49 protein-coding genes and 1 pseudogene (1 of these 50 running past the window's edge) are annotated in these 57,671 nt (G+C 65.0%); 28 read left to right on the top strand and 22 right to left on the bottom strand.

The window, feature by feature from the left end; all coding sequences use genetic code 11:
• Positions 1 to 3,579, bottom strand: partial view of a (Fe-S)-binding protein gene (locus GOSPT_RS00990; protein ID WP_005201958.1) — the 5' portion only. The gene continues 87 nt to the left of window position 1, outside the view; only the first 3,579 of its 3,666 coding nucleotides appear in the window; its start codon is at positions 3,577 to 3,579; the stop codon falls past the left edge of the window.
• Between the two features lie 763 nt (positions 3,580 to 4,342).
• On the opposite strand from GOSPT_RS00990, the gene GOSPT_RS00985 reads away from it, so the two are divergent.
• Together GOSPT_RS00985 and GOSPT_RS24730 are read left to right on the top strand one after the other, a co-directional pair.
• Positions 4,343 to 6,004, top strand: a complete 1,662-nt coding sequence (locus tag GOSPT_RS00985) for a glycosyltransferase family 2 protein (protein ID WP_005201957.1) — start codon at positions 4,343 to 4,345, stop codon at positions 6,002 to 6,004.
• 37 nt (positions 6,005 to 6,041) lie between these two features.
• Positions 6,042 to 6,278, top strand: a pseudogene (locus GOSPT_RS24730) (STAS domain-containing protein); the annotation flags it as partial.
• Positions 6,279 to 6,542: 264 nt separating this feature from the next.
• Here the strand turns inward: GOSPT_RS24730 and GOSPT_RS24475 are convergent.
• Together GOSPT_RS24475 and GOSPT_RS00970 are read right to left on the bottom strand one after the other, a co-directional pair.
• Complete coding sequence (locus tag GOSPT_RS24475; RefSeq protein ID WP_280985311.1) at positions 6,543 to 6,668, bottom strand: hypothetical protein; 126 nt, start codon at positions 6,666 to 6,668, stop codon at positions 6,543 to 6,545.
• A gap of 259 nt (positions 6,669 to 6,927) precedes the next feature.
• Positions 6,928 to 7,917 carry a glycoside hydrolase family 26 protein gene (locus GOSPT_RS00970; protein ID WP_231894713.1) on the bottom strand — a complete coding sequence of 330 codons (990 nt, stop codon included), beginning with the start codon at positions 7,915 to 7,917 and terminating at the stop codon, positions 6,928 to 6,930.
• 49 nt (positions 7,918 to 7,966) lie between these two features.
• Here GOSPT_RS00970 and GOSPT_RS00965 point away from each other — a divergent pair, with 49 nt between their 5' ends.
• Positions 7,967 to 9,226, top strand: coding sequence for a glycoside hydrolase family 26 protein (locus tag GOSPT_RS00965; RefSeq protein WP_245548672.1), 1,260 nt, complete (start codon positions 7,967 to 7,969; stop codon positions 9,224 to 9,226).
• Positions 9,227 to 9,277: 51 nt separating this feature from the next.
• Here the strand turns inward: GOSPT_RS00965 and GOSPT_RS00960 are convergent, their stop codons facing one another.
• Positions 9,278 to 10,672 (bottom strand): WS/DGAT/MGAT family O-acyltransferase, encoded by a 1,395-nt coding sequence (locus tag GOSPT_RS00960; protein ID WP_039854211.1) that lies wholly within the window; start codon positions 10,670 to 10,672, stop codon positions 9,278 to 9,280.
• Positions 10,673 to 10,870: 198 nt separating this feature from the next.
• Between GOSPT_RS00960 and GOSPT_RS00955 the strand changes: the two genes are divergently transcribed.
• Positions 10,871 to 11,443, top strand: coding sequence for a SanA/YdcF family protein (locus GOSPT_RS00955; RefSeq protein WP_005201952.1), 573 nt, complete (start codon positions 10,871 to 10,873; stop codon positions 11,441 to 11,443).
• Positions 11,444 to 11,549: 106 nt separating this feature from the next.
• On the opposite strand, the gene GOSPT_RS00950 is transcribed toward GOSPT_RS00955, so the two are convergent.
• The gene (locus GOSPT_RS00950; RefSeq protein ID WP_005201951.1) at positions 11,550 to 12,791 is read right to left on the bottom strand and encodes an acyltransferase; all 1,242 of its coding nucleotides are present in this window, start codon (positions 12,789 to 12,791) and stop codon (positions 11,550 to 11,552) included.
• Positions 12,792 to 13,011: 220 nt separating this feature from the next.
• Positions 13,012 to 15,180 carry an acyltransferase family protein gene (locus tag GOSPT_RS00945; RefSeq protein WP_005201950.1) on the bottom strand — a complete coding sequence of 723 codons (2,169 nt, stop codon included), beginning with the start codon at positions 15,178 to 15,180 and terminating at the stop codon, positions 13,012 to 13,014.
• 150 nt (positions 15,181 to 15,330) lie between these two features.
• Between GOSPT_RS00945 and GOSPT_RS00940 the strand changes: the two genes are divergently transcribed.
• Entirely contained in the window at positions 15,331 to 16,701 is a 1,371-nt protein-coding gene (locus GOSPT_RS00940; RefSeq protein ID WP_005201949.1) for a styrene monooxygenase/indole monooxygenase family protein, read from the top strand.
• Positions 16,702 to 16,799: 98 nt separating this feature from the next.
• Here the strand turns inward: GOSPT_RS00940 and GOSPT_RS00935 are convergent, their stop codons facing one another.
• Complete coding sequence (locus tag GOSPT_RS00935) at positions 16,800 to 17,828, bottom strand: alpha/beta hydrolase family protein (protein ID WP_005201948.1); 1,029 nt, start codon at positions 17,826 to 17,828, stop codon at positions 16,800 to 16,802.
• 176 nt (positions 17,829 to 18,004) lie between these two features.
• Between GOSPT_RS00935 and GOSPT_RS00930 the strand changes: the two genes are divergently transcribed.
• Positions 18,005 to 18,997, top strand: a complete 993-nt coding sequence (locus GOSPT_RS00930; protein WP_005201947.1) for an oxidoreductase — start codon at positions 18,005 to 18,007, stop codon at positions 18,995 to 18,997.
• Here GOSPT_RS00930 and GOSPT_RS00925 read toward each other — a convergent pair.
• The 3 genes from GOSPT_RS00925 to GOSPT_RS24455 form a co-directional block, all read right to left on the bottom strand.
• Positions 18,973 to 19,494 carry a hypothetical protein gene (locus GOSPT_RS00925; protein ID WP_005201946.1) on the bottom strand — a complete coding sequence of 174 codons (522 nt, stop codon included), beginning with the start codon at positions 19,492 to 19,494 and terminating at the stop codon, positions 18,973 to 18,975. The two genes, GOSPT_RS00930 and GOSPT_RS00925, sit on opposite strands and share 25 nt — an antisense overlap.
• Positions 19,495 to 19,606: 112 nt before the next feature.
• The gene (locus GOSPT_RS24470; RefSeq protein ID WP_269449457.1) at positions 19,607 to 20,404 is read right to left on the bottom strand and encodes an amidase family protein; all 798 of its coding nucleotides are present in this window, start codon (positions 20,402 to 20,404) and stop codon (positions 19,607 to 19,609) included.
• Complete coding sequence (locus GOSPT_RS24455) at positions 20,386 to 21,072, bottom strand: amidase family protein (RefSeq protein ID WP_267626580.1); 687 nt, start codon at positions 21,070 to 21,072, stop codon at positions 20,386 to 20,388. The genes GOSPT_RS24470 and GOSPT_RS24455 overlap by 19 nt, the downstream gene beginning before the upstream one ends.
• 530 nt (positions 21,073 to 21,602) lie before the next feature.
• Between GOSPT_RS24455 and GOSPT_RS00915 the strand changes: the two genes are divergently transcribed.
• The 4 genes from GOSPT_RS00915 (at position 21,603) to GOSPT_RS00905 (ending at position 25,472) form a co-directional block, all read left to right on the top strand.
• Positions 21,603 to 22,580: an APC family permease gene (locus GOSPT_RS00915; RefSeq protein WP_245548670.1), complete on the top strand. Its 978-nt coding sequence runs from the start codon at positions 21,603 to 21,605 to the stop codon at positions 22,578 to 22,580.
• Between the two features lie 81 nt (positions 22,581 to 22,661).
• Positions 22,662 to 23,057, top strand: coding sequence for a hypothetical protein (locus GOSPT_RS24180; RefSeq protein WP_231894920.1), 396 nt, complete (start codon positions 22,662 to 22,664; stop codon positions 23,055 to 23,057).
• A gap of 5 nt (positions 23,058 to 23,062) precedes the next feature.
• Complete coding sequence (locus GOSPT_RS00910; RefSeq protein ID WP_231894717.1) at positions 23,063 to 23,794, top strand: IclR family transcriptional regulator; 732 nt, start codon at positions 23,063 to 23,065, stop codon at positions 23,792 to 23,794.
• Between the two features lie 157 nt (positions 23,795 to 23,951).
• The gene (locus tag GOSPT_RS00905) at positions 23,952 to 25,472 is read left to right on the top strand and encodes a catalase (RefSeq protein ID WP_005201940.1); all 1,521 of its coding nucleotides are present in this window, start codon (positions 23,952 to 23,954) and stop codon (positions 25,470 to 25,472) included.
• Between the two features lie 167 nt (positions 25,473 to 25,639).
• Here the strand turns inward: GOSPT_RS00905 and GOSPT_RS00900 are convergent, their stop codons facing one another.
• The gene (locus tag GOSPT_RS00900) at positions 25,640 to 26,686 is read right to left on the bottom strand and encodes an alpha/beta fold hydrolase (RefSeq protein WP_005201939.1); all 1,047 of its coding nucleotides are present in this window, start codon (positions 26,684 to 26,686) and stop codon (positions 25,640 to 25,642) included.
• A 185-nt stretch (positions 26,687 to 26,871) separates the two neighbouring features.
• Here GOSPT_RS00900 and GOSPT_RS00895 point away from each other — a divergent pair, with 185 nt between their 5' ends.
• The 3 genes from GOSPT_RS00895 to GOSPT_RS00885 are packed head-to-tail and all read left to right on the top strand — an operon-like array spanning position 26,872 to position 28,407.
• Positions 26,872 to 27,528: a nitroreductase family protein gene (locus GOSPT_RS00895; protein WP_039854205.1), complete on the top strand. Its 657-nt coding sequence runs from the start codon at positions 26,872 to 26,874 to the stop codon at positions 27,526 to 27,528.
• A 46-nt stretch (positions 27,529 to 27,574) separates the two neighbouring features.
• Positions 27,575 to 27,955, top strand: coding sequence for a DUF427 domain-containing protein (locus GOSPT_RS00890; RefSeq protein ID WP_005201937.1), 381 nt, complete (start codon positions 27,575 to 27,577; stop codon positions 27,953 to 27,955).
• A gap of 17 nt (positions 27,956 to 27,972) precedes the next feature.
• A complete protein-coding gene (locus GOSPT_RS00885; protein ID WP_005201936.1) occupies positions 27,973 to 28,407 on the top strand; it encodes a nuclear transport factor 2 family protein in 435 nt (144 codons plus the stop codon).
• A gap of 68 nt (positions 28,408 to 28,475) precedes the next feature.
• On the opposite strand, the gene GOSPT_RS00880 is transcribed toward GOSPT_RS00885, so the two are convergent.
• Complete coding sequence (locus tag GOSPT_RS00880; protein ID WP_005201935.1) at positions 28,476 to 30,254, bottom strand: glycoside hydrolase family 15 protein; 1,779 nt, start codon at positions 30,252 to 30,254, stop codon at positions 28,476 to 28,478.
• A 103-nt stretch (positions 30,255 to 30,357) separates the two neighbouring features.
• Between GOSPT_RS00880 and GOSPT_RS00875 the strand changes: the two genes are divergently transcribed.
• Positions 30,358 to 31,776, top strand: coding sequence for a glucose-6-phosphate dehydrogenase (locus GOSPT_RS00875; RefSeq protein ID WP_005201934.1), 1,419 nt, complete (start codon positions 30,358 to 30,360; stop codon positions 31,774 to 31,776).
• Between the two features lie 12 nt (positions 31,777 to 31,788).
• Positions 31,789 to 32,277 carry an SRPBCC family protein gene (locus GOSPT_RS00870; protein WP_005201933.1) on the top strand — a complete coding sequence of 163 codons (489 nt, stop codon included), beginning with the start codon at positions 31,789 to 31,791 and terminating at the stop codon, positions 32,275 to 32,277.
• Here GOSPT_RS00870 and GOSPT_RS00865 read toward each other — a convergent pair.
• Positions 32,265 to 32,642, bottom strand: a complete 378-nt coding sequence (locus GOSPT_RS00865; RefSeq protein ID WP_005201932.1) for a hypothetical protein — start codon at positions 32,640 to 32,642, stop codon at positions 32,265 to 32,267. The two genes, GOSPT_RS00870 and GOSPT_RS00865, sit on opposite strands and share 13 nt — an antisense overlap.
• Before the next feature lie 304 nt (positions 32,643 to 32,946).
• Here GOSPT_RS00865 and GOSPT_RS00860 point away from each other — a divergent pair, with 304 nt between their 5' ends.
• Together GOSPT_RS00860 and GOSPT_RS00855 are read left to right on the top strand one after the other, a co-directional pair.
• Positions 32,947 to 34,431 carry an MFS transporter gene (locus tag GOSPT_RS00860; protein WP_005201931.1) on the top strand — a complete coding sequence of 495 codons (1,485 nt, stop codon included), beginning with the start codon at positions 32,947 to 32,949 and terminating at the stop codon, positions 34,429 to 34,431.
• A gap of 173 nt (positions 34,432 to 34,604) precedes the next feature.
• Positions 34,605 to 35,348, top strand: a complete 744-nt coding sequence (locus tag GOSPT_RS00855) for a hypothetical protein (protein WP_039854180.1) — start codon at positions 34,605 to 34,607, stop codon at positions 35,346 to 35,348.
• Between the two features lie 137 nt (positions 35,349 to 35,485).
• Here the strand turns inward: GOSPT_RS00855 and GOSPT_RS00850 are convergent, their stop codons facing one another.
• The gene (locus GOSPT_RS00850) at positions 35,486 to 35,833 is read right to left on the bottom strand and encodes a DoxX family protein (RefSeq protein WP_005201929.1); all 348 of its coding nucleotides are present in this window, start codon (positions 35,831 to 35,833) and stop codon (positions 35,486 to 35,488) included.
• 104 nt (positions 35,834 to 35,937) lie between these two features.
• On the opposite strand from GOSPT_RS00850, the gene GOSPT_RS00845 reads away from it, so the two are divergent.
• Positions 35,938 to 36,423: a MarR family winged helix-turn-helix transcriptional regulator gene (locus GOSPT_RS00845; protein ID WP_039854201.1), complete on the top strand. Its 486-nt coding sequence runs from the start codon at positions 35,938 to 35,940 to the stop codon at positions 36,421 to 36,423.
• A gap of 70 nt (positions 36,424 to 36,493) precedes the next feature.
• The gene (locus GOSPT_RS00840) at positions 36,494 to 37,324 is read left to right on the top strand and encodes an SDR family NAD(P)-dependent oxidoreductase (RefSeq protein ID WP_005201927.1); all 831 of its coding nucleotides are present in this window, start codon (positions 36,494 to 36,496) and stop codon (positions 37,322 to 37,324) included.
• 128 nt (positions 37,325 to 37,452) lie between these two features.
• Here GOSPT_RS00840 and GOSPT_RS00835 read toward each other — a convergent pair whose 3' ends face one another.
• Together GOSPT_RS00835 and GOSPT_RS24080 are read right to left on the bottom strand one after the other, a co-directional pair.
• Positions 37,453 to 38,322, bottom strand: a complete 870-nt coding sequence (locus GOSPT_RS00835) for an immunity 49 family protein (protein ID WP_005201926.1) — start codon at positions 38,320 to 38,322, stop codon at positions 37,453 to 37,455.
• A gap of 9 nt (positions 38,323 to 38,331) precedes the next feature.
• Positions 38,332 to 39,762 (bottom strand): hypothetical protein, encoded by a 1,431-nt coding sequence (locus tag GOSPT_RS24080; RefSeq protein WP_141630766.1) that lies wholly within the window; start codon positions 39,760 to 39,762, stop codon positions 38,332 to 38,334.
• A gap of 424 nt (positions 39,763 to 40,186) precedes the next feature.
• Between GOSPT_RS24080 and lon the strand changes: the two genes are divergently transcribed.
• Positions 40,187 to 42,523, top strand: a complete 2,337-nt coding sequence (lon, locus tag GOSPT_RS00825; RefSeq protein WP_005201924.1) for an endopeptidase La — start codon at positions 40,187 to 40,189, stop codon at positions 42,521 to 42,523.
• 95 nt (positions 42,524 to 42,618) lie between these two features.
• Here lon and GOSPT_RS00820 read toward each other — a convergent pair whose 3' ends face one another.
• Complete coding sequence (locus tag GOSPT_RS00820) at positions 42,619 to 43,287, bottom strand: fasciclin domain-containing protein (protein WP_039854197.1); 669 nt, start codon at positions 43,285 to 43,287, stop codon at positions 42,619 to 42,621.
• A 200-nt stretch (positions 43,288 to 43,487) separates the two neighbouring features.
• Here GOSPT_RS00820 and GOSPT_RS00815 point away from each other — a divergent pair, with 200 nt between their 5' ends.
• The gene (locus tag GOSPT_RS00815; RefSeq protein WP_039854195.1) at positions 43,488 to 45,050 is read left to right on the top strand and encodes a molybdopterin-dependent oxidoreductase; all 1,563 of its coding nucleotides are present in this window, start codon (positions 43,488 to 43,490) and stop codon (positions 45,048 to 45,050) included.
• A gap of 39 nt (positions 45,051 to 45,089) precedes the next feature.
• Here the strand turns inward: GOSPT_RS00815 and GOSPT_RS00810 are convergent, their stop codons facing one another.
• The gene (locus tag GOSPT_RS00810) at positions 45,090 to 45,617 is read right to left on the bottom strand and encodes a DoxX family protein (protein ID WP_005201921.1); all 528 of its coding nucleotides are present in this window, start codon (positions 45,615 to 45,617) and stop codon (positions 45,090 to 45,092) included.
• A gap of 196 nt (positions 45,618 to 45,813) precedes the next feature.
• Between GOSPT_RS00810 and GOSPT_RS00805 the strand changes: the two genes are divergently transcribed.
• The 6 genes from GOSPT_RS00805 to GOSPT_RS00780 all read left to right on the top strand — a co-directional run bounded on the left by GOSPT_RS00805 (position 45,814) and on the right by GOSPT_RS00780 (position 51,911).
• On the top strand, positions 45,814 to 46,167 hold the full coding sequence (locus tag GOSPT_RS00805) for a hypothetical protein (protein ID WP_005201920.1): 354 nt from the start codon (positions 45,814 to 45,816) through the stop codon (positions 46,165 to 46,167).
• 295 nt (positions 46,168 to 46,462) lie between these two features.
• The gene (gene dnaK, locus GOSPT_RS00800) at positions 46,463 to 48,316 is read left to right on the top strand and encodes a molecular chaperone DnaK (protein ID WP_005201919.1); all 1,854 of its coding nucleotides are present in this window, start codon (positions 46,463 to 46,465) and stop codon (positions 48,314 to 48,316) included.
• The gene (grpE, locus tag GOSPT_RS00795; RefSeq protein ID WP_005201918.1) at positions 48,313 to 48,891 is read left to right on the top strand and encodes a nucleotide exchange factor GrpE; all 579 of its coding nucleotides are present in this window, start codon (positions 48,313 to 48,315) and stop codon (positions 48,889 to 48,891) included. The genes dnaK and grpE overlap by 4 nt, the downstream gene beginning before the upstream one ends.
• Before the next feature lie 126 nt (positions 48,892 to 49,017).
• Positions 49,018 to 50,223, top strand: coding sequence for a molecular chaperone DnaJ (dnaJ, locus tag GOSPT_RS00790; protein WP_005201917.1), 1,206 nt, complete (start codon positions 49,018 to 49,020; stop codon positions 50,221 to 50,223).
• A 3-nt stretch (positions 50,224 to 50,226) separates the two neighbouring features.
• Entirely contained in the window at positions 50,227 to 50,619 is a 393-nt protein-coding gene (locus tag GOSPT_RS00785) for a heat shock protein transcriptional repressor HspR (RefSeq protein ID WP_005201916.1), read from the top strand.
• 95 nt (positions 50,620 to 50,714) lie between these two features.
• Positions 50,715 to 51,911, top strand: a complete 1,197-nt coding sequence (locus GOSPT_RS00780; protein ID WP_039854177.1) for a DUF7159 family protein — start codon at positions 50,715 to 50,717, stop codon at positions 51,909 to 51,911.
• A 22-nt stretch (positions 51,912 to 51,933) separates the two neighbouring features.
• Here GOSPT_RS00780 and GOSPT_RS00775 read toward each other — a convergent pair whose 3' ends face one another.
• Entirely contained in the window at positions 51,934 to 53,085 is a 1,152-nt protein-coding gene (locus GOSPT_RS00775; protein WP_005201914.1) for an FAD-binding oxidoreductase, read from the bottom strand.
• Positions 53,086 to 53,246: 161 nt separating this feature from the next.
• On the opposite strand from GOSPT_RS00775, the gene GOSPT_RS00770 reads away from it, so the two are divergent.
• Positions 53,247 to 54,392 carry an amidohydrolase family protein gene (locus GOSPT_RS00770; RefSeq protein ID WP_039854175.1) on the top strand — a complete coding sequence of 382 codons (1,146 nt, stop codon included), beginning with the start codon at positions 53,247 to 53,249 and terminating at the stop codon, positions 54,390 to 54,392.
• A gap of 21 nt (positions 54,393 to 54,413) precedes the next feature.
• Here the strand turns inward: GOSPT_RS00770 and GOSPT_RS00765 are convergent, their stop codons facing one another.
• The 3 genes from GOSPT_RS00765 to GOSPT_RS00755 form a co-directional block, all read right to left on the bottom strand.
• Positions 54,414 to 55,895, bottom strand: a complete 1,482-nt coding sequence (locus GOSPT_RS00765; protein WP_005201912.1) for an amino acid permease — start codon at positions 55,893 to 55,895, stop codon at positions 54,414 to 54,416.
• Between the two features lie 256 nt (positions 55,896 to 56,151).
• Entirely contained in the window at positions 56,152 to 57,093 is a 942-nt protein-coding gene (locus GOSPT_RS00760) for a serine/threonine-protein kinase (protein ID WP_005201911.1), read from the bottom strand.
• Between the two features lie 44 nt (positions 57,094 to 57,137).
• Entirely contained in the window at positions 57,138 to 57,566 is a 429-nt protein-coding gene (locus GOSPT_RS00755; protein ID WP_005201910.1) for a nitroreductase family deazaflavin-dependent oxidoreductase, read from the bottom strand.
• Positions 57,567 to 57,671 lie beyond the last annotated feature (105 nt).

Raw genomic sequence — 57,671 nt, 5'->3', positions numbered from 1 at the left:
ATCGGCTGCACCGGCTTCTGCTGTACCGGTTTCTGCTGCGCCGGTTTCTGCTGCACTGCCGTTCGACGACACTGCCTCGCCCTCGCCCGCGGCGTTCGTGGACGCCTCGGCCGACTCTGCCGGTGCTTCCGCCGGAGTCTCCGACGCTGCGTCGGCCGATCCAGCTTCCGGCACCTCGGCTTCCGCTGCAGCAGCGGCTTCCGGCTCGGGAGTCGACGCTGCGGGAGCTGCGGCCTTGGGTGCCGACGCCCCGCCCGGCCGCTTCTTGCCTGCGGCCATGCCGAAGCCCTTGGCCTTGGCGGGCTTCTCCTCCGTCACCGCTGCGGCCGAGGCCGTAGCAGTCGACGTCGTCGAGGCAGTTGTCTCTTCCGGAGCGCTGGCCTCGCCACCGGTCTCGGGCTGTGTCGGAGCGGATTCCGCCGCCGTGCTCTCAGCCGGAGCGGACTCAGCTGCCGCAGGTGCCGACGCCTCTGCAGCCGGGGCGGCAGGCTTCGCAGCCCCCGACCCGGTGCCTCCCGGGCGCTTCTTGCCCGCGGCCATGCCGAAGCCCTTCGCCTTGGCGGGCTTGTCCTCGGTCACTGCGGCTGCGGAAGTGCTTGCAGCCGTGGCCGATTCGGTGTCGGCGGTCGGAGCGGCGTCGGGTGCGGATTCGGTCTCTGCCACCTTGTTCTCCGCGGCGGCTGTGACTCCGGCGTCGGCTGCGGCCGCATTCGCGGTGCTCGCTGCGCCGGGCTTCTTCGCCCCGGGCCGCTTGCCCGCAGCCATGCCGAATCCCTTGGCCTTGGCCGGTTTCGGCGCATCGGCCGTGGCGCTTGCCGCGCCTGCATCACTTGCCGCTGCGGTATCACTCGCCGCGTCCTCGACTGCCGCCGACGACTCGGCCTGCGCAGGAGCGGGCTGCGCGGACGCAGGCTTGGCCGCCGCGCCCGGCTTCTTCATGCCGCCCTTCATGCCGAAGCCCTTGGAGGCAGGCTTCTTTTCGGTCGTCTCCGCCGATGCAGCAGGTGCCGACGCTGTCTCCGTCGACGCTGCGGGAGCCGACGCTGCCGGGGCCTTGGTCGCTGCGCTGCCTGCGCCGGGCTTCTTGCCGCCCTTCATCCCCAACCCGACCTTGGGCTTGGGCTTGGCGTCGGTAGCAGCGCCCGCGGCAGCTGCGGCGGGCGCGGCGGCAGCCACCTTTTCCTTCTCGGGCTCGGGTTCCGGCTCGGGCGCGGGCTTGGAGCCCGGTCCGAGGAAACGTCCGCCCCGCTTGACCTCTGGCAGACCACGCTTGACCGAATCGAGCAGCATCTGCGAGACGTCGACGACCTCGATCTTGCCCTCGTTCTCGGTGCCCGACGTCCGTGCGGTCACGCCGTCGGTCAGCATCACGCGGCAGAACGGGCAGCCCGTCGCGATCTTCTGCGGTGCCTCGTCGTTGCTGCCCGAAGCGCCATTGGCGGGACCACCCTTCGCGGAAGCCAGGGTGTCGAGAGCCTCGTCGACGCGGTCGATATTGATCCGCTTGCCGATCTGCTCTTCCATCCACATGCGCGCACCACCGGCGCCACAGCACATGGACCGTTCGCCGTGGCGAGGCATCTCGCGCAGCGTCGAACCGGATGCTTCCATCAGCTCACGCGGAGCGTCGTAGACCTTGTTGTGGCGTCCCAGGTAGCAGGGGTCGTGGTAAGTGACGCCCTCGCCCATCGGTGCCACCGGCACCAGGCGCTTCTCCCGCACCAGGCGGTTGAGAAGCTGCGTGTGGTGCACCACCTCGTACTTCGCGCCGAGCTGCGGATACTCGTTGGACAGCGTGTTGAAGCAGTGCGCACAGGTCACGACGACCTTCTTGCGCTGCGTCGGCGCCGTCTCGAAGACCCCGTTGATGGTCTCGATGTTCTGCTGCGCCAGCATCTGGAACAGGAACTCGTTGCCGGCACGTCGTGCCGAATCGCCGGTACAGGTCTCGCCCTCGCCGAGAACCATGAAGTTCACCGCGGCGATGTCGAGGAGTTCCGCGACAGCCTTCGTGGTCTTCTTCGCGCGATCCTCGTACGCGCCTGCGCAACCGACCCAGAAGAGGTACTCGAAACCCTCGAACGATTCGACGTCGGCACCGAAGACCGGGATCTCGATGTCCATCTCGTCGATCCAATTGATGCGTGCCGACGCGTTCTGACCCCAGGGGTTGCCCTTGTTCTCGAGGTTCTTGAACATGCCCGCGAGCTCGGTCGGGAAGTCGGACTCGATGAGCACCTGGTAGCGACGCATGTCGATGATGTGGTCGACGTGCTCGATGTCGACGGGACACTGCTCGACGCACGCACCGCAGGTGGTGCAGCTCCACAGGGTTTCGGTGTCGATGACCGCACCAAGCTGTTCGGGGTCGAATGCGCCGTCCTCGTCGACGATGCCCTCGCCGCCGCCCATCGCGCCCTTCGACTCGCCGACCAGTTTGCGCGACGCCTCAGCGCGCGCGGCCTCGGGAATCTTGGCGAGCTTCGCCTCGTCGACGTTGCCCTCGGCGTCGACGAGTCCGACCTCGTCGCCGCCCATGTCCTTGCGGCCACCGGCGATCAGATACGGCGCCTTGGCCTGTGCGTGATCGCGCAGCGACATGATGAGCAGCTTGGGGCTCAACGGCTTTCCGGTATTCCACGCCGGGCACTGACTCTGGCAGCGACCACACTCGGTACACGTCGTGAAGTCGAGCCAGCCCTTCCACGAGAAGTCCTCGACCTTGCCTGCACCGAACGCGTCGACGTCAGGGTCGGCGGTCTCCATGTCGAGGACCTTGCCCTGGCTCATCATCGGCTTGGCAGCACCGAGTGCGACCCCGCCGTCCTGCTCACGCTTGAGATAGATGTTGAAGAACGCCGCGAAGCGGTGCCACGCGACGCCCCAGTCGATGTTCGCGCCCACGACTGCCAGCCAGATCATGCCGCTCATCAGCTTGACGACAGCAGCTGCGGTCACCCAGTAGACCGACGAACCCTCGAAGAGCTGCGCGAAGTAGTGGGTGAAGAACGACGTCCAGATCGGCGGGTCCTCGATGCCCGACGAGATCTTGAACGTCTTCACGAAGATCATGCCGAGGCCCTCGATCAGGACCACGAGCTCGACGAAGTATGCGGCGCCGAAGCGTGAACCCGAGAAGCGGGACAGGCGCGCGGGCATCCGCGGGTGGTTGAGCTGACGGATGATGATCAGCGCCATGATGCCGATCACGGTGCCGAGGCCGAGCACCTCGTCGGCGAAGATGTAGACGTTCCACGCGCCGATCACCGGCCAGTGGAATTCGGGGTCGAAGATCTGGCCGTATGCCTCGAACCAGAAGATCGCACCGATCATGAAGCCGAACATCACCAGCCAGTGCGCCCAGCCGACGGTCCGGAACTTCACCATGCGCGTGTGGCCGACGAATTCCTTGAGCATCGTCCACAGTCGTGGACCGACAGGCCAGTAGCGGGTGCTGTCGACCTTCTGGCCCTGGGCGATCGCGCGCACCATGGTCCACACGCCGCGTAGGAAGCTGGCCCAACAGAACAAGCTGATGACCGCGGCAATAGTGCCGATGGTGATCGTCGTGGCATTCACGGCGTCCCGGCCCCTCTCATGTTGATCATCGACCTAGTCGCGCAGGGCTGACGTGCGCGGGGTCGGACGTCTACTACAGGTAACCGTAATTCTTCACGGGTACCTCGCGCTGCCAAGGTTGCCCTTACCTGGTGTGGACTGTAGGCGTTGCGATAAGGGAATGATACTCATGAGTAACTGACTATCCAGTCAGTTCCGGGTGACGTGAACCTCTCCCGCTGCTCGGTCGCTGCCGTTCTGATGAACCAGGCGACTTGCCGTGTGCGGGCGCCGCATCCATTGCAAAAGAGGTGACGTGTGTCACGAATGAATGATAAAGCGTCGTACATCTCAGTAGAAATCCAAAATTATGCCCCGAAAATTGGGGTCACTAATCTTTTTCGTATTGCGCACGAAGTTGGTTTTAGCGCGATAAATTCGATATGTCATCAGATGGACTACAACGACTGCAGCGGGTTGCGGGCGTCGGTCGACTGGGCAAGAATAGTAGGTGAGCTGCGACGGGGCGGGTCGATGTTGTGGGATCGATGCCAACTCGGAGGTGGGGACTGTGGGGCCAGCGCGGTTGTTTGCTGTCAGAATCATTGCTGTTCTTGTTGTTTCATTCGGCTGCGCTTACATTTTCTGGCGATGGAGCGACACCATCGCATGGTCCGCCTGGTGGATTGCTATTCCATTGGTTATTGCGGAAACATATTCGCTTTCCGAATCCATTCTTTTCGCATTTATGATGTGGAATGCGCGCGAGCGACCTTTACCGCCGGTGGCGCGACCAGGTCTCACGGTCGACGTATTCATCACCACATATAACGAGCCGCTCGAGCTGGTGGTACGAACCGCGATCGGCGCGCGCGAGATCTCCTACCCCCACAACACCTGGATCCTTGACGACGGCGATCGCGAGGAGTTCCGGATCGCGGCGGCTCGGCTGGGTGTCGGATACCTCACTCGCGGTGAGGAGTGGAACGGGCGTCAGCGACACGCCAAGGCCGGCAACATCAACAACGCGCTGTTTCTGACCGACGCGGAGTTCGTGGCGATTCTCGACGCCGACCAGGTCCCCAAGCCGCAGTTTCTCGACGCCGTCCTCGGCTACTTTGACGACGATGCGGTGGCCTTCGTGCAGACCCCGCAGTACTTCTGGAATGTCCCTGATTCCGATCCGCTGGGTAGTCAGGCCGAACTGTTCTATGGCCCCATCCAGCAGGGTAAGGACGGCTGGGGTGCTGCATTCTTCTGCGGCTCGAACGCTGTCCTGCGGCGCGAGGCCCTGATGGCACTCGGCTTGCGCACGTACTCGCGCGGTGCTGATCCGCAGGTCAGAAGGGCTATTCGGGACGAATGGGCGCGTCTTGAGGGCCTGATCAACGAAGTCGGGCATGGATCGGGACTGCGCGTCCCACTCGAGGATGCGCTCGATGTGGTGCGTGGCGCGCGACGCAGTTTGCGGCGTGGCGCGCCGGTGGGCGAGGTCGCCTTCGAATTGCGTGCCGGTATCCACGACATCCTCGATTCACACGCGTGGCTACCCGAGGAGATCGTCGAACAACTGCACAAGACGATGGACACGGTTGAAGTGTCCCGGATCGACCAGGCCTTGGCGATCCAGCCCATCAACACCGCCACGGTCACCGAGGACATGGCGACCGCGATGCATCTGCACGCCATGGGCTGGGAGAGCGTCTACCACCACGAGGTCTTGGTGGAGGGGCTTGCACCCGACGACCTCGCGACAATGCTCGGCCAGCGTCAGCGATGGGCCACCGGGTCGATGCAGGTATTTTTCGCCAACAACCCGCTCTTCCAATCCGGGCTGACGTTTGCGCAGCGGCTGATGTACCTGGCCACCATGACCTCGTATCTCAACGGGTTCGCAGCGGTGGTCTACATCGCCGCGCCGATCATCTACTTCACGCTCGGTGTGTTCCCCATGAACGCTTACCCACTGGACTTCTTCGCACGGTTCATTCCCTTCTTCGTCTGTTGCCAGTTGCTGTTCCAAGTGGCCGGGTACCGGTCCGGGGGGCTGTGGCGTGGGCAGCAGATATCGTTCGCGCTGTTCCCGGTCTGGATATCGGCCACCCTCTCGGCTGCCGCGGCGGTCTTCTTCCGACGGCACATCTCCTTCTCGGTGACCTCCAAGGAGCAGATCGACGCGCGGGTCGACTACCGGCCGATCATCCCGCAGCTGGTCGCGATGGTGGCACTAGTCGCATCGTCCGGAGTGGGCATCCTTCGCTGGCTTCACGGCGACGCCGAGACCTTCCCGACCTTCCTGTCGCTCGGGTGGGTCGGCCTGGATCTGCTCTTGCTTTCGTCCGTCGTCCGTGCCGCCCACTATCGTCCGACACCCATCGGATCGGTCGACGACTACATCGAGGGTTCTGTGTTGGCCGAAAGCCCCGCGCCACAGCGTTCCACCTGATCTACGACTCCCAGCCCGCCAAACCCTGGAGAAGAACATGTCACTGGCCCACGAAACATTCGCAGAGTTCGACGACCAGACTGCCGACGTCCGGGTGTCCGGCCGGCTCGATGTGACATCACGTCTGTGTGACGACGTCGCCGGTGCCTGTGCGGCCGGTGCACGTCCCGTACTCGTCGACGTCGGCGACCTCAGCGGTGTCACGCCGTCCGGCATGGCTGAGCTGATGCACGCCGTGCGGTGGGCAAGGTCGCGACGCGCCGATCTGCGCGTCCACGGAAAATCCGTGGCATTGCTCGATGCGCTGGACGCACTTGATCTCGGCAGGGTGATGGTTCTCTACACCGACCGCACCGCAGCGATTGACCGCGATCACGGACGGGTCGAAACCGTCACGCGTACAACGCGGTTCACGCGCCGGAGGCGTCTGCCTCCGGTCGCTCGCGCGACGCCGGATGCGTCGGTGTGGCCCAGCAGCGGTCGGGATGAAACGGTCCCTGCGCCAGCAGAGGTGGTGACACGGCTCGACGTGGATCGCTCAGTTCACTCGGATTCCCCTGCCGCCGTTGATGATCGCGAGGCCGTCGGCGCTGTTGACGGGGGCGCGTCGGGTATCGCCGATGTCGCCGTGAGTGGCCTGTGGGGTGTCTCCTCGAGTGTCCACCACCAAGTGGGCCGGTTGTGCGCCTCGGGTGCGAAGCTGGTGCTGGTGGACGTTGGTGGTGTCTCTTCCGTGACGCCGTCGGGCATGGCCGATCTCATGCATGCGGTTCGGTCGGCGCGGAGACTCCGCGCCGACCTACGGATCTTCGGGCACTCACCCGCTGTAGCCGATGCCTTTGACGCGCTCGAGTTGGGCAAAATTCTTGTGCTCTATCCGGATAGAAGCGCGGCGCTGATCTGTGATCGACGCGTGCCCGACACTAGGTCGCGGGGACTGCGTCTAATGCGGACCGGAAAGCGTTCTCGCTCTGAGGGTTCGAATTGAAGCGCCAGTCTCGCTCCTTGTTCGCCTGGAACCACACGAACCCGTCGACGCCTGCCTCACGGCTGACGAGCGAGACGAAATCATGGATCCACGTGGCTTTCCGTGTCGGATCCGGGTCGTCGGCGGATGCGACCTCGGTGACGAGAATCGGCTTGTCGCCGAGTCGACGGAGGCCGGCGAATGCGTTCGAGAAGATGAATCCAGGTGAGGCCCAGCCATGTTGGCCGTCGTTGCCCCAGTTGTAGCCGTCGATCCCCAGGTAGTCGACCTCGTTGTCGCCGGGGTAGGCCGCGTCGAATCCAGGGATGCCCGAAATCGCCGCCATTGGCGCCCAAACCATCGAGATATTATGCGGATCAATCGAATTCAGGATCGATCGGACATGACGCCAGGCGTCGATGTAGGACTGCGGAGTGTTGCCGTTCACGTGCACCCCCCACGGGTACCAATCGCCGTTCATTTCGTGGGCGAATCGCACGATCACCGGCCGGCCGAATTCCTTCAGGCCGTTCGCCCACCGTCGGAGGTCGTTATCGAAGGCGCCGTCGGCGATGCGCGACAGCCGATAGTCCGGCTGGTTGACACCGCCGGATGGGTTCCACGGTTCGATACTCACGATCGGAACAGCGCCGGTCTCGGCGATTCTGGTCAGATCCGCGTGTGGTACCGGTTCGCGGAGTCCGCTGAAGGTGAGGATCAGATCCAACGGGCGATCAGCGAGGGTAGTGACCCCGACTACTCCGGCATCGGAGTCGACGTCACTCCCCTTCAGGTCGGGAAGATAAGCGCCCCAACGAATATGGTGCGGACCGGCGGAGTCGCCACCGTCGCTGCACGCGCCAAGCGTGAGCACCAGGATCAGTGCAACGAGCGGCATGGCGATACGCGCGACGTCGACATTGTCTGTCTGTATTCGTGGTCCCACAACAGTTCCGTTTCGCTCGGTAGCACTGGTGAGGAAAGTGTGGCATGACATGAGCAGCCCGCCAATCGATAGCAAGACAACGAGTCCGGATGACATCGCGGAACCAGGATTCGCGGAGCGGTGGTCGCGGCGCAGGCGCCGTCGGCCGTCGGCGCTGATCCCGGTCATCGCGATGCTGATCGGTGTCGGGACCGCGGGCGCACTGTTCCAGCACTACTTGCCCGAGCCCACGCCGCCCTGTGCGGTCACCGACTTCCATCGGGCCGTTCCGAACTCAGGGATCCTGTTCGGCGTCAACCTCGACTGGCAGTCCGAGAGCCTGCGAGAACATCACGACAACCTTGGGCACGCTCCCGCGGTCGCAGTGCAGTTCTCCGACATCCCGTACAACAATCAGACGTGGTCACACACAGTCGCGGCTGCCAATCAGGTGCGTGATGAACGCGGCATCATGGTGCTGACTTTGGAGCCGCACGCTGGATTGGCCACGATCACGGAGGGTGTCGTCGGCCGTCTGGGTGACGACCTGCGCAAGCTGAACGATTCGGGCGTACCGGTTATCCTGCGATTCGCACACGAGATGAACGGTTCCTGGTACGCATGGGGCCAGCAACCCCGAGCCTACGTCGAGACATTCCGCCGAGTGGCTGCGATGGTCCATCGGAAAGCGCCGGGGACGGCGATGATGTGGGCGCCGAACTACGGCGGCGGGTATCCGTTCGAAGGCGGAAAGTACGTGGCGCGCAGAGGAACAGACAACTACCGGTTGGCCGACACCAATCACGACGGAAAGCTCACAGCATCCGACGACTCATATGCGCCGTACTATCCGGGCGACGACGCGGTCGATTGGGTGGGGATTTCGTTGTATCACTGGGGAAATCGCCGTCCGTGGGGCAACAACGATGTGAGCGAACCCGGAAAGTTCACGGCGATGCTCGAGGGTCGCTATAACGGGACTGCCGGCCACGACCTCACGGTGCCGAACTTTTATCAGATCTACGGCACGCAGCACCAGAAGCCAGTGGCGATTGTCGAGACGGCCGCGATCTACACCCCGGCGCGTGCGGCTCAGGGCGCCTCAGAGCTCGCGGTGAAGTCGACGTGGTGGCGGCAGGTCTTCGCCGCCGACATACCGTCGCGTTACCCGATGCTCAAGATGATCAACTGGTTCGAGTGGCGCAAGTACGAGATCGAGATCAAAGATGTCGTCGACTGGCGTGCCGCCGGTTCACCGGATACCAGGAGCGCATTCGTCAGCAGCCTACCGAAGTGGCTCGACTATGCCAACTCGGTGCATCCGTGCTGAAAAACATTGCCCTGCAACCTATGTGGTACGCCAACCTACCCGGCGCAGGGATTATGTCTGCACGTCCGCGACCTTCTCGAGCTCCTCGAGCGAGGTGTCGAGGTGGGTGAGTAGCCGCTGCAGGCTCGGCACTTCCTTGCGGGCGCCCGTCAGCCCGAAGTTGATATGGTCGGCAGTGGTGGCGACGGTGATGTTGATCGCCTGCCCGCCCAGCGGAATCGATGCCGGGTAGACGCCGTCGAGTTTGGCCCCGTTCCAATACAAGTCGGTTTTCGGGCCGGGAACGTTGCTGATGATCAGGTTGAACTGCGGAGGCGTGTACCGCACGAATCCCGGAACGGTGGCGAGAGCCAGCGGCGCAAAGTTGGCCGCGCCCAACGCCATTGACTGCACCGGAGACAAGCTCCGCACCAGTTCTTTGCTCTTGCGCGTCGACGCGATGATCGTGGCCAGGCGTCGTTCCGGATCCGGCTGATCGGTAGCAAGATTCACCATGATCGCGGTGATGTTGTTGCCGTCGGCGTCGTTGTCGGTGTGCAGCGAGACCGGCATCGCAGCGATGAGTGGTGCGTCGGGAAGGGCGTCCTGGTCGATCAGGTAGGCGCGCATCGCACCCGAGCACATCGCGACCATGACGTCATTGATCGTGATCTGCATTGCGTCGGCGATCGCACGTAGGCGTGTGAGCTCCCACCGCTGTGCGGCGAACCGCCGGGCACTGCCGATGGGGACGTCGAGAATTGTCTTCGGTGCGGCATGCAGTGGCGGGACGAAGGCATCATCGGTGAACGCGGTGTATGCGACCTTTGCCGCGGCCGCGCCCAGTCCGACGACCTCACCCGCGAGTCCCGTTGCGGTGCCTGCGATGTCGCCGATTCGCGACAGCAGCCCCTTGGCGGGCGCCGTCGGTTTGGGGCGTCGTCGCATCAAGGACGGATTCCACGGCGCGGTACCCGATCGGTCGTCGGGGTCCTCGCTCAGTGTTCGTTCCAGTAGCCGCAGAGCCGATACGCCGTCGACGATCGAATGGTGAATCCTGGTGTACAGCGCGACGCGACCGTCTTCAAGACCGTCGATGACGTGGACCTCCCACATCGGACGGTTCCGGTCGAGCAGTGTGCCGTGATGGAGCGAGACATAGCGGAACAGTTCGCGGATGCGCCCGGGACGGGGCAGGACGGCACGGCGGACGTGATAGTCGAAGTCGATCTCGTCGTCGAACGACCACATCAACGACCCGACGAGGCTGACAGGTTGGGCCGGCCGCTTGCGGAACAGCGGATGCACGTCGGTGCAGGAGTAGAAGGTCTCGAAGATCTCCTCGGCCAGTTCGGTAGATGACTGGCCCTCGCGAGGAATGAACAGTTGCAGTCCGCCGACGTGGATCGGTTGATCGCGGGTCTCTGCCAGCAGAAACATCGACGCGGTAACGGGCATGTATGACATGAGGCCCCCTGGGTTCTCTTCGACGACGATGATGGTCACAACGATTGATGATGGTCACAACGACCAGAGCAGCAGTCGTCGATCACACCAGTATCCACCGTGCCGTATGGACCACACGTCAGATCGCCCCGATCGCTGTTGATTAGCGTGTGAGCGGTGAACACCGGATCGCGGATCAGCAGCGTTGCGGGTCGATTGTTGCTTGTGCTCCTCGTGCTCGGCGAACTCATCGTGACGGTAGCCGCGACCTGGGTGTTCGTGGCGTCGTCGGGCCGAATCGTCGACGCGCAGGGCATCCCGAACCGGTCGACCCTGCTCGTCCTCGGCTCCCTGGTCTCCGACGGCGAGCCGGGTTCGTATGTGCGGGGACGCCTCGACACGGCGCTCGATCTGTACCGGACGGGCGCCGTCGCCCGCGTCGTCGTCTCCGGCAACGGCGATGCGGATGCCGGCGACGAGCCGGCCGTGATGCGTGACTACCTCGAGGCGCACGGCGTGCCCGCGTCAGTGATCGTCGACGACCCCGCCGGGTACGACACCGAACGCAGTTGCCGACGGCTACCCGAGGTGATCGGCGGGGCGGCGTCGAATCCGGTGGTGATCGTCACGCAGGACTTTCACGTCTCGCGCGCCATCGCACTGTGTCGTGCACGTGGGATCGACGCGCTCGGCGTCGAGGCGCAGTGCCCGTGCTCGTGGTGGACGTTGGCGCGCAACCACATTCGGGAGACGTTCCTCGCTCGACCCCGAGCGTTGCTCAGTGTTCTCTGACGCCGCGCCTGCCCGCCAAACGCCGCCCGATTCGGCAGACGCGTCTGGTGTACCGACCGCGTTCACCAGAACGAGCCGCGTCTACGAAACCCCTACGACGACGCCCCTACGACGACGCCCCTACGACGGCAGGTGCACTCGGCGCGGAGTCGGCGCGCGGGCTACGGAACGGAATCCGCGGGCGGCCGGTCAGGTACAGCGCGCCGGGGAGTCGGCGCAGAATCTCGACGAGCAGTAGCGACCCGGCCAATGTGGCCAGGTAGACGACGATGGTCGACCACGGCTGGCCCATGGCTTCACGCACCCACGATGTGCCGTTGCGCTGCGGGTACATGATCATCGTCAGCACCAGCACATGGACGAGGAACACCGGGAACGAGCGATTGGACGCGTACTTCACGGCCCGCGCGAACCGCGGGGTGAACTCACGTCGGTTCTCGGCCCAGTGCAGGGCAACCGCGTATAGGCAGGTCATCGCGACGACCAGGAACGGAACCAAGGCGGGGTAGAACGCGGAGTTGTTGTCGTGCACCGGTTTGCCCGCGAACCAGACGCCCCCGATGTACGAGCCGACGGCGATCGCCGCGGTCACGAGCAGCGCACCGAACAACCACCAGCCCTTGCCCTGCAGCCATGCGCCGATCTGCTTGCGGTGCACCGCGGCGACAGCGCCGTACAGGATGAAGAACTGATAGGGGACGAACGTGGCGTAGTTGTGCCACCAGCGGGCCGCGACGGTCGCGGGCGGATTCCAATGCGTGATGGTCGCGGCGACGGCGAACTGCAGCACCAGGCTGACACCCAGTAGCGCCAGGTGATGCCCGGTGGTTGCGCGCAGCAGCCAGACCACCAGCGGGAAGATCAGGTAGACCTGCAGCATCACGAACAGGAAGTACATCTGGAACCCGGAGAGGCCCCAACTGAGCTGGTAGAAGAAGTTGGTCAGGCTCGTCGGGATCTCGGTGAGCTTGCCCGCCAGCCACATGTTGACCACCCAGTAGACGGCCGACCAGATCACGTACGGATAGATCACCAGCTTGATTCGACGCTTCCAGAACGTCGGCGCACTGAAGTCTTGCTTGTCGAAGTTCTGGTACATCAACACAAAGCCGGTGAGGGCGAAGAACGTGTTGCGCGTGAAGTGCAGCAGCAGCGACGTGGTGTTGACCGGCATGCTGGTGAACTCGTTGGTGGTCTGCGTGAGGCAGTGCACGAAGATGACCAGTGAGAATGTCACCGTTCGGATCAGGTCGACCTGGTGTAGATAGGGGCGGCGAGTCGGTCGCGTAATCGAGGCGTCGGCGTCGGCCGTCGACTCGTTTGCACGCGAAACCAACGTCGTCGACATACTCAGACTCAGCCCCTGACAGTTCTCGTGGACGGTGTTCGTGGCCGGATCTCGTCACGTCGACCGGGTACCCGAGCCTCGATGCCCGCCCCTTGCGTCAACGTTGCGGCACCATCGCGTTGATGGGCCGTGATCCTCCCGTTATCGACTATGAGCTTATCAGTGCAGTCTGGACGCCCCCTGAGACGTGGCTGTCAGGGAGTCTCACCGCTATACAGACTCACCACCACCGCAGCGCACGGCCCAGATCGGCGTCGACCGCGGGGATGAGGCTGCGCACGAACGTCGCCGACAGGTGGTGGTAGTCGTGCCAGACCAGGATGTTGCCGACGACAGCCGGGCAGTAGGTCGGGCTGCACATCGCGTCGGTGTAGTCGAGAAATGACATGTTCGGATACTGCGATGCGATGGCCTGCGCGGGGTCTGCCTCCGCCATCGCCACATCCCGGTCGACGCCGCAGACCTGCGGTTTCTTGCCCTGTGCGAGGCATTCCGGGGGCTTGAGTTTGCCGTGCGCCCAGGGGTTGTCGCGCACCGCGACGACCCGCTGTCCCCGGTCACGGAACTGCGTGAAGATGTCGGTGTAGTCCTTGGGAACGGTGTCGCCGGGACCGTTCTCGACGGGCCGTGTGCTGTTGGTGAACACGACGTCGGGTTTGTCGACGGCCAACCGGCCCATCACGCGTCGTGACCAGTCGTTGCACTGGTAGTACTTCTGCCCGAACCAGGTGAATACGTGGGAGGTGGTCAACGCGCAGCCGACCTTCAGGTAGGTGGTGACCCGGAATCCGCGCTGCTTGCCGACGGCGTCGAGCGCGGTGATCCACTGTTCCGCGTGCGATCCGCCGACCAGCGCGACGGTGCGTGTGGCGGCGGGATCGCCGTAGACGCCGACCTTGATCGCCGGATCCTTCCAGCCGCTGATCATCGAGTCGTACGAGGTGATCGGCCAGTCCTTGTCGACGACCTCCGGGCTGGGCTGCGGGTCGACGCGGGGCGTCGGCGCGCCGTCGAGGTACGCGCGCGCACCGGGGTAGAGCCGGGGGTCGAGGTTGTCGGTGTTGACCGTCGCGTTCGCTGCGTTCCGCTGCCAGACGACGGCCGTCGTGCCTGCGATGATCGTCGCGATTACGAGCAGGGCGGTGAGCGCGACACGATACGAGCGGCCGAAACCGGTGTTCCGTCCGGATCGCAGCGGAGCCTCGATGTACCGGGTCGTCAGCCACGCGAGCAGCAGCGATACGGCGAGAATCGCAGTGCCCTCGTACCAGCTCACGTCGTCCTGGAAGCGCCACGCGAGGTAGAAGATGAGCAGCGGCCAATGCCACAGGTAGAGCGCGTAGGCCACCGAACCGAGCCACACCAGACGCGGGTGCGCGAGCGCTCGGCTGATCAGTCCTGCGTCGTTCGACGCCGCGTCGCGGGCGGCGGGTGAACCCGTCCAGATCAGCGCGAGCGTTGCGCCGACGGGAATCCACGTCCAGACGCCCGGATACTCCGACACCCCGCTGATCCACCAGCCGCAGCTCACGATGAGCGCGAGGGCCCCAACACCGACGACGTCGCGCAGCCAACCGGGCACCGCCAGTCGGTTGCGATGTACCTGCGTGAGTCGTTGAGGGATGGCGACGGCCAACAGCCCGCCTGCGAGCGGCTCCCACAGCCTCGCGACCGTGTCGTAGTAGTTGAACGGCTGATTGACGCCGTGGCGGTACACCGCCCAGGCGAACGAGACGACTGCGACGGCCAGCAATGCGACGCCGACGATGCCACGAATGACGCGGGCCTCGCCGAACACCGAGGTGCGACGCGCGAGCAACTTCAGGACGCCGCCGAGCGCGAGCATGCACACGAGCGTGAGCACGAAGAACTGGCCCTGCATCGACATCGACCACAGATGCTGCATCGGACTGTTCGCCGAATCCGCGGCGGCGTAGTCCTGTGAGTCGAACGCGAGGTGCCAGTTCTGGTAATAGAGCGCACTCGCCTGGATTTCCGAACCCAAAGGGCCCCAACGGGTTCTGGGCATGATCAGTGCGATCAGGGCGGTGATGACAGCCAGTACGACGAGCAGCGCGGGCAAGAGGCGACGTACCAGCCGCCAGAAGCGGGGCCACGGATTCACCGCCCGTCGCCACGACACGTTCGGCGGGTTGGTCGCGATGACGTGCTTGAGCAATGAGGCGATGAAGAAGTAGCCGGACAGGGTGAGGAACACGTCGACGCCGCCGGACACCCGGCCGAACCACACATGGAAGATCGCGACGAGCGCGATCGCGATACCCCGCAGACCGTCGAGGTCGAGGCGGTACCCCGAGGTGTTGCCGGTGGCGGCGTCCTCGTTCGGGGTGCCGGCGGCGATCCCGGCGTCGGAAAGCGTGGAACTCACAGGCAGCGATGGTAGCGCGGCGAACGACCCGGTCTGCGGACCCCGTCGGCGCGGGAGGTTTGCGCCTTCGTGCTTCTAAATCTTTTCCCACCACAGTGCATCGCGCACGCTGTGTCCATCGTCGAAAAGTCCAGACCCAAAGGAGCACACATGGCAGACCAGAAACGTCGATCCGTTGCGATCGTCGGCGCGGGAGTAACCGGTACGAGCGCTGCGCTCGGCTTCCTCGACGCGGGATTCGACGTCACTCTCTACAGCGACCGCGATCGAGAGTCGTTGCGAGACAAGGTCCCACCGACCGGCGTCGGCGTGCTGTTCGGCAGCTCACGCGACTGGGACGCGCAGATCATCGACGACCTCTACGAGGTGGGCAACACCACCGGAATCAGCGTCCGGCTGTCGTCTGGTGAGGGTGCCGAGCGTGTGGACGTCCTCGAGTTCAATCCCGACTACGGCTATGTCGCACAGGCCGTCGACCTACGGCTGCGCGCCGACGACAGGCTCGGCCGGTTCCTCGAGCGCGGCGGACGCTTCGAGGTCGAGGCCGTCGACCCCGACCGTCTCGACGAGATCGCGGCCGACAACGACCTGACCCTCGTCGCCACGGGCAAGGGTGGGCTGGCCTCGTTCTTCCCCGTCGACGACGAGCGCACCCACTACCGTGAGCCGCAACGTCGGCTGTTGCAGGTCACGCTGACCGGGCTCGACCACGGTCCCGACACGTTCGCCTACCGTGCGGCCGACGGCGGACGTCAGTCGCTGTTCAACCTCGACAGTGACAACGGTGAGATCTTCGTCGGACCCTTCCTGCACAAGGATGCGGGCGCCACATGGTCGTTCATCGTCTTCGCCAAGCCCGACGGCGCGTGGGCGCCGAAGATCGACGAGGTGACCGACGCCGCGTCGGCGCGCCAGGCGATCGTCGACATCTTCGACGAGTGGTTCCCCGCGGATGCTCCCGCGATCCGCGAGCTCGCCGTCATCGAGTCCGACCCCTACTCATGGTTGAAGGGTGGTGTCACCCCGACCGTCCGCAAGCCCGTCGGCACGACGAAGAGCGGGCACGTCGTCGCGGCGATCGGCGACACCGCGATCGCCGTCGATCCGGTTGCCGGGCAGGGTGCGCAGAACTCACTGATCCAAGTCGCCGAACTGGTGCAGGCCGCCAAGGCGCGCCTCGACGACGACCCGTCGGCTGAGTTCTCCGCGCAGTGGCTGGTCGACGAGTTCGAGAAGCATTGGGAGAGAAGAGGACACGCGTCCGTCGAGGTGACGAGGCTCTACCTCGGCGACCCCGATTACGCGACCCACCTCGAACTGGCCTTCCCGGCCGCAGCGGTCAACGTCGACGTCGCCTCGGCGCTGTTCGGCCTGCTGTCCGATCCCAATCCGCTTCTCACACTTGGTGATCGCGACGACGTGCTCGGCTTCATCTCGGCCGTGTCGGGCGAGCCTGCCGACGACGTGCTCGGCCGGTTCGAACCGGTGGGAAGCTTCAGCTCGCGCGCAGTTCCCGCCTGATCAACTCGCAACACTTCTCTGACGCAACGGGTTCCGGCCACACATCTGTGGTCGGGGCCCGTTGTTCGTGTCCGTGGAGCCGGCCGGTGCGGGGGGCCTCAGGAACCGTTGGCGTGCGCGTCGTTGGTGACGCGGGTGATCAGCTCGAGGATCTGCTCGAATGCCTTTGATTTCGGATCGACCAGCGACGAATGTGTTTGTCCCGGCATGATAATCGCCTGTGCGCGCCCACCCGCCTTCGCATCCGCCGCGACGTAATCCTGCGAGAGTACGTGCGGCACCACATGATCCGATGTTCCGGCGATCGCTATGACCGGTGTCTGCGGATCGAGATTCTGGATCGGGTCGACCGATGCGTATCGGTCCGGAACCTGGGCAGGAGTGCCGCCGAGTACGCGCACGATGCGCTTGTCGCCCATCGCGACGGCTCGACGCATGTCGAGTGGACCCGCGAGCGAGACGACGGTCGTCGGACGGAACGTCGGGGATGCGCCGACCTCGCCTGGACGCAGATCCTGTCGCGTACTCGCCCACACAGCGAGCTGCGCGCCCGCCGAGTGTCCGACGGCGACGGCGTTGCTGAGGTTGAGTTGGGGATAGGCCTTCGCGAGGTCGGGGATGGCATCCATTGCCGACGCGACGTCGACGAAGGTCGTCGGCCAGCCGCCGCCATTGCCGACCCGGCGGTACTCGACGTTGACCACGGCGAGTCCGCGTTCGGCCAGGCGTCGCGCGAAGGTGGCGAACGTGCCCGCCCCGATCTTGGCCTGCCATGCCCCGCCGTGGATGAGCACGACCAGCGGGACCTTGCCCTGCCGAGGCGGAAGGTAGAGGTCCATCCAGTTCTGTCGAGGATCGGCCTGCCCGGTCGATACCGCGTAGAAGTAGCGATGCAGCGCGATCTTCGACCCGGTCGCCTGATTGTTTATGTCCTTGGCTGCTGCGCCTCGGGGAACAGCGGCCGACACCTTGGCGGTCGCGGGTACGGCACCTGAGGGAGCAGGAGTCGAGGCACCGACCGACTCGTGCGACGGCGTCGAGCACGCCGCGGCCACCGTGCACGCGAAAGCCAGCGCCGCGATCGTCAGGGCGCGGCGGGGTGACGGCACGGTGCGGGGGGTGGCCACGTGAGACAAGGTCCTCGGCATTGGTGTCGGGTGGGGGGTGTCGGGGTGTCGGGTCAAGGCGGGCGGGCACATGGCTCGGCGAAGAGTTCGCGTGTCCATTGTGCCCGCAGGACTGCGCCCGATCCTTACGTGAGCGTGTGAGATCGTACGAATATCCGACGTGGGAGGAGTCAGCGATGGGTGAATCGCGGTGGTCGTTGTCCGATGCGCCGGATCTGTCCGGACGTACCGCCGTGGTCACGGGTGCGAATTCGGGCGTTGGTCTGGCGACAGCGGGCCACCTGGCAGGTCTCGGAGCGAGGGTCGTACTGGCGTGCCGCAACGTCGAGGCCGCACAAGGCGCGCGGGATGCGATCGTCGCGGAGGGCGGTTCCGGTGGCCCAATCGCTCCTGACAACCACATCGCTCGCAACATCGAGATCGTCCAGGTCGACCTGAGTGAGCTGGTTTCGGTGCGCCGCGCCGCCGACGAGTTGGCCGAGCGTTTTCCGGCGATCGACATTCTCGTCAACAACGCCGGGGTGATGCGCGCGGAGCGTGAACTGACGAAAGACGGCGTGGAGCTGGACTTCGCCACCAACTTCCTCGGACACTTCGCGCTCACCGGGCTGCTGCTCGGCCCGCTGTGTGCAGCTCGTAACGCCCGCATCGTGTCGGTGTGCTCGAAGTTGTCGTCGGTGGGGCGACTCGACCCCGACGACCTCGCGATGGACGTCGGCTACAGCGCCGCGGCCGCGTACTCGCGGTCGAAACTGGCGCAGGCGATCTTCGCTATCGCGCTGCAGCGTCGGCTCGCGTTGCTCGGCGACGGTGCGCCGTCGTCGGTCCTGGCGCATCCGGGTGCCACCCATAGCGGCGTGATGCGCGATCAGGGCATGCTGAGCTGGCTGTTCACCACACCGACCCTGCGGTGGGTGCGACGCACGTTCATCATGGACCCCGCCGAGGGCGCGCTGTCGAGTGTGCGTGCCGCCACCGATCCCGGATTGCTCGGTGGTCAGTACATCGGCCCGGGAGGATTCCTGGAACTGTCTGGCGCGCCGGTATTGGTCGCGCCACCGGAGGAGACCGACGACCTCCGCCTCGCCCGCGCACTCTGGGAAGCTGCGGAGAAGGCGACGGGCGTCGGTTTCGACCTACCGGGCTATCCGGTCAACCCCCAGTCCTGATTCCACGGATGGACGGTGCAGACGAGCGGCGTCGAGACTCCCAGTGCGCGCAGCGTCACGGAGATCGCCCGCGGTGAGTACGTCATCACGGAGTGCCCCGAGACATCGACCGGACAGCCGTCCTGGAGCAGGACGTTGTTGACCCTCGCGCCGGGACCGGCAGTCAGGAACGTGGCGGTATACGGAGTCGAGAACTGGTCGAAGCGGGTGGCGATCACCGTGTAGTCGACACCCGCGAAAGTCTCACCGCCACGGTTGAGTTCGGTGATCATCGACGACCCGACGAGTTGCTCGTACCCCGCACTTCCCGCAATGGCCGTGATGGATGGTTCGACGTTGACGCCTGCGTCGCGCAGCACCGCGGCGAGCGCGCCCGGGCCACTCAGTGTTGTCCCGTGATTGGTGGCGCCGAGTGTCACCACGTGCGCGATCACGTTGTGCGCGGGGTCGGCGGGATCGGCACCGCCCATGTACTTGAGGTAACGACGGATGAGCACGCCGCCCGCAGCGGCGGTGGGTGTCGCGGGCGCCCGTCGCTGCCAGTGCGGCGACGGTCGCGATCGCGACGGTGAACAGCGTTGTGAGGTAACGGCGCATGGAGTCCCGGCCTCAGCTGTTCGGCGGCGTCTGGTCGGGCCAGCGCCGAGCCTTTTGCAGCTGCGCCGCGACCTGACAGATCAGGGGTTCGCTGTTGTTGGGGCCGACGACCTGCACGCTCAACGGCAGGCCTCCGGAGAAGCCTGCGGGTACCGCTGCTGCCGGGTTGCCCACGACGTTCCACACGGAGGTGTATGCCGCGACCGGTGACGCCTTGGACGATGCCTCGACGAACCCCGCGCCGTCGAGTTGTCCTATGGGATAAGCCTTTCCGGGCGTTGTCGGACAGATCAGCAGATCGTAGGCGGGAAACACCGACGCCAGGATCTGCTTTCCGACGGTCTTGCTGAGTTCGATGGCCTTGGCCACTGCGATATCCGACGCCAGGCCGGTGCTGCGCCCGATGTCGACGCCTTCGCGGGTGCGTCGCTCGAGCAGCTCGTAGTGGTCGGCGCGGCGGGCTTCGGTGCTGAATCCGCCGAGAACCTGCGGTTGGAACGCTGCGGTGAGTGTCGCAGGGTAGACCGGATCGTGTGCGACGACGCGGTGGCCCAGCTTGCCGAGTATGGCGCCGGTCTGCAGCACGGCGCGACGTGTGTCGTCGTCGAGGTGCGTGCCGGCGGGCTGCGCGGTGGAGATCGCAATCCGTAGTGACCGAACAGGTTTCGTCAACGCCTCGGTGAGTGTGTACGGCCACGGATCGGCCTTGTAGAGATCCACCCCGGCGACACTGCCGTGGATGCAGTCGAGAATCAGCGCGGTGTCTTCGACCTTCCGGCACAGCGGGCCGATCACACGAGAGACTTCCACAGGTCGACGTTGGGTGCTGCCGACACTCGCCCACGCTGGAGTTTCAGCCCGTACAAGCCGCACCAGGACGACGGCAGGCGAATCGATCCGCCACCGTCGCCACCGATCGCTGCGGGAACCATGCCCGACGCCACCGCCGACGCGGTCCCTCCCGACGACCCTGCGGTGGAGTGCAGGATGTTCCACGGGTTTCGGGTGTATCCATGTGCCGACGTCTCTGTGAACGGCCAGATGCCGAACTCCGGCATGGCCGTGATCCCGAGGATGACCGCACCCGCCGCGCGCAGGCGCTTCACCACCTCGGCGTCGTCGGTCGAGGGTTTGGTGAACGCCGCGCCGCCGTAGGTCGTCGGGACGCCTTTGACGTGATTTTCGGCTTTGATCCCGATCGGCACGCCGTGCAGTGGACCGAGGCGTGCGCCGCTGGCCTTCTTCGCGTCGAGAGCGTCGGCCTCGGCGCGGGCGCGCTCGTGAAGCGGAATTGTCCACGCGCGCAACGTCGGATTGAGCATGTCGATCCGAGCCAGGAAGAAGTCGGTGATCTGTCGTGCGGTGAACTCGCCTGCCGCAATGCGTTTGGCGATCTCGACGACACCTGCGAACGCGATGTCTTTGTCGTGTGGGTCGAGGTCGCGGCCCGCAGCCGCAGCGGGTGCGGCCCCCGTCACGCCTTGCAGCGCAACCGCACCCACCGCCGCCGCGGCAACTCCCCCGACGAGGACGGAACGTCTGCGGAAGCCTGAGCGCTGGACGCTCCCAGGCGTGTCATGTGATCCTGTCCCCGTTGAGTGCTCGTGTGGATGGGGGGCACTTCCAACGCCCCGTACCGCCTGTGATGCCGACATGGTTCCCCTTTGCCCCGGCCGTCGTGATTCGTCACCGCCACCGCGATCCGGCAGCGATGGCATGACTCTAGGAGGCAGGTGTGACCGGCGGATCGCCTCAACGTTGCACTGGTTGCGAAGATCGTCAGCGGCCGCTCGCGAGTGGATTTACCTGTCTGTCACACGCGGGTCCGGAGAGTGACGTCCGAGTGGCGTGGCTCTCGTGACCTGGATCTATTGCTCACTGCCGGGTAGTACGTATCTCACTCCGGTTAACGCGGCCGTGACCTCGAGTAGCCGCGACGCAACGTCGGGGGTCCACTGTGAACGCGATCATGACCTCGACTTCCTCCTCATCGGTTCCCTCGCCGCCCGTGCCTTCGGTACCACTGATCGCCGACGAGTCGCCGGTAGGCGGGCTCACCCGCAGGCAGCTCCCGTTCGTAGCGGTTGTCGCGCAGTCTGTCGCGGCGATCGCGCCTGCCGGTACGTCCGCCGTGACGCCACTCTTCGTGATCGTGGCGGCAGGTGGGGTGAGAAGTATTGCGGCATTCCTGACCGCGCTCGTGGTGATCATGTTCGTCTCACTCTGCATCCGGCCGATGGCGCAACGCGTTGCTGTGGTCGGTGGTCTCTATTCCTATGTGGCTCAGGCGTATGGCGCGAGGACGGCGATGGTGACGGCATGGTCGGCGGTCGTCGGCTACACCGCCGTGAGTATCGCCGGTCTCATGGCCGTCGGCCTGTACACGAATCATCTCGCGATCAGCGTCGGTGTGACACAACAGGTATCGCACGTCACGATGAGCGTGATCGTTGTTCTCGCCGCCGTGGCCATGGCCTTCGTCATGATCAGAGGGGTGAAGGTCTCGGCGGTGGTGACCCTCTGCATCGAGCTGCTCGCGGTGGTCGTGATGGCCGGTCTGATGGTGTGGCTCGGCTACACCCATCGTGACCAACCATGGCGGCTATCCAGTGCGCACCCGAATCCTGATGGCTCGCTGGCGCTGAGTGTGGTTGTCGCAGTGAGTGCATTCGTCGGATTCGAGAGTTCGACGACGCTGTCCGCCGAGGCGCGTCGACCCTTCCGGTCGGTACCGCGTGCACTGCTGTGGACACCGTTGTTCGCAGGCGTGATCTATCTGCTTGCCGTGTCGAGTCAGTCGGCGGCGATGGCGGGAGCGCCGGATTCGGTACGGGAGAGCAGCACACCGCTCGCGGCGCTCTTCCTCGCGGACGGAAGTCCCTTCGCCGCAGTGATTCTCGACGTCGGTATCGCGACGTCGTTCCTGGCGTGCGCGCTTGCGTCGGTGAATGCGCTTGTGCGCGTGCTGTTCACGCTGGGGCGCTAGCACATCATCCCGCGTCAGTTCGGCGACACGCATCGTCGACTTCACACACCTGCGGTCGCCACCGCGATCGCGACATCGGTGGTGGCTCTCGGCCCGTTGGTGTTCCTGTGGTGCGGTGGCGATCCCGAGGAAGGCGTCCGTGACTTCCTCACCCTCAGCGCACTGGGCTACATGGGTAGTTATGTCGCGGCATGCCTCGCGGCGCCACGGTTGTTGCGACGCATGGGGGAGCCGACCCGACCCCTGCTGGTGGCGAGTTGGGGAACGGCGTCGTGCCTGGTGATCCTTCTCGGTTTGGGCGCAACGATGTCGGACACCGGTGATCGCGTGATGTTCCTGTGCTTCTTCGGCTCGGTGGCGGTCGTGGCCGTCGCGGTGGTCATGATCTATGCGCGGTGGCCCGCACGGTTCGCGCGGGTCGGGGTGTTCGACGAGACGAGCCGCGACGACGTGCTGGCGTTACCGGGAATGCGCTGATGGGGATGGGACGTCCCGGCGCAGGGGAGTCGATAGCGCGGGCAATGCAGATCATCGAGGCGGTCGGCGATCTCGGGCCGGGAGCGACGAGCCGCGAGATCGCGGACCGCCTGGATCTGCCGCCCGCTAACATCTATCGCCTGTTGAACACGTTGGCCGTCGAGGAGTACCTCGTGCGGACCGCGGATCTGCGGGGTTTCGCGCTGGGCAACAGATTGAACACCATGGTGCACTCCGCGGTTACCCCGTACATGTCCAGTCGCGCACAAGAACTCTGCGAGAAGTTCCGCGCATCAGTGCGTTTCGGTGTGTACGTCATGCACTTTCGGCCCGCGACCCTGCGGATCGTCGACATGGACCCCGACCATCCGTTGGCCGCCGAGCACGAGATGATCCGGTCGCTACACGCATCGGCCGCGGGAAAGCTTCTGCTCGCAGCGGATTCGCAGTGGCGCGAGCTCCTGCCACCAACGCTTCCCGCGCTGACACAGTCGACCGTCGTCGAGATGCGTGAACTCGCAGCACAGGTAGAGGAGACCCGCCAACGTGGCTACGCGGTCTCGGTCGACGAGATGCTCGACGGCGAGGCGTCGATCGCCGTACCGATCCTCGACGTCGAGGGCGTGGTCCGTGGCGCGGTCACGGTGAAGGGGTTCTCTGCGCGTCTGGATGCCATCACCTCCCTCGTGCCCCGCTGTCGTGAACTCGCCGCCGAACTCGGCCCCCTGCTGTACTGACTCCTGCTGTACTGATTTTGCCGTCCAGCCCCTTCTTGCTGGTCAGTGAAAGTTTCTGCGCCATATCGGCCCGGCGTCTAGTGTCGAGGGCACGGCGTTGAAACAGCCCGACGCCTCGTTGACAACTTTTCGCCCGCACCAGCCCCTTGGAGGCGATATGTCGGATCAGAACGATTTCTACACAACCAGAGACTCCGGAGCTCCTGCCGGAAGCGATGAGCATTCGCTCACCGTCGGTGCCGGTGGTCCCATCGTCCTGCACGATCACTACCTGATCGAGCAGATGGCCCAGTTCAACCGCGAACGCATTCCCGAGCGTCAGCCCCACGCCAAGGGGAGCGGTGCATTCGGCACGTTCGAGACAACCGAAGACGTCTCGGCGTACACCTGCGCGGCACTGTTCCAGCCGGGCGTGAAGACGGAGATGGTCGCGAGATTCTCGACCGTCGCCGGAGAGCGGGGCAGTCCGGACACCTGGCGCGACCCGCGCGGCTTCGCGTTGAAGTTCTATACCTCAGAGGGCATCTACGACATGGTCGGCAACAACACGCCGGTCTTCTTCATCAAGGATCCGCTGAAGTTCCAGCACTTCATCCGGTCGCAGAAACGCCGCGCCGACAACAACCTTCGCGACCACGACATGCAGTGGGACTTCTGGACGTTGTCTCCGGAGTCGGCGCACCAGGTCACCTGGCTCATGGGCGACCGCGGCATTCCGAAGACCTGGCGCCACATGAACGGCTACAGCTCGCACACCTATCTGTGGGTGAATGCCCAGGGCGTCAAGCACTGGGTGAGGTATCACTTCATTTCCGATCAGGGCGTCGAGTTCTTCACCCAGGACGAAGCCGACCAAATGGCTTCTGCCGACACCGATTTCCACACCCGCGACCTCTTCGAGAACATCGCTGGCGGAGGTCGGCCGAGCTGGACGCTCAAGGTGCAACTGATGCCATACGACGACGCGGTCTCGTATCGGTTCAATCCCTTTGACCTGACCAAGGTGTGGCCGCACGGCGACTACCCGCTGCACGAGGTCGGGAAGATGACGTTGCACACCAACCCGACCGACAACCATGCACAGATCGAGCAGGCGGCATTCGAGCCGAACAACGTCGTGCCCGGTATCGGATTCAGCCCCGACCGCATGCTGCTCGGCCGCGTGTTCGCCTACGCCGACGCGCACCGTGCCCGACTCGGCGTGAACTACAAGCAGATCCCGGTCAACGCGCCTCGTAACGACGTCCACACCTACTCCAAAGACGGTGCGATGCGGATCAATCCGGTGACCGACCCGGTCTATGCACCGAACTCGAAAGGTGGTCCCGCCGCGACGTTCTCGGGTCAGCCGGAGCCTCAGTGGGCAGCCGACGGCGAGATCATCCGCAGCGCCTATGTCGACCATCCCGAGGACGACGACTGGAGTCAGGCGGGCACCCTGGTCCGTGAGGTACTCGACGACGCTGCGCGAGATCGATTGGTGGACAACGTCGTCGGCCATCTACTCAACGGAGTGACCGAGCCGGTGCTGGCCCGAGCGTTCGACTACTGGAGCCGCGTCGACACCGACCTCGGCGCCAAGATCAAGAAGGGCGTCACGGAGAAGGCCGACGAGCCCGACCCCAAGGCCGCCGACCAGGGCAACCCAGCCCGATCGTCGATGCAGCAGAAGGTCTGAGACGCCCACTCGCCTGCCTCGAGCGCACAGTGGGCTGAATACGGCGCACAGTGGGCTGAATAAGGCGCACAGTCGACGGGAACTCCCGCCGACTGTGCGCCTTATTTCGTCGAGTGGGCGCTCTGTCAGGCCGAGTGGGCGCTCTGTCCGGCCGACTGTGCGTCCGCTCAACCCTGCGCGGGCAGGATGCGGTGGAGGAACGCCAGGAGGTACATGAGGCCGGCCCCGTCGCGGACGTCGTCGTGGCCCGCGTTGACGGCGTGGAACTCGAAGCGCGTGCCCGCTCGCCGGAACTGTCGGAGCAGACGTAGCGTCAGCGGCAGTGGTACGCGAGAGTCCTTCCAGCCGTGCACGATCAACACCGGAGCGCCGTAGTCGCCGGTGGGCACGGCCATGTATTCGGCGAGGGAGCGTCGAAAATCGCTGTCGCCCAGGGGTTTCGCCACTACCGAACCCGTGGATACACCCGCAACCAGTTGCGGCCACGCGGCGCTGCACACACCGGTCATCTCGTCGGAGATTCGCTGGCCGGCAGGGGTGAGGTAGGCGCGGACGTCCACCTTGGTCGGCGTCGCCGTCATCCCGGTCAGCACCGCGAGCAGGCTGCCCACGGGAAAGCCGGGGATTGAGGGCATCCCGGGTCGGGCCATCGCGAAGACGTGCTCGATGTTCGACGCCGGGGCCAGGGCCGCGGTGCCGTGGAAGATCAGGTCGGGTGCATACGTCGCCGCGCGGTGCCCCGCCGCGAGTGCCGCGTGACCGCCCTGCGACTGACCGGCGACGGCCCAGTGCCGCGACAGCTCATGGATGCCCGCGCGTGCTGCGGCCACTGCGTCGATCGTCGCGGTCGATTCGGTGTCGGTGTGCAGATACGGATGCGGTCCGATGGTGCCGGGCCCGAGGCCGAGGTAGTCCGGGGCGACGACGGCGTACCCGGCGGCGTTGAGACGGCCGATCACCTCGCCGGTCCCGGCCTCGAGATCTGGCGAGCCGGTCAACCCACAATGCTCCGACAACCCCGACGTCCCGTGGGTCCACGCGACCACCCGCCATCCCTCGGCGGGGGCCGGACCATCTGGGAGGCACACCAATCCCGTTGCGGTGACCGACGTTCCATCCGGTCCAGGAGTGGAGTAGACGAGTCGACTCACGGTGTGCAGCCCGCCCCACGAACCGATCGGGTCGAGTCGCTGCAGCGTCGAACGTCGGCTCACGCCTCACCCCCGCATTCTGTCCGCATCGACCGTCGAATGGCCGTCGCGTCTCGACAGCCATTCAATCAGCACGGGCGCGCGAGTGCGCCGGATCGTCGAGTACCGCTCCCGCCGGTTGACCGGATTGGCATAGTGAAGAGGTGGACTCCGACACGAGCACGAGCGGCTTCGACCTGAGCGAGGCGATGCGCACGACGTTCGCATCGCGGTCGTACACCGACGACCCACTTCCCGACGACGTGCTCTTCGACATCCTCGACGTCGCGCGCTTCGCCCCGAGCGGCGGTAACCGTCAGGGCGCGCACGTGACCGTGGTCCGCGACGCCGAGACGAAACGTCGGATCGCTGACCTCAGCAAACCGGCGGCCCGGCGCTATCTCGCACAAAAGGCGGCAGGCGAGAGTCCGTGGAATCCGGTCAACCCGACGTCGGTCACCGAGGCCGACCTCGAAGCCGTCGACGGTGTCGACGCATTCGTCTCGCCACTCATCAACGCTCCGGTTGTGCTCGTCGTGTCGGTCGACCTCGCCGTCGTCGCGGCGACCGACCAGGATCTCGACCGTATCGGCGTCATCAGCGGTGCGTCGATCTATCCGCTGGTGTGGAACATCCTGCTACAGGCTCGTGCCCACGGCTTCGGCGGCACGGTCACGACGATGGCCGCGGCGAGCGAGCCTGCCGTCCAAGAACTTCTCGGGTTGCCGACGACGCACGCGGTCGCCGCCGTGTTGCCCATCGGCAAGCCGGTCAAACAGCTCACGAAGCTGCGCAGGCAACCCGTCGACGAGTTCGTCACGATCGAGAGATTCGACGGTCCGCCGCTGCGGGCCACACAGGACTGACACACAAGCAGGACCGACACACAAGCAGGACCGACACAGGAGACTCATGAGCGAACGCCAGGTGCTATTGCCGACCGAAGACCACCCGATCACCGTCGAACCCACCGCAGAACATGTGCGAGTACGCGTCGGCGATCGCGTCATTGCCGAGACCGACGCCGCGCTCATTCTGCGTGAGGCGTCGTATCCGCCGGTCTACTACATACCGCGCCACGACCTCGACGCCGACGTCCTCACTCCGAGCACGCATCAGACCTACTGTCCCTACAAGGGGGAGGCCGGATACCACGGGATAGTCGGTGCCGACGGTGCGACTCTCGCCGACAAGGTGTGGTTCTACGACCAGCCGTACCCCGCGGTCGGCGAGATCGCAGGCCACGTCGCGTTCTATCCCGACGCGGTGACCATCGAGATCACACCGAATTGAGCAGGGGGAGGAGCGAAGTGGACACCCAGACCCTCGGGGACACGCTTGAGATCCGGCAGTTGCTGACTCGGTACGCAACCGCGGTCGACGCAAGGGATTGGTCGCTCTATCGTACGGTTTTCACCGACGACGCCGAAATCGACTACACGGCATCGCCGTTCGGAATCGTCGGCGGCGTCGGCGATGTTGTCGATTGGCTCGAGCGGGGGCTGTCGTCGTTGGAGATGACGATGCACTACGTGATGAACATCGACGCCGAGATCAGCGGCGACAAGGCTACCGTCCGCGCACAGTTCTTCAACCCCATGCAGATACCGGGGCTCGGCGAGCAGAGTTCGTGTGGCGGCTACTACCACCATGAACTCGTCCGCACCGAAGATGGCTGGCGCAGTCGGTCGATGCGCGAGGAGATCGTGTGGTTTGTGAACTCCCCGTTGGGGTCTCACCGCTGAGGCTGCTCGCGGGGCGGCGGGGGCAATTGTCCGGTTAGGACGGGGCCAGTTGTCCGTTTAGGACGGACTCAGTTGTCCGGATAGTCGGCGAACGCATCCGCGGCGCGCACAAATGCCAAGTGCGACAGCGCCTGTGGCGTGTTTCCGACCTGCCTACGCGCGTCGACGTCGTACTCCTCGGAGAACAGTCCGACATCGTTGGCCGTCGCCATACCCTGGGCCATCACTTTCTCGGCGTCGCCGCGCCTGCCGCTGCGGGCGTATTGCTCGGCAAGCCAGAAAGTACACGCCATGAAGGGGTGCTCGGTGCCGTCGAGCCCGTCGACGTGCGACGACGTCCGGTAGCGCAGCACCAATCCGCCCTGCATCAGGGTTTGTTCGATGCCCTCGACCGTGGCGAGCATGCGCGGATCGTCGAAGTCGCAGAAGCCGACCTGGGGGAGTTGCAGGAGCGAGGCGTCGACCTCCGTGGTGCCCGGGTACTGGACGAACCGACCGGTGTCCGGGTCGACCATGGTCTCCTCGATCTCGGCACGAATCTTGTCGCGCAACGCTTTCCAATGGTTGGCAGGCCCCTTGAGTCCGTGTTCTTCGACGGCTCGGACGCCGCGGTCGAACGCCGCCCACACCATCGCCCGCGAGTGTGTGAACTTGCGTAGCGGTCCGCGGATCTCCCAGATGCCGTTGTCGGGCTTGTCGATGTTCTCCTCGGCCCGTTTGAGTAGTTCGCGTTGCAGCGACCACGAGATTTTGTTCTCCGGTAGCCCTGCCGCGCGGGCGGCGTCGAGCGCGACGAGCACCTCTCCGATGGTGTCGGCCTGGAACTGATCGACGGCCCCGTTGCCGACCCGCACCGGTGCGGAGCCCTCGTATCCGGGGAACTGGGGCATCTCGATTTCGGGCAGTTCACGCTCGCCCGCGATGCCGTACATGATCTGCAGTTGACTGGGATCTCCGGCGATGGCGCGCAGCAACCACATCCGCCAGTGCTCGGCGACGCGGACGAATCCGTGACAGACGAGGACGTCGAGTGTCAGTGCGGCGTCGCGTAGCCACACGTAGCGGTAGTCCCAATTACGTGATCCACCAATGGATTCGGGGAGCGACGTGGTTGCTGCGGCAACGATCCCGCCGGTGTCGAGGTTACTCAACGCGCGCAACGTGATCAGCGATCGCACGATCGCCGCGTCGCGCGATCCGGTGTGGTCGATACGTCCGGCCCACTCCGTCCACCAGTCGCGTGTTTCGCGCAGCGCCTTGTCGACGTCGAGTGGTTCGGGCTCTTCGCGGTACGAGTGATACCAGGTCAACACCAAGTCGAGCGTCTGGCCCTCACGCACTGTCGTCGTCGCGCGGTGTACATGGTCGGTGGCCTTCAACGCGATACCTCGGACGATCACGGCGTCCGGGCCTGCGACAGCCCTCAGCGCCGGGTGCTCGTCGTCGCCGTGCTGCAGCACCCACGGGACGACCCGCGAATAGTCGAAGCGCATGCGGAGTTCGGTGTCGATCTCGACGTGGCCGCTGATCCCGACCACTCGCCGGACGAGATCGACGCGCCCGCCGTCGATCGGCATGAACTCGTGGACCTCGACGACCCCCGTCGCGGTCTGCCACCGCGTCACGAGGATCAGCGTCTCGTCGTCGTAGCGTCGGCTCACCGTCGCGTCGAGGTCGGTTGGCGCCAGATGCCACGATCCGTGGTCGGGTTTGCCGAGGAGACTGCCGAAGATGGAGGCGCTGTCGAAGCGCGGAACGCACAACCAGTCGACGTCACCGGTGCGGGAGATCAGCGCTCCGGTGCGGCAATCCCCGACGAGTGCGTAGTCTTCGATATAGGCGGCCATGCACTCGATTCTGCCTGTGATCGCAGTTGTCCGACGAAACTTCGCGAGTCGGGCACACGCCAATAGAGCCCGCACCGACGGGCTCATCGTCGAGGAGGACTACGTGACCGGACCGGCGTCGGACAACACCTCGAGCGCTGATGACCAGACGTCACCGCAGGTGACGACGTTGATCATCTTCGGCGCGACGGGCGACCTGACCAAGCGGCTGCTCCTGCCTGCGCTCGGCCAGTTGCTCGGTCTCGAACCAGATCTGAATGTGCGTCTGATCGGCGTCGGTAGACACGACCTGACCGACGATCAGTGGCGGGACAAGGTTCGCGAGGCCTTCGCCGACGAGCGGTCGGACGCAGGCGACCGGGTGGCCGAGCAGACCGTGTACCGCCGGGGCGACCCGACTGACGCCGACGATCTCAGAAGTGTTCTCAGCGATATCGACGGTCGTCCCGTGCTGTACTTCGCGGTGCCGCCGTCGGTGACGCGCAAGGCGTGCGAGGCGCTGCGCGACGTCGACCTTCCGCCCGGCACCACTCTTGCCCCCGAGAAGCCCTTCGGGAGCGACCAGAAGTCGGCTCGCGAACTCAACGAGCTCCTGCTGGAGCTGGTACCCGAGAACCAGATCTACCGCGTCGATCACTTCCTCGGCCAGTCGGTGTTGCTCGACCTGCTCGGTGTGCGCCTGGCCAACCGCGTCTTCGAGCCGGTCTGGTCGGGAACGCATATCGAGTCGGTCGTCATCCGATACGACGAGAGCCTCGGATTAGAAGGCCGCGCAGGCTATTACGACGGGGTCGGCGCGCTGCAGGACATGATCCAGAGTCACCTGCTGCAACTGGTTGCCGTGGTCGCGATGGAACCGCCTGCGACACTTGGCGAACGCGATCTGCGTGATGCGATCGGTGCTGCCCTGCGTGCGGTGCACATCTGGGACGACGACGCCGTGGCATCGTCGCGGCGAGCCCGCTACACGGCGGGCGAAGCGGGCGGCGAGCAGTTGCCCAACTACGTCGACGAAGACGGCGTCGACGCGTCGAACAACACCGAGACGCTGGCGGAAGCCACGTTCGAGGTGCGCACCAACAGATGGCAGGGGGTGCCGTTCACGCTGCGCTCGGGCAAGGCGCTCGACCCGGAGGCGAAGGAGATCGTGCTGACCTTCCGTCCGCTGCGGCATGTCCCCGAGCAATTCGAGGACCAGGTCGAGCCCAACGTCCTGCGTTTCACGTTCGGTCATGACGCGATGTCGGTGCGGCTCAACGTCCACCGTGGCTCACATCCCTTCGCGCTCAAGACTGTTGACCTCGATGCCGATTTCGGCAACGCGTCGATGCGCGCATACGCCGAGGTGCTGTCGGGGATCATCAAAGGCGATGAGACACTTGCTGTTCGCGGCGACGCCGCCGAAGAGTGTTGGCGCATCGTCGATCCCATCGTCGACGCGTGGCGTGCCAACAAGGTGCCGATCGACGGCTACGCCGCGGGCAGTGCCGGACCCGACGCCTGGCCGACGTTGCCGCTGTAGACGGTGGCACCCATGCGTATTCCGTCGACCGTTCGCCGCGCCGTCGCCGACGTGTCAGTCGCCTTCGACGCCCCGCCCGACGAGGTCTTCGACTACCTCGTCGACCCGGCGAATCGTCCACAGTGGCAAGCCAGCCTCCGGGCAATCGCCGATCTGATGCCGCTGGGCGATCGCCCCGGCGACGTCGGGACGTCGTGGACAGACGTCACCGTCGTGCCGGGTGTTCGTCCGCGGATGGAGGTCGTGCGAAGTGCGCGACCGCAGCGTTGGGTCGAGATCGGGCAGTGGAGATTTGTCGACGCCGCGCTCGTGCTCACCGTCGACCGCGCAACCGACGGCTCGACGACCGTCGGGGCGCGGGCCGTGCTCACGCTGCCGATCGTGCTCGCGCCGGTCTTCATCCCTCTGGCAGTGGTCGTCCCGCCTGCCGTTCGCCTAGACCTCCGCAGTGCGGCGTCGGCGATCACGGCACGGCGCAACCATGCCGATCAGGGCAGTTGAATCGCGTTCACGCCTGGGATCACGCTGATCACCTGTGGTGCGGCATTCGGCTGCTCACGCAGCACGCTGACCGTCGCGACGACGGGTCCCGACCCGGTCACAGCGACCGCCGACGTCTTCAGCGTCGACGGGTAGCCGCTCACCGGATAACTCGGCAGCTGCCAGTGACGCAGAGACACCACGCCGTGCTTGCCGGTCCGCAGGTTGTTCCACGAGATCGACAGGTACCGATACGAGCACTGGTAGTGATACTGCGCAGGCGACGGCACCGAGAAGGTGACGGCGGAAGGCGGTGGCGGGAACTGCAGGGTGCGCGGCGCCGGTTGCGCGACGACAGTGACCGGACGAAGCGATCCGCCGGGCACGCCGGCCGGACCGGCCTCGACGCCGCCGATCGCGGGGATCGAGAATGTCAGCCGTCTGATCGCGCGGGTGCCGTCGGCGCGGCATTCGCCAGGGCCGGTCCGCTGACCAGGGCCAATGCGACGAGAACGAACGCGGTCAGTAAGCGTCTAGCGGCGGTGGTCATCGTCGGCTCCTGTGGTGGTCAACACTGGCTGACTGGCGTTCATTGGCGAGTTGCGTGCATTCGGAGCATCGTGGGGACAACGAGCGGCTCCGAATGCCGCCGACACCACTGCACCACGACTGTGAGAGACGGGCAACGACATGCACACGTCTGCGCCGAACGATGGCATGCCGGGAGTCAGCGCATCGTCGGCGAAGGGGCGATGGCTGATCGCCTCGGCTGTGCTCGGTTCGGGGGTCGCCTTCCTCGACGGCACCGTCGTGAACGTCGCGTTGCCGACCATCGCGCGTGACCTCGATACCGGGCTCGCCGGACAGCAGTGGGTCGTCGACGGGTACATGCTCACGCTCAGCGCGCTGCTGCTGACCGGCGGTGTCGCGGGGGATCGGTACGGCCGCAGAGCCGTATTCGTCGGCGGACTGATCGTGTTCGCTATCGCCTCGATCGCGTGTGGTCTCGCACCGACCATCGAGTGGTTGGTGGTGGCGCGTCTCGTGCAGGGCGTCGCGGCGGCAGCACTCGTGCCGGGCAGCCTTGCACTGGTCAACGCCGGTATCCGTGAAGAGGAGCGAGGACAGGCAGTCGGGCTGTGGGCGGGGATGTCCGGGGCGACGAGTGCACTCGGGCCGTTCGTCGGCGGATGGCTTGTCGACGCCGCGTCGTGGCGGTGGGTCTTCTTCCTCAGCGTCCCGATCGCGCTCGTTGCGGTGGCAATCACGTTGCGGCACATAGACGAATCGAAAGAGCCGGGCGTGGCTGGGCGTCCCGACATACCCGGTGCCGTCACCATCATGCTGGGACTTGCGGGCGTGATCGTTGCGCTGATCGAGGGGCCGTCGCGCGGGTGGACGCCGTGGATCATCGCCATAGGAATCGCAGGAGTTGTGCTTCTGGTGGTGTTCGTGCTGATCGAACTACGCACGCCTGCACCGCTTCTCGAGTTGTCGATGTTCCGCTCGGCCCAGTTCACCGGAGCAAATGCGACGACGCTGCTCGTCTATGCCGCGCTCGGCGGAGCGCTGTTTCTTGTTGCGCTGCAACTGCAACAAAGCCTGGGGTACTCGGCATTGGAAGCCGGCGCTGCGATGGTGCCGAACACCGTCGTGATGCTCTTCGGGTCATCCCTGTCGGGGCGGGTTGCGCAGAAGACTGGTCCTCGCATTCCGATGACCGTGGGTCCGGTCATCGCGGGCATCGGGCTGGCGTTGATGGCGCGGATCGTCCCGGGGGCAAGCTATCTCGGTGCGGTGTTCCCCGCGGTGATCCTGTTCGGCGTGGGTATGACCATCACGGTCGCGCCCCTGACCGCCGCGGCGCTCGCTGCGGTCGACGACGCGCACGCCGGCGCGGCGTCGGGCGTCAACAACGCCGTGTCGAGGATTGCGGGACTGCTCGCCGTCGCGGTTCTTCCTGCTGTTGCGGGAATCAGCGCGGGACCGGGCCAGCCGCTCGGTCCCGGCTTCACGACGGCGATGCTCATCTCCGCGGTCTTCTGCGCCCTCGGCGGACTGGTCGCGGCCTTCACGATCCGCTCGGGTACCGGCTTCCGACCACAGGTGACGCCCACGGTGAACGCCGCGTGTCAGGACCCCGCGACGCGGGTGCGTTCGTCGACGTCGGGCTGACGGGGCCAACCTGCCACCTGAATATGTGTCGTATCGAAGGATGTGGGTGCTGCAGCACCCACATCCTTCGATTGCACACACATTCAGGGCGTGGCGCGCACGTTGAGGTCTCGCGATCCGCTCATCTCGTCCGGCAAGGCCATGGCCGCGTACGCGGCGCTACTGTCGATCGGGTGACGTCAACATCATCGGGTAAGTGGGCCGGAACGTATGCGGGGATACTCGCGGTGCTCGGCATCGCCTTCGTGTTCGCGCCCGCCTATCTCGCGGGCGGCCAGTACGGCGGGTACGGCGACAACGCGCGCCTTGTGCAGTCCATGCGTGTCGCATTCATCGACTATTCGAGCTCGGGGAGTGCAACTCTGCCGGACAGCCTCGAGACCGTCGTCGAGTACTGGGCGCGCTATCACGTCGCGAAAGCGGTGATCTCCGCCTTGGCGCTGCTCGTGTTGTGCTCGGCGTGCCGACGGCTCTGGGCGTCGTATCAGGGCACGTCGTATCAGGGGCGCCGGGCTGATGGGCGCGGGCGGACGGTGGCGTATGTGGTCGCCGGCCTGGCTGCTTCGCTCGGAACGATCAGTGCCGCTGCGTTGCTGATGGCCAACATCCAGGGTGCGATTGCACCACTGTCGTCGGCGGTGTCATTGCTGCCCGCGCAACGTGATTCGTCCCTGGCGGCGGCAGTCGACGCTGTGCGTCACGGGATCGCCACGCCGGGTGCGTCGCCGGTTACCGATCACCTCGTCGCCGACTTCGCGCGCTACCACGTCGTGGTGGCGGTCCTGTCCGCGGTATTCGCGGCGCTGCTCGGCGTACTTGCGGTTCGACTGTGGCGCGGCCATCGTCCTGGCTTGAATGGCGTTGGCGCACTGAGCTATTCGACGCGTTCGGCAACCGCAACCGCGCAGCCACGTTGACGGTGGCCGCGGCGGTGCTGGTGCTCTGCGTCGCCAACGTATCGAGCGCGCTGGAACCCGCGCGGGCGCTCAGCTTGTTCTTCGCGGGCGGCTGAGGCGCCTTCGCTGTGGTCAGCGCTCGCTTTCAGATATAGCTGTCAGATGCTCAGCAGACGCAGGACGATGTAGGCGATCGAGACGAGCATCAGCACGACGACGGGCGCGATGTTCTTGTCGCCTGCGCGTAGGTGGAAGATCGCTGCGCCGAGGAAGTAGAGGAAGGTTCCGATCGCTGCTGCGACGCCGATCGGCCACCAGAACAGGCCGACGATGAGGCCGATTGCTCCCGCGAACTCGGCGAGTGCGAGGAGGCCCACCTTGTCCTCGGGGAATCCGACCTCGGTCATCACGCCCATCTGCTTGGGGTCGTGGCGCAGTTTGCCCACTCCCGAGAAGACGAGCATCAGTGCGAACACGATGGCGATGACGACGGTGGCGATGAACATGACAGCTCCTGAGTAAACCGCTGCGGTGGCAGACGGGTTGTTGAATGTTCAACCAAAGCTACGCGGGCTTACTTGAATGTTCAAGTCGGCGTATGCTGGGCGCCATGTCTGATGCACCATGGCTCGACGACGCGCAGCTCAGGGAGTGGAAATCGGTGATGGCACTCCTGACGACGCTGCCTGCCGTGCTCGACTCGCAACTCAAACGCGACGCCGGACTGAACATGTTCGAGTACCACGTACTGGTCCGTTTGGAGTCGTCGCCCGACCGCACCCGCCCGCTGTCCGACCTCGCTCTACTGACGCAGAGTTCACTGTCGCGGCTGTCGCATGCGATGACGAGACTCGAACGTTCGGGCTGGGTGGCACGCATTGCCAACCCCGGCGGCGGGAGGCACACGCTGGCGCAGATCACCGATGACGGCGTGCGCAAGCTGACCGAGTGCGCCCCCGGCCATGCGGCCGAGGTGCGTCGGACGGTCGTCGACCCGCTCAGCCCCGACGACCTCGCCGCACTCGGGAGGTCTGCGCGCTGCATCCTTCGCGAGATCGCACCCGACGTCGCCGATGTTCTCGAGCGCGAAGGCTAGGTTTCAGGGGTAGGCACGAGGACGATGTGTACGTCGCGCACGCAGATGTGCCGCCTGATAGGGGGAATCGATGTCCATTCAGCGCAGGGTTCAGGCTCTGGTTCAACGCCGTAGCTTCGTCCCGGGATTCGTCGACGCCGCGCTGGCGGGACGCGGCCGCGACGTCGCAGGTCTCACCGTCGTGATCACCGGGGCGTCGGCGGGGATCGGTCGGGAGTCGGCGCGCCAGCTCGCCGCGCGCGGAGCACGTGTGATCGGTGTGGCGCGCGGCGAGGAGAAGCTGCGCGAGCTGGCGGCCGAGACCGGCTGCGAGTACCGGGTGTGCGATCTCTCCGACGAGGCGTCGACCGACCAACTCATCGCCGACCTCGCCGACGAATCCGTGGACGTTCTGGTCAACAATGCAGGCCACTCGATTCGACGCACCATCGTCGACTCGACCGAACGATTCCACGACTACCAGCGCACCGCACGACTCAACTACCTTGCCGCCGTGCAGCTCTCACTCGGACTGTTGCCAGGCATGGTCGAACGCGGTGAGGGGCAGTTCGTCAATGTGTGCACCTGGGCGCTGCACGCCAATACGTTTCCGCGGTTCTCGGCCTACGCGGGGTCGAAAAGCGCACTCGCCATCTTCGGTCGCAGCCTGAATGCCGAACGGCCAGAAGGTGTTACAGCGACCAACGTCTACTTCCCGCTGGTGCGTACCGAGATGATCGCTCCCACAGCCGAATACGACGACGTCGGCGCGCTGGAGGTCGACGAGGCGGCGAGCTGGATCGTCCGCGCGATCACCCACCGACCCGAAGAGGTGTCGCCGGCCGTCGTGCGCTACCTGCTGCCTGCGATCGACCTCGTGTCACCACGGATGTCGGATAGGACCATCGCTGCGATCACGTGAGATCGGGCTCCGGGTGCGCCCTGAATGTGTGTCTAATCGAAGGATGTGGGTGCTGCAGCACCCACATCCTCCAATACGACACATATTCAGCTGGCGGGTTGGCGCGGAAGGCGATGCTTCGGAGCGCTCTAGTCCAGCTCGAACATCCAGGGCGGGTTCTGAATGAGTTCGACGGGGAGATAGTCGGATTCGACGTCGATCGTCATGCCCTCGTCGAATGCCATCGCGCACAGGCCGAACAGTGGAAGCGAGAAGAAGCCACGGGGAGTGTCGCTGCGTGCTTCGTTCGCACTCCAGTACGTCCGGTGGTCGGTCAGGGCGTCGGTCAGCTGCTCGGTGAAGTTGGCCTGGTCGTCGGGTTCATTGCCGATGGTGCCCAGCACGCCGAACAGGTCCAGCTGCAGCAGCCGAGCCTCCTCCTTCGTCGAGACTGTTGGCGAGTTGACTTGGGAAACAGCAGATTTCAGTGTCTCAGCCCACTCGGGGTCTTTGCGGTCGCGTGCCTGCAGCGCCTCGACGAGTCCGAGCAGCGCACGGTCGTTGCGGCTGCCCTGCGTCAACAGTGCGGGGTCGACGGCGTCGAGCGTCTCGCGTGCCGTCCCGTTGCGTGTGGCGCGTGCCCACCAGTACGCGTCGAGCCAGGTCTGTGCGTTCACCGCGCGGGGATTGTGCCCGGTGCCGTGACTGGCTAGACCCGCAGAGTCCATCTCGAGGACGAATGGTTGGCCAGGCGGGAGCGCTGCGAGTTGGTACATCCCGAGGTAGATCTGCTCGGCCCGACGGGCCGCGACGCGGGTCTCGGCGCGTGATCCGGACGGGTCCGATCCGAAGTGGAGTGCTGCGGCGCTGGTGGCCGCGAGTGCCGCGGTCGGCATCGTCGACTCCGGGTACAGGCTGATGTCCTCGAAGTGCGACACCAGCGCGTCGTCGGATTCGGTTGCCAGTTCGCGCAATTCGTCGATCGATCGGCCAAGTTCGTGCCTGGTTACAGAGTGCATCGTGTGGTCCTATCCGATGTCGAAGTTACGAACGCTATAGCCTGCCCACTCGTCACCCGACACGCGCGCCTTCACGAGACGGTAGCTGAGTGCACCGCGGTTGAGCGCGCTCCGCATGCTCAATGCGCGTGGGTCGCCGTTTCGGGCCATCTCGTCGATGAGTGAATCCAGGTAGCCACGGGTTCCCTGTTCGTACCGCTGGCCGTCGAGGCCGATCCGAGACCCCGACTTGGCCGACGGCCCCTTGACCTCCTGAACCACCATTCGCTCGGAGCCTCCGGTTTTGGCTCGCACCACGAATACCTGGTCCGGGTCACCCGGACCGGATCGGCCACGGGGGCTCGTCAGCTCACGGACGTCGTACTTCGACGCCGGATAGTCACGTGCGATGGCCTGTCGGCCGGCCGCCTCGCCGAGCCCCTCGCCCTGTGCGGTTTGCCGAACATAGGCGTCCTTCAGCTCGGACTCGGTCCGTGGATCGACCTTGCCACCCGTCGTCTGCTGGGCCGCACTTTCGGCCTTGAGTCGCTGCACGTCGCGGACAGCTTGATTGCGGGCCACGACGTTCTCGCGCATCTGCGACGATTCGGCACTGGTCGGCGCGCGCTGCTGAGCGGGACCGTCGTATGTGGCACGGACCGTCGGCGACGACTGGGATTCGACGAAGCTCCCGGGCTGCTTCGGATTCTCGCGGATGGCCGGAACCAGCTCGCCATTGGCGTCGACGCCGCTTCCCGGCTTCCGCTTGATGACGCCGTTCGATCCCTGCTGCTGGTAGTACTTCGCGCGATACTCCGGATCGTTGATCTTGCTCTGCATCGGAGCGTTGCGCTGCTCGACGCCGGTCGGCTTCGGTTGCGCGGACTGCTCAGGCGCCGGCGCGGCGGGTTGCGAGGGTTTGGGTGATGCGGGCTGCGCGGGTGCGGCGGGTTTGGGTGCCGCGGGCTGCGCGGGTGCGGAGTTCTGCGGTGCAGGCTTGGCGTCCGACTTCGGGGCCGCCGGCTTCGCGGGCGCAGGCGCGGGCGTGGCGTCCGACTTCGGGGGCGCCGGCTTCGCGGGCGCGGGCTTAGCTGGCGCCTCTGGCTTTGCTGGCTTCGCCGGCGCGGGAGGCGCAGGTGCGCTGCCGTCGGTATTCGGGATCGCCGGTGCGGTCTCCTTCGAACCGCAGGCTGAAAGCTCCGACTGCAGCCCGTTGGCCTGTGCCTGTAGGGCATCGCGCTGGCCGGTGAGTTGCTGGGCCTCGGCGTTGTAGGCGCCGACGGCTCCGGCGTTCGTCGTGTCGACGCTTCCGCCGCGGGAGTTGTGCGCGTCGATCTGGCCCTTGAGTGTGTTCGCCTGCGACTGGAGTGCCTGGACCCGCGAGGGGAGCGTCGAGCAGTCCGGTGCGGGCGCGGCGAAGGCCTGCGTCGGCGCTGCCACGATCAGGGCGATCGACGCCATCACGGCGAGAATCACGCCGACGAGGGCTCGTCGACCTGATCTGAGCAGGCTCCCCGTCTCCGCTGTCGATGGTGGGCGAGCGCTCGTGCTTCGAGACATTGTCGGACCTTCCTTGACGTCGAATCTGTATGTGTCAGTTCGATTCGTCCGGCCACCCGAAATGTTCCGGCAGGTGTGAAAGTCGTCCGTTCACTCAGCTTGGGGGAGTGATGGGGTGCTGCGCCTGAATGAGTGTCCAATCGAAGGATGTGGGCGTTGCAGCACCCACATCCTTGGATACGACACACATTTAGCCCCGCATCGGCGGCCAGCGTGGGCCAGGCGGCAGAGCGGAGCCTCCCAATTCCGCCCCAGGCGAAATCTGCCCGGGAACAAACATCCTGCCACCCAGGTTGAGTCCATCAGACTGAACTTTGGAGGTTACATGTCTGACACGTATTCAGTGCCCGTCCTCTTCGTTCCTGATCTGGTCGTCCTGCCCGGCATGGTTGTGCCGGTGCCTCTCGACGACGCTGCGCAGGCGACAGTGGACGCGGCCCGGGCCAGTGAGTCCGGAAAACTGCTGGTCGCTCCCCGCCTGGACGACCGGTATCCCACCTATGGCGTTCTGGCGTCGATCGTGCAGGTCGGACGTATGCCCGGCGGTGTGCAAGCTGCCGTCGTCAAGGGCGAGACACGTGCCCACATCGGCACCGGGACCACTGGCCACGGCAACGCGCTGTGGGTCGAGGTGACCGAGGTCGACGACGCCGAGGCGACGCCCGAGACCAAGGCGCTGGCCGCGGAGTACAAGAAACTCGTGCTGGCCATGCTGCAGCGTCGTGAGGCGTGGCAGATCATCGACGCGGTGAACAAGATGACCGACCCGTCCGATCTCGCCGACACGTCGGGCTACTCGTCGTGGCTCGACGACGTCCAGAAGCGACAACTTCTCGAGACGCCGGACGTCGGCGAACGTCTGCAACTGCTGATCGACTGGACCAGCGAGCACATCGCCGAGACCGAGGTCTCCGACAAGATCGCCGACGACGTTCGGAACGGGATGGAGAAGCAGCAGAAGGAATTCCTGCTCCGCCAGCAACTCGCCGCGATCCGCAAGGAACTCGGTGAGGACGAACCCGACGGTGCCGACGACTACCGCGGTCGCGTCGAAACGGCCGATCTTCCCGATAACGTGCGAGAAGCCGCACTGCGTGAGGTCGGCAAACTCGAGCGCGCCAGTGATCAGTCGCCCGAAACCGGTTGGATCAGAACATGGTTGGACACCGTTCTCGATCTGCCGTGGAGCGTCACCACCGAGGATTCGACGGACATCAAGGGTGCCCGTGAGATCCTCGACGCCGATCACCACGGTCTCGACGACGTGAAGGATCGCATCGTCGAGTATCTGGCGGTGCGTGCCCGACGTGCCGAGCGCAAGCTGCAGGTCGTCGGCGGACGCGGGTCCGGTGCCGTGATGGTGCTGGCCGGTCCTCCCGGTGTCGGCAAGACGTCGCTGGGTGAGTCTGTTGCCCGTGCGCTCGGTCGCAAGTTCGTGCGCGTCGCTCTCGGCGGTGTGCGCGACGAGGCCGAGATCCGCGGTCACCGTCGTACCTACGTCGGCGCACTGCCGGGCCGCATCGTGCGTGCCATCGGCGAGGCGGGATCGATGAATCCCGTTGTGCTGCTGGATGAGATCGACAAGGTCGGTTCCGACTTCCGTGGCGATCCCGCGGCCGCGCTGCTCGAGGTCCTCGACCCCGCGCAGAACCACACGTTCCGCGATCACTACCTCGATCTCGACCTCGACCTGTCCGACGTCGTGTTCCTCGCGACAGCCAACGTCATCGAGAACATCCCGTCGGCCCTGCTCGACCGTATGGAGCTCGTCACGATCGACGGCTACACCGAGGACGACAAGGTGGCCATCGCCCGCGACTTCCTGCTCCCGCGGCAGGAGGAGCGCGCTGCGCTGACAAACGACGAGGTGTCGGTGACCGAGGATGCGCTGCGCGAGATCGCTGCCAACTACACCCGGGAACCGGGTGTGCGCCAGTACGAGCGACTGCTCGCCAAGCTGTTCCGCAAGGTCGCGACGAACGTCGAAAGTGGTAAGGCCACAACGCCTGTCACGATCGAGGAGTCCGATCTCAAGGAGTATCTCGGCCGCGCCCGGTTCACGCCGGAGTCCGAGGAGCGTACGGCAGTCCCCGGTGTTGCCACCGGACTTGCCGTGACCGGAATGGGCGGCGACGTGCTGTTCATCGAGGCCAACCGCACCGATACGGGCGAGGGCAAGGGTGGTCTGCAACTGACCGGCCAACTCGGCGACGTCATGAAGGAGTCCGCGCAGATCGCGCTGTCGTATGTCCGTGCGCACGCCCGCGAACTCGGCGTCGACCCGAAGAACCTGGAGGGCACGATCCACGTGCATGTCCCGGCGGGCGCGGTGCCTAAGGACGGTCCGAGTGCCGGCATCACGATGGTGACAGCCCTGGTGTCGATGGCGACGGGTCGCAAGGTCCGTGCCGAGGTGGGCATGACCGGCGAGGTCACGCTCAACGGCCGCGTGCTCCCGATCGGCGGGCTCAAGCAGAAACTGCTTGCGGCACAACGTAACGGGCTGACGCAGGTGTTCATCTCACCGCGTAACGAGGCCGACCTCGACGACGTCCCGGCTGAGATCCTCGACGCCGTCACGGTCACCCCGGTGGCCGACGTTGCCGATGTCGTCGCACAGGCTCTCGAGCCGGTCGCCGACGCGGCGAGGACAGCCGCCTGATCCCGGAGGATCAACCCGACCTCTGATCGGAGATGGGGCGCACCGATTACGGTGCGCCCCATCGCTTTATCCAGAGAACCTGATCGGGGAATCGATCACATGGTCGGCGGCATCAGCACGGTGTCGACCATGTATACCGTGGCATTTGCGGTCTTGACCCCGCCGCAGACGACGCCAGCGTTGTTGACCTTGAGATCATTGCCCGACCCGGTGACCGTGACGTCCTGACCCTCGAGGGTCTTGTGTGTCCCGTCAATCGCGTCGGGGGCGATCTGTCCCGAAACGACGTGGTAGGTCAGGATTTTCGTGAGCAGATCCTTATCGGTCTTCAGCTTGTCGATCGTCGCTGCGTCGAGCTTCGCAAAGGCGTCGTCGGTCGGCGCGAAGACGGTGTACTGGCCGTTGTTGAGCGTATCCACCAGGTTCACCTGCGGATTGAGCTGTCCCGACACGGCCTGAGTCAGCGTCTTGAGCATCGGGTTGTGGGATGCCGCTGTGGCTACGGGATCCATCGCCATACCCTCGACCGAGCCGCTTCCGGACGGATTGGCCTTCGCATAGTCGGCACATCCCGGCCCCACGAGCGAAGCCGGCTGGGCGGTACCGCTGCTCATCGGCATTGCCGACGACGACATCGGGGCCATCGACGACGCCGTCGAACCGGACGACGAACTGCTGTCGTCAGAACATCCCGCGATCACTCCCACGGTCAGTACGGCGCCTGCTGCTGCAAGAGTCAGGCGTTGAAATCTGTTGGCTACCATGATCGATCCCATCATTGAGGAACAAACTCACCGTGCTGTGAGTCTCGGAGGGCATTCGCTGGAAACCACACCCCGGATGGGTGAAAAGAAAAATACTTCGCGACCCATCCGCACAGCGCGCTCGAACGAAGTACTGCAGAAGTCGACGACCGACGAGGCTGACTTCGGTGAGGAGGTCTGCTGTGGGTCAGCGGTCCGAAATGCGTCAGCGATCCGAAACGTGGCTTCGTGCCGCGGTTTCCGGCCTGCTTGCCGTGCTCGGTGGTATCGCGGCGGGCGAGTTGGTCGCTATTCCATTGTCGCGCATGGCCTCCCCGTTTCAGGCGGTAACCGCGTTTCTCGTCGACAACTCGCCTGCGTCCGCTCGTGAGTGGGCGATCACGACGTTCGGTACCAACGACAAACCGGCGCTGATGATCGGTGTCGCAATCGCTCTCGCCCTACTCTCCATGCTGGCGGGCATTCTGCAGGTGAGGCGGCCCCCTGCGGGGGTCATTCTTGTCGTTCTCGTCGCCGCGTTCGGAGCATTCGCGGCGGCCACTCGTCCCACCGCGGACGCGAGCTACGTGATACCGGCGATCGTCGCAGGCGTGGTCGCGGTTGCGATACTCTTCGTGCTCAGTCGTAGATCGCATGTGCCGCAACAGGTTCGAAGCGATCCTGATGGAGTCGACGAAAACAGCGATGGCACAAAGAGTATAGGAACATCGCGGCGCGCCTTTCTTGGTGCGGCGGCGGTCGTCGCAGGAGCATCCGCGATCTCGCTGGTAGTTGCTCGACGCGTCGCCGACGCCGGGGGAGTGATCGCGGAGCGAGCCCGCCTCGTGTTGCCCCGCGCACAGTCTGCTGCGCCACCGATTCCTTCAGGCATCGACGTCGAAGGGGCAACACCGTTCCTCACCAGCAACGCGAACTTCTATCGCATCGACACTGCATTGCAGGTCCCACAGTTGTCGACGTCGGATTGGCGTCTGCGAATCCACGGCATGGTCGACCGTGAGATCACGCTGGACTGGAACGATCTCATGGCGATGTCGGCGCAGGAGCGGATCATCACCCTGACGTGCGTTTCCAACGAGGTCGGCGGCGATCTGGCCAGCAACGCGAGGTGGATCGGGTATCCGATGCGCGACATTCTCGCGATGGTGAATCCGCATGCCGACGCGGACATGCTGCTCTCGACGAGCGTCGACGGCTGGACGTCCGGCACACCGCTCGACGCGATCACCGACGGACGCGACGCGATGCTCGCGGTGGGCATGAACGGAACTCCGTTACCACTGGAGCACGGCTATCCCGTACGCCAGGTGATCCCCGGCCTGTACGGCTTCGTGTCCGCATGCAAATGGGTTGTCGATTGGGAGATCACGAGATTCGATCGCGCACAGTCTTATTGGGCGAAGCGCGGCTGGGGTGTGAAAGCACCCATCAAGACGGCGTCACGCATCGACAAACCCGCGCCGCTGTCGACCAATCCGGTCGGGCCGGTCGTGGTCGCCGGTACGGCATGGGCGCAACACCGCGGTGTGCGACGGGTGGAGGTGAGAGTCGACGACGGCCCGTGGAACACCGCGACCCTCGCCACCGAATACTCCACAGACACGTGGCGGCAGTGGAGCTGGACCTGGCAGGCGACGCCAGGACAGCACACGTTGTACTGCCGGGCGACCGACGCCGAGGGGAAGACGCAGACCGACCAGCGAGTGGCTCCGATCCCCGACGGGGCAACGGGATGGCACAGCCGCGTCGTGCAGGTGGCCTAGCGTCGCACGCCAGGCCACCTGGACCGAACGGCGTCGGGCTCAGGCCGTCTTCGACGCCAGCGCCTTCTTGCGGCGCGTGAGGACACCTGCGGCTCCCGCTGCAGACGCGATGAGCGCGGCAACGCCTACGCCGTCGCGTGAGAGCGGGTGTTTGATGACCGCGTCGACGGAGTACCGACCCGGGCCGGTGAGAGCCAGTGCGGCAGAAGCGAGTCCGAGCACGGCGGGGTACTCGAAGCCACCCTCCTGTGCAAAGAATCCGCTGGGGCGGTGCACGTCGGCGGCCGCGATCATCGCTGCCGCGCCCGCTGCTGCTGCCACGCGGGTGCCCGCGCCGAGTGCGACGAGTCCGCCTGCGGCCTCGCTGACGCCCGCGGCTACGGCAGAGGTCTTGGCGGGCTCGAAGCCCATGTGCTGCATGCCCGCAGTCGTGCCGTCGATTCCGGGGCCGCCGAACCAGCCGAGCAACTTCTGGGCGCCGTGCGCGAACAGGGTGGCACCCACGGCGACGCGCAGGGTCAGCAGACCGGCGTCGAGCGCGCGAGAGTGGTTTGTTGTCTTCGACATTATTCTTGACCTTCCTACAGATGTCCTAAGAGGACTGTAGTCCGCTTAGTGACGAGGAGCCACGTGGCCCTGGTCACGCGGCCACCGTGAGCGCCGCCAGGCGTCGTGCAACGTTCCTGCGAGTAGGTCCCGTGCGCATGTGGACGGCCGTAGGCTGGCTTTGAAAACGTTGCCATTGCGATCGCGAGGAGCCGAGATGCCCGACCTGCCCGAGATCACCGACGCCGAGATGCAGACGATTCTCGAGTACGCCCAGCCGTACACGGTCTCGATTCTTCGATCGGGTCCGAACTTCGGCTCGCCCGAGGCCGGGCAGTTCATCAAGGAGCACGGTCGTCGCACCCTCGCACTGCGCAAGGCGGGTGAGCTGGCCGTCGTATTGCCCATCCGGGGCAACGCCGACATCCACGGCGTCGGCGTCTTCGACCGCGACGTCGACACGGTCACCAAGATCATGAACGACGACCCTGCCGTGCAGGCGGGCGTCTTCACCTTCGAGGTCTATCAGGCCGAAGGCCTGCCGGGCGACGCGCTGCCGCCTGCTCCGTGACAGCCGCTTTGCTGGCCCTTTCATAGTTGCGCGAACTGCGCTCAACTTTTTTCTCCGAATCGGGAACAACTCGGATCTGTGCACAGTTGGACCTATCGAGAAACCTGAGTCGGGCAGACTCAAGTAGACTTGACGCGGTGAGACTCAACCAGTAGGACTTGAGTCGGACGCGCTGAAGTCTCTGGTCCCCAGCCAGACGCAGGTTTGCATCGACCAACCCCCTCGGTCGTGCCATCAGCTCGACCAGGGGACTGAGAACTTGGGTGCACACCCACAAACTAGGAGGAAATAACAGATGTCTCGTGCTGTTGGAATCGACCTCGGCACCACCAACTCCGTGGTGTCCGTGCTCGAGGGCGGCGAACCGACTGTCATCGCCAACGCCGAAGGCTCGCGGACCACTCCGTCCGTCGTTGCATTCGCGCGTAACGGTGAGGTACTCGTCGGACAGCCCGCCAAGAACCAGGCCGTCACCAACGTCGACCGCACCATCCGGTCCGTCAAGCGCCACATGGGCGAGGGGGACTGGAACGTCGAGATCGACGACAAGAAGTACACCCCGCAGGAGATCAGCGCACGCACGCTCATGAAGCTCAAGCGCGACGCCGAGGCCTACCTGGGTGAAGACGTCAGCGACGCGGTCATCACCGTGCCCGCGTACTTCAACGACTCGCAGCGTCAGGCCACCAAGGAGGCCGGCCAGATCGCGGGCCTCAACGTCCTGCGCATCGTCAACGAGCCCACTGCTGCCGCACTGGCATACGGACTCGACAAGGGCGAGAAGGAACAGACCATCCTGGTCTTCGACCTCGGTGGCGGTACCTTCGACGTCTCGCTGCTCGAGATCGGCGACGGTGTCGTGGAGGTCCGTGCGACCTCGGGCGACAACAACCTCGGTGGCGACGACTGGGATCAGCGCATCGTCGACTGGCTCGTGGAAAAGTTCAAGAGCAGCTCCGGCATCGACCTGACCAAGGACAAGATGGCCATGCAGCGTCTGCGTGAGGCTGCCGAGAAGGCCAAGATCGAACTGTCTGCCTCGCAGAGCACCTCGATCAACCTGCCCTACATCACCGTCGACGCCGACAAGAACCCGCTCTTCCTCGACGAGCAGTTGAGCCGCAGCGAGTTCCAGAAGATCACCTCGGATCTGCTCGAGCGCACCCGCGCTCCGTTCCAGGCTGTCATCAAGGACGCAGGCATCTCCGTCGGCGACATCGATCACGTTGTGCTCGTTGGTGGTTCGACCCGTATGCCCGCCGTCACCGATCTGGTGAAGGAGCTCACCGGTGGCCAGGAGCCCAACAAGGGCGTCAACCCCGACGAGGTCGTCGCGGTCGGTGCTGCTCTGCAGGCCGGCGTTCTCCGCGGTGAGGTCAAAGACGTTCTGCTGCTTGATGTGACCCCGCTGTCGCTCGGTATCGAGACCAAGGGCGGCGTGATGCACAAGCTGATCGAGCGCAACACCACGATCCCGACCAAGCGGTCGGAGACCTACACCACGGCCGAGGACAACCAGCCGTCGGTGCAGATCCAGGTCTATCAGGGTGAGCGCGAGATCGCGTCGCACAACAAGCTGCTCGGCTCGTTCGAGCTCGGCGGTATCGCTCCTGCGCCGCAGGGTGTTCCGCAGATCGAGGTGACCTTCGACATCGACGCCAACGGCATCGTGCACGTCACCGCGAAGGACAAGGGCACCGGCAAGGAGAACTCCATCCGCATCCAGGAGGGCTCGGGCCTGAGCAAGGACGAGATCGACCGGATGGTCAAGGACGCCGAGGCCCACGCAGAAGAGGACCGCAAGCGTCGTGAGGAGGCCGAGACCCGCAACCAGGCCGAGTCGCTGGTCAACCACACCGAGAAGTTCCTCAAGGACAACGAGGACAAGGTTCCCGGCGAGGTCAAAGACAAGGTCAACGCTGCGATCTCCGAGGCCAACGAGGCCCTGAAGGGCACCGACATCTCGGCGATCAAGAGCGCGATCGAGAAGCTGTCCACGGAGTCCCAGGAGATGGGCCAGGCGATCTACGCGGCATCGGCCGCTGAGTCGCAGAACGGCGCATCCGCCGAGGGTGCCACCGCAGACGCCGACAGCGACGTCGTCGACGCAGAGGTTGTTGACGAGCCGAACTCCGGGGACACCAAGTGACCTCACCGGAGCCCGAGCTCGACACGACTGCGACAGACGCCGCGGGAGTGGACGTGGAGTCGACGGTCGAAGGGACCGTCGACCCCGCGTCGGGTTCGGAAGAGGCGACCGGCGCGAACTCGGCCGAGGTGGCCGAACTGACAGCCGCCCTGCAGCGCGAACGCGCACAGTTCGCCAACTACAAACGGCGAACCGAAGAAGAGAAGCAGGGACGCGTTGCCTACGGCAAGCAGATCCTGATCGACAAGCTGTTGCCCGTTCTCGACGACCTCGACCGTGCCCGCGAGCACGGCGACCTCGAGAGCGGACCGCTCAAGGGTGTGGCCGACAAACTCATCGCCACACTCGACGCTGAAGGATTGACGAAGTTCGGTGCACCGGGCGACCCGTTCGACCCGGAACTGCACGAGGCCGTCCAAAACGACGGCAGCGGAACAGAACCCGTCATCGGCGCGGTTTACCGCGGCGGTTATCGGCTCGGCGACAAGGTGATCCGCACGGCGATGGTGACCGTGACCGATCCCGCCCCGGCTGGTCAGTCGCAACCGCAAGACACGCAGAGTGGTGCACAATAATCACCTGCGCATATTCCGATGGTGCGTCGCGCGAGAACTCGACGCGACGCACCATCGGTGCACTCAAGGCTTTTTCACAACTCAAGACCAGACAACTTCACACAACTACGAAGGAGGTGACGTCTGGTGGCTCCACAACGAGAATGGCTCGAACACGACTTCTACAAGGACCTGGGCGTTGCTTCTGACGCTTCAGCTGAAGAGATCAAGAAGGCTTACCGCAAGCTCGCTCGCGAGCTGCATCCCGATGCCAATCCGGGAGACAAGGAAGCCGAAGAACGCTTCAAGCGGGTGTCTGAAGCCCACAGCGTGCTCTCCGACGCCGACAAGCGTAAGGAGTACGACGAGACCCGTGCCATGTTCGCTGGCGGTCAATTCCGCGGCGGCGGAAACGGTTTCCCGGGAGGGTTCCCCGGAGGCGGCGGGACCCGCTATTCGACGAGCAACGGCGCTGATTTCAACATCGGCGACCTCGGCGACCTGTTCGGCGGCGGAGGTGAATCGAGCGGCGGATTCGGTGACCTGTTCGGCGATCTGTTCAACCGCGGAGGTTCATCGCGCTCGTCGACGGCGACGCGGCCGCGTCGCGGCAACGATCTCGAGACCGAGACCACGCTGTCGTTCAAAGACGCCGCGGTCGGTACGACCGTACCGCTTCGCATAACAAGTCCCGCTCCCTGTACGACGTGCCACGGAAGTGGCGCCAAGCCGGGGACGAGCCCGCGAGTCTGCCCGACCTGCAACGGGTCCGGGCTGGTGAGCCGCAATCAGGGCGCGTTCGGTTTCAGTGAGCCGTGCCAGGACTGCCAGGGAACGGGATCGCGCATCGACGATCCGTGTACCGACTGCGACGGCTCCGGCGTGAAGGTCAGGGCTCGCACGATCAACGTGCGTATCCCCGCCGGCGTCGAAGACGGACAACGAATTCGGTTGGCAGGCCAGGGTGAAGCAGGTCGACGCGGCGCTCCGTCGGGCGACCTCTATGTGGTCGTCCACGTGACCGCCGACAAGATCTTCACCCGCAGCGGCAACGACCTCAAGGTTCAACTTCCGGTCAGTTTCTCTGAATTAGTGCTCGGGGCAACGGTTTCCGTGCCGACGCTCGAGGGGTCGGTGGGAGTCAAGATTCCGCCGAACACCACAGACGGACGCACTCTGCGTGTCCGGGGACGTGGTGTACCGAAGCGTTCGGGCGGAGCGGGCGACCTCTTGGTCACCGTGAAGGTCGAGGTGCCGGGCTCACTCGACGACGCCGCGACCGAGGCGCTCAAGAAGTACGCAGAGGCCGAGAAGGCGAGCGGATTCGACCCCCGTGCAGGATGGGGGCGATGAGTCATGGCGAGTCGAGACTTCGAGGATTCGAGCGCGACATTCATGATCTCGGTCGCCGCCGAACTGGCAGGGATGCACGCGCAGACATTGCGCACGTATGACCGGCTCGGACTCGTCACGCCGCAACGCACGACCGGAGGCGGACGCCGCTACTCGACGCGCGACGTCGAACTCCTGAGGGAGATCCAACGTCTCTCGCAGGAGGAAGGCGTCAACCTCGCGGGTATCAAGCGCATCATCGACCTGACCAATCAGGTCGACGCTCTGCAGCAGAGAGTGGGCGAACTGCAGAGTCAGGTCGAGCAGTCCGCTCGCCGAGGCGGCGAGCTGGTGCCGGTTCCGCGCACGAGCGCTCTGGTCGTGTGGCAACCGCGACGCGCCAAGCGTAAAGACTGATCACACGCTCTTTCCACCCATGCTCCCCGACGGCCGGTTGGCCGCCGGGGAGCACGCGTTAGGCTGACTTCTCATAGCAACGTGGGGAGTGAACGGTGACACAGCCGACTGGAACGCAGACGACTGGAACACAGGCATCAGGCGCAGAGCCAACAGCGCCGGTGTCCCTTGGCGTGTCCGTCGTCGGCGACGAGATCGCGTCAGTCGTCATACGCTCGAACGGCGGTAGGGACGAGATCGCGGCCAGCAATCTCGTTGATCTGCCCGATTACCTCCCCGAATCGGCCGCCGCAGCCATCACGGAATTGGTCGAGTCGGTTCCGTTCGAGGTCGATCACCTCATCGTCTCCTGCTCGCGTCCGAGCACCCGCAACTACCTCGCGCAGGCGTTCACGCCAGGATCGTCGACGCCGCCCTGGTACCGGATCACCAGCGTCGATGACATCACGAGTGCCATGCTGGCCGTCGTGCGCTCGTCGCCCGGCGGCGCAGGCGTGACGGCGGTGGTGAACCTTGCACGCACAGGCGGGCCCGCTGACGGTGTGTGCGTGGCGCTCGTCGACAACACCACCGGCCAGTTGCTCGACACCCGCGACAACTCGACGGTCGAGGGGATTCCGGTCACCGATGCACGGGGTGCCGATGACGTCGCTCGACTGATCCTCGACGCCGACGGCGGCTCCCGGTTGAGTTCCGTCGTCTGCACCGGGTCGGGCGCAGAATTGCCCGGCGTCGCGCCCGCGCTCGAGTACGCGGTCGGGCGTCCGGTGTCGATCGCCGAGATGCCTGCTCTCGCGCTCGCCGCGGGCGCTGCCGCCACCCCGCCGAAGACGACGGTGTTGCGCGCAGGCGACTCGGAGCCCGCCGCATTTGCCGCCGCCACGCCCACGCGCGCTCCTCGCGACGCGACGGGGCTGCGTTGGTGGGCGCTGGGAGCGGTGATCGGGGTCGCCGTGCTACTCGGCGCCATCGGACTGACCGCACTGCACGCCAGCGGCGACGACACCAGCGCCAGACCCGACACCACGCCGACCACGGTGACCGTGACCGACACCCCTGAGCAGGCAACCGTCACGCGCGAGGGCGAGGCGGTCACCGAAACGCAGACCGAGACCAGGAGCGAGGTCCGCACCACGACGGTCCGACCGCCGACCGTCACCAGGACGGTTGAAGCCCCGGCGGCTACTCAGACAGAGACCACGACGGTCATCCAGACCACCACGGTCGTCGTCACTGAGCCCGGGCAGTCCGAAGGCAGCGGCGAGCAGGGCCAGGGAACAGGCGAGAACTGAGGTCGCGTGGGGGCGTAGTCCGTCAGTAGACGGGATCCGACTGGATTCTGCTCGCCCGCACGCCCGCGATGATGAGTCGACGACGCGTTGCCGTCACCATCTGCGGAGAACCGACGACGAGCGCCTGATGATCGCTCCAGTCGCCTTCTGCCGCAACAACATCTGGCAGTAAGCCGATCCGATGGTCGACGCCGAGATCCTCGGGTGATGCGATCGAGTTCAACCACCACGGGTCGTCGGATTCCTGCGACACCGCAGTGATGCGCAACCACGGATTGGTCGAAGCGATGCGCGCGAGCACCGCCAGATCGTAGAGCTCTCCGGGGTAGCGCATGCCGTAGAAGATGTGCGTCGACGGCGAGTCTGCCCGCTTCGACATCTCGATCAGGAGCGCGCGCAGCGGAGCGAGGCCGGTACCTCCGGCGACCATGAGGACATCATGGCCGCGTTCGATGTGCAGCGTTCCGTGATTCTGCGCCAGCTTCCAGACGTCGCCGACACGCGTGGTCGACACGATCGCAGAACTCACGACGCCACCGGGGACGGCCCGGACGTGGAATTCGATTTCGCCATCCTCATTGGGCGGAATCGCAGGTGAGAGATGCCGCCATTCGTGCGGCCATTGCGGAATCGCCACCTCGAGGAATTGCCCGACGGAAAAGCGCAGCGGATCCTCGCTGAGGAGTCGCACGACTGCGAGGTCGCGGGTGATCCGATACTTCTCGGCCACCCGCGCGGTCCAGGTCGGCGGCCCGGACGCCATCTCGGCAGCACCGCGCATCACACCGGTTGTCAACATCATCGCCTGGGTGACTGTCTCCTCGGTATCGCCATCCCAGTAGCCGTCGAGCAGCGCGCGGAACTCTCCGATCAGCGCGGTACACATCAGTGGGTAGTGCGCGGGCAGCACCCCGAACTTGCGATGATCGCGCCCGAGCTGGGCAAGTAGTTCGACCAGGTCAGTGTGGCCGTCGTCGGACGGGATGACCTCGAGGGCGTGGTCGATCACCCCGAAGAACGCCTCACGCAGATGCGACATCTGGGCGGGAAACAGGTCCCGCAGATCGGGATCGAGGGCGAAAAGGCGCGTGAAGACGCCGCGCGTGAACGCATCGGGATCGCGTCCGATGACCTGACGCACGTGGTGCAGCGCATGGCGTGAGTGCCCGCCCATGCTCACCTCCGATCGTGCCGCCCCGTCGACAGCCTCTCCATTCTGCCCCCTCGTCGGCGCGGGGTGCCCGAGGTGGCGAAAGGTGTGTCCGTCGAAAAGAATCCGCACCCGTCGAACGCTTAATCGATCCGAAAATCGGAGCGATGTGGGATCCTGTATTTGTGGGCTCCCTGGAAAACGTGCTCCCGGGAATCGTCGACGCGCACATGTTGCAATGGAATCCGCGTCAGACTCCTTGGCGGGCAAAGGGCCTCGCGCGGGTGCGACGACTCACGCCGAGGCTCGGCGATCGCGCATTCACCCTGCTGGTCTCACAGGCCGATAGAGAATACGTGCTGACACCCTCGGTCATCGCGCGCGCCTACGAGACCGAGCAGTACCTCAAAGACATCGCGGGAGTCCCGACGGTCGCGGACGTCGCGATCGACACCGTCGTCGTCGCCGATTCCCACTGGCGCGCATACGCGGGCGACATCGACATGATCGCAGACGCCGAAGCCGAGGAGCTATCGGAAACCCGCTACGTGATCGGCCTTCCCTTCGGTCTCGACGGTGCCCCGCGGTTGGGAGGGCTCATCGTGCACGGCGATCCTCGATCGCCCAACTTCGCCACGCAACTCGACGCACACCTCGACATCACGCCTCTCGTACGCGCGGTCCGGGTGCTCGCGGCACGGCATCCCGATCCGCGCGTTCGCGATTCGACGCCGGACGAGGGTCTGCTGGCGTCGACGTCCGCGCTGCGTGGCTTTGGCGAAGCGGTGCGTCGGGGACTGGTGCTGGAGGCGTTTGTGTATTCGCATCAGCTCTACGACGTGGTCAGTTTGGCACGCGAGTACCCCGAGGCCACGGTCGTCGTCGATCACATCGGGGCGCCGGTGGGTGTGTTCGGTCCGATGGGTGTGCGGACGGGCAACACCGCCGCGGCGCGTGCAGACATCATGCGCCTGTGGCATGAGCGCGTGGTGAGCCTTGCCGCGCAACCGAATATCGTGATGAAGCTGTCCGGTTTGGCGATGCCGATTCTCGGTTACGGACACGACCCACACGGCAACATCGGGAGCCGAAAGACTCTCGCCGAGATGATCGGTCCCCTCGTCGGGCACCTGGTGAGCCATTTCGGGTCGGAACGACTCGTCTTCGGATCCAACTTTCCCCTCGACCGACCCAATGCGACGATGTCGATGCTTGTCGGCGCACTCCTCGACGTACTCAATCCGTGGGGTGACGACTTCTTGCGAAAGATCTTCCGCGACAACGCCCTGCGGGTGTACAACGTCGACGACGCCCCTCGCGGCCAGGCGTGAGGGGCGTCGTGCAGCGGGCTTCTATTTGTCCTCGGGTCCTTCCGGAACCGGCGGCTCAGGCATGACGGGATACTCACCGGTGTAGCCCTGGCGTTGCGCCGCGAGCGTCATGACCTTTGACCGGCAGCCGTACCAGCCGGCGATGAGCAGTGGCGTTCCGACGATGATCGCGATGAGATTCCAGATGTCGTCGTAACACATCAGGACGACCACCGCCGCGAGGAAGATGAGCGTGGCGTAACTGGTGTACGGCGTGCCCGGGAGTCGGAATGAAGGCCGTGTGAGTATGCCCTTCTTCTCCCACCGGTACAGCTGGATCTGACAGGCGACGATCATTGCCCACGTGGAGATGATTCCGAGCGCGGAGAGGTCGAGCGCGATGTTGAAGGCCTCTTCGGGAACGAACAGGTTGAGGATGACGCCGAGGAAGGTCAGCGCTCCTGTCAGTGCGATCCCGCCGAACGGAACCCCGTTCTTGTTCATCTTTCCGGTGAATGACGGTGCAGTTCCGTTGAGCGCCATGGAGCGTAGGGTGCGGCCCGTCGAGTACAGGCCTGCGTTGAGACTCGACATCGCCGCAGTGAGCACGACGAGATTCATGATGCCTCCCGCCGCCGGTACACCGATCTTCGAGAAGAAGGTGACGAACGGACTCTCGTCCGCCTTGTAGGTGGTGTAGGGCAGGAGGAGGGCGAGAACTATCAGGGATCCCACGTAGAACACGGCGATACGCAGGATCACCGAGTTGATCGCTCGCGGCATCACTTTCGCGGGCTCGGCCGTCTCGCCCGCCGCGGTGCCGACCAATTCGACTGCGGCATAGGCAAAGATGACGCCCGACGTCACGATCACCAACGAGAACAATCCCGTGGGGAACATTCCGCCGTTGTCGGAGATGACGCTGAATCCGGTCGATGCGCCCTCGATGTCGAAACGTCCTGCGAGGAAGACGATTCCGACGACGAGGAACGTCACGAGTGCGGTGACCTTGATGATCGACGCCCAGAATTCCATCTCACCGAAGAGTTTGACCGAGATGATGTTCATGGTCAGCACGATGCACAGTGCGATGAGCGCGATCAGCCACTGCGGGATCGCCCCGAACATCCCCCAGTAATGCACGTAGAGCGCCACAGCGGTGACGTCGACGATCGCGGTGGCGGCCCAGTTGAAGAAGTAGAGCCAGCCGGTGACGAATGCTGTTTTCTCACCGAAGAATTCGCGCGCGTAGGAGACGAATGATCCCGACGAAGGTCGGTGGAGAACGAGTTCGCCGAGTGCGCGGAGGATGAAGAAGACGAAGACGCCGCACACGGCGTAGGTGATGAACAGGCCGGGGCCGGCGTCGTGAAGGCGGGAACCCGCACCCATGAACAGGCCGGTTCCGATCGCGCCACCGATGGCGATCATCTGGATCTGTCGCGGTTTGAGCGCCTTCTGGTAGCCCTCTTCCTCGTGGGCGAGCGCTGAATTGTCGTACTGCGTCGTTGGTTCGGCTGTCATGACTCCCCGTGCGCTTGTGGACGATAGACCGTAGGAACAAGATGGACGACCCCTGACGCTATCGACACTTCGCTACATCGAGATGACGCAGGATGTTAACGATCTCGATGGTCGATCGGCGTCGATTTGACGACGCACGGGCCCAATTGTCTTGAGACGCCGCTCGACTGGCGATTCGATGTCCGATTTAACAATGGATGAACTGTGTCGTGCATCACAGGCCGAAGGCGGCGTCGGACCTCTCGGAAAGGTGCTCTCAGGTCCGACGCCACGGCCTACGTCCCGCAGCGGGCTGGGGGACCGGCACGTCGCGGAGGTTGCGGGCGACGATGTCGGCGAACTCGCTACACGTCGAATAGCGATCGGCCGGATTCTTCGCGAGGGCCTTGGCGAACACCGAATTGAGTGCGGACGGAAGCCACGGTCGACGTCGGGTCAGCAGCGGCGGGTCGTCGCGCAGATGCGCGTTGGTGATGGCGAATGCCGTCGCACGTGGGAAAGGCGGAGCGCCGGTGAGGAGTTCGGTGAGCGTGCAGGCGAAGGCGTATTCGTCTGTTGCCGGTGAGAGTTGCTTGGCCTGAAGGAGTTCCGGAGACGCGTAGGCGATCGATCCCTGAACTCGGCCGTTGCGCGCGAGTGGCCGGTTGTCGTCGACTAGCTGCGCGATGCCGAAATCGGAGAGCAATGCGTCGGTGTCGGGTCGTGTCGACGTCAGCAAGATGTTGGCGGGCTTGACGTCTCGATGTAGGACGTCGCGGGAGTGCGCGAAATCGATTGCCGCCGCTATCTGTTGGGCTACCCGGACGAAGGTCGGCACCACCGGTTCTGTCGTGGGTGACGGGATCAGCGCGATCGCGGCGGGACCGTCGACATATTGCATGGCGATCCATAGCGTCGGCGGAACACGGTCGGCGGGGACACCGAGAACCTGCGCTCGACGGATTGACTGTGCGTCGGGTTGCATCTGCCCGCGCGTATACATCTCGACGATGTTCGGGTGGTGGAGTCGGGACGCGATGGTGAACTCGCGCTCGAAACGTTCCGCAGCCCTGGTGTGGCCGGTCTCGTCGGAATGCAGGACTTTGAGCGCTTCTGGCGTGCGCTCGTCGCCATGAACGCGGTACACATCAGCACTACTGCCGCTACCCACCAGCGCATCGATGGTGTAGCCGGCCACGTCGGTTCCCGGCAGGTACACCTCGTCAGGGTATCTGTGCGGTGACCAGCCGGTGCGATCGATGGTCAGTCGGTGGGAGTCAGACGGAAGATCGGGAACACTCGGCCCTGCGCAGTCTTCGTGTACTCGATGAACTGACTCGACATCGACGTGAAGGCCTGCCACGCCTGCTCTCGAGCGGCCGGATCGAGCTCGGTAGCGGTGGCGGAGTGTGTCTCGATGCCGCTACCGTCCGAGGCCCATTCGACGGTCACGTGTGGGTTCTTGCGCAGGTTGTAGACCCACGACGGATTCTTCGGCGAACCTGCTGCGCTGCCGATGATGAACCGTCCGCCCGCTCCGTCTGGTAGTCCGAGAAGGGGACTGACGCGGTCGGCGCCCGACTTTGCGCCGGTGGAATGCAGCACCACGAGGTGGCGTCCGAAGCCCATGGCCGACACGGTGCCGTCGTTCTCATGAAACTCGTCGATGATCTGCGAATTGAAGTCGCTCATGTTTGACCATTGTCTACTGAGTCTGCGTCGGCGTCGGCGAAACGCACTTTTGTTATGCGCATGCGTCCGTCCAACTCGCTCATCGGTGATCGTCACGAAGCCTAG

The sequence above is a fragment of the Gordonia sputi NBRC 100414 genome (genome assembly GCF_000248055.1).
In the GTDB taxonomy this organism is placed as follows: Bacteria; Actinomycetota; Actinomycetes; order Mycobacteriales; family Mycobacteriaceae; genus Gordonia; species Gordonia sputi.
Note: the sequence above shows the minus strand (reverse complement) of the source record. Positions and strands in the feature narration are given on the sequence as shown.

What these genes read in the sequence shown, in the direction of transcription:
- GOSPT_RS00965 (WP_245548672.1), top strand. Translation starts at nt 7,967, where the DNA reads ATGAGCAGCCCGCCAATCGATAGCAAGACAACGAGTCCGGATGACATC.
- GOSPT_RS00960 (WP_039854211.1), bottom strand. Translation starts at nt 10,672, where the DNA reads ATGTCATACATGCCCGTTACCGCGTCGATGTTTCTGCTGGCAGAGACC.
- GOSPT_RS00950 (WP_005201951.1), bottom strand. Translation starts at nt 12,791, where the DNA reads ATGTCGACGACGTTGGTTTCGCGTGCAAACGAGTCGACGGCCGACGCC.
- GOSPT_RS00940 (WP_005201949.1), top strand. Translation starts at nt 15,331, where the DNA reads ATGGCAGACCAGAAACGTCGATCCGTTGCGATCGTCGGCGCGGGAGTA.
- GOSPT_RS00930 (WP_005201947.1), top strand. Translation starts at nt 18,005, where the DNA reads ATGGGTGAATCGCGGTGGTCGTTGTCCGATGCGCCGGATCTGTCCGGA.
- GOSPT_RS00910 (WP_231894717.1), top strand. Translation starts at nt 23,063, where the DNA reads ATGGGACGTCCCGGCGCAGGGGAGTCGATAGCGCGGGCAATGCAGATC.
- GOSPT_RS00905 (WP_005201940.1), top strand. Translation starts at nt 23,952, where the DNA reads ATGTCGGATCAGAACGATTTCTACACAACCAGAGACTCCGGAGCTCCT.
- GOSPT_RS00895 (WP_039854205.1), top strand. Translation starts at nt 26,872, where the DNA reads ATGCGCACGACGTTCGCATCGCGGTCGTACACCGACGACCCACTTCCC.
- GOSPT_RS00890 (WP_005201937.1), top strand. Translation starts at nt 27,575, where the DNA reads ATGAGCGAACGCCAGGTGCTATTGCCGACCGAAGACCACCCGATCACC.
- GOSPT_RS00880 (WP_005201935.1), bottom strand. Translation starts at nt 30,254, where the DNA reads ATGGCCGCCTATATCGAAGACTACGCACTCGTCGGGGATTGCCGCACC.
- GOSPT_RS00870 (WP_005201933.1), top strand. Translation starts at nt 31,789, where the DNA reads ATGCGTATTCCGTCGACCGTTCGCCGCGCCGTCGCCGACGTGTCAGTC.
- GOSPT_RS00860 (WP_005201931.1), top strand. Translation starts at nt 32,947, where the DNA reads ATGCACACGTCTGCGCCGAACGATGGCATGCCGGGAGTCAGCGCATCG.
- GOSPT_RS00850 (WP_005201929.1), bottom strand. Translation starts at nt 35,833, where the DNA reads ATGTTCATCGCCACCGTCGTCATCGCCATCGTGTTCGCACTGATGCTC.
- GOSPT_RS00845 (WP_039854201.1), top strand. Translation starts at nt 35,938, where the DNA reads ATGTCTGATGCACCATGGCTCGACGACGCGCAGCTCAGGGAGTGGAAA.
- GOSPT_RS00840 (WP_005201927.1), top strand. Translation starts at nt 36,494, where the DNA reads ATGTCCATTCAGCGCAGGGTTCAGGCTCTGGTTCAACGCCGTAGCTTC.
- GOSPT_RS00835 (WP_005201926.1), bottom strand. Translation starts at nt 38,322, where the DNA reads ATGCACTCTGTAACCAGGCACGAACTTGGCCGATCGATCGACGAATTG.
- GOSPT_RS24080 (WP_141630766.1), bottom strand. Translation starts at nt 39,762, where the DNA reads ATGGCGTCGATCGCCCTGATCGTGGCAGCGCCGACGCAGGCCTTCGCC.
- lon (WP_005201924.1), top strand. Translation starts at nt 40,187, where the DNA reads ATGTCTGACACGTATTCAGTGCCCGTCCTCTTCGTTCCTGATCTGGTC.
- GOSPT_RS00820 (WP_039854197.1), bottom strand. Translation starts at nt 43,287, where the DNA reads ATGGTAGCCAACAGATTTCAACGCCTGACTCTTGCAGCAGCAGGCGCC.
- GOSPT_RS00815 (WP_039854195.1), top strand. Translation starts at nt 43,488, where the DNA reads ATGCGTCAGCGATCCGAAACGTGGCTTCGTGCCGCGGTTTCCGGCCTG.
- GOSPT_RS00810 (WP_005201921.1), bottom strand. Translation starts at nt 45,617, where the DNA reads ATGTCGAAGACAACAAACCACTCTCGCGCGCTCGACGCCGGTCTGCTG.
- GOSPT_RS00805 (WP_005201920.1), top strand. Translation starts at nt 45,814, where the DNA reads ATGCCCGACCTGCCCGAGATCACCGACGCCGAGATGCAGACGATTCTC.
- dnaK (WP_005201919.1), top strand. Translation starts at nt 46,463, where the DNA reads ATGTCTCGTGCTGTTGGAATCGACCTCGGCACCACCAACTCCGTGGTG.
- GOSPT_RS00785 (WP_005201916.1), top strand. Translation starts at nt 50,227, where the DNA reads ATGGCGAGTCGAGACTTCGAGGATTCGAGCGCGACATTCATGATCTCG.
- GOSPT_RS00775 (WP_005201914.1), bottom strand. Translation starts at nt 53,085, where the DNA reads ATGGGCGGGCACTCACGCCATGCGCTGCACCACGTGCGTCAGGTCATC.
- GOSPT_RS00765 (WP_005201912.1), bottom strand. Translation starts at nt 55,895, where the DNA reads ATGACAGCCGAACCAACGACGCAGTACGACAATTCAGCGCTCGCCCAC.
- GOSPT_RS00755 (WP_005201910.1), bottom strand. Translation starts at nt 57,566, where the DNA reads ATGAGCGACTTCAATTCGCAGATCATCGACGAGTTTCATGAGAACGAC.